The sequence below is a fragment of the Hydrogenophaga sp. ZJX-1 genome (assembly GCF_048590325.1).
GTDB lineage: Bacteria > Pseudomonadota > Gammaproteobacteria > Burkholderiales > Burkholderiaceae_C > Hydrogenophaga.
The window spans coordinates 1-55,273 of the sequence record NZ_JBMBRA010000010.1 but is presented as its reverse complement, the minus strand read 5'-3'; the positions used below and the strand labels follow the sequence as shown (position 1 = coordinate 55,273).

Here is a 55,273-nt window from a genome sequence, read left to right as displayed (position 1 = left end):
GGTGACCGGAGGCGGCGCGGGCGCGGCGTCTTCGGGCGGCACCTCCATGCGAACCAGTCCCGCTTTTTCAAGGAAACCCATCACACCCTTCATCTCTTCTTCTCCAGCTTGGTGTCCATACGCAATGCCTCCGTACAGGAGCCCCCTTCCCGCCGCAGGACGGGGCCGTCTGTGGGAACTCGCAGGGAGTTTAAGGCAAGGCCGGATTGACCCCATGGTGCACAACGTCTACAAAGGCCGCATGGGGTGGTGGGACGGATTCCATGAAAAGATGATCGACCAGAGGCCGCAGCGCCCCACAAATCGAATCCACCGGAGACCGACCATGAGCACTTTGAAAATCGACCGCATCCACCACGTGGCCTACCGCTGCAAGGACGCCAAGGAAACCGTCGAGTGGTACGTCAAGAACCTCAACATGAATTTCGTGCTGGCCATCGCCGAAGACCATGTGCCGTCCACCAAAGCGCCCGACCCTTACATGCACGTGTTCCTCGATGCCGGTCAGGGCAATGTGCTGGCCTTCTTCGAGCTGCCCAACGCGCCGGCGATGGGTCGCGATGCCAACACGCCCGAGTGGGTGCAGCACATCGCCTTCAAGATCGGCAGCCTGGAGATGCTCGAAGCCACCAAAGAGCGGCTGCAGGCCGCGGGCATCGAGGTGCTGGGGCCGACCGACCACACCATCTTCAAGAGCATCTACTTCTTCGACCCCAACGGGCATCGGCTGGAGTTGTGCGCCGACGTGGGCACGCCGCGCATGCACAAGGACCTTGATGAGGTGAAGTGGGACATGCTCAACGAGTGGGCGCAGACCAGGCGCGCACCCAAACACGCCGCCTGGATGCACGACCGGGAATTCAAGGCGCTGGACTGACGGGGACACCGCCATGACCGCCATCGATCACACCCACGACCCGGCCTTGCGCAGCTGGGTCGAATCGGCCAACGAGCCCGCGAGCGACTTCCCGATCCAGAACCTGCCGTTCGGCCGCTTCAAGGTCGGGGACGATCCCGAGTGGCGCATCGGCGTGGCCATCGGCGACCAGGTGCTGGACCTGCGGGTGGCCGGTCTGATCAACTTCAGCGACATGAACCGCCTGATCCGGCTCAAGCCCGAGGCCCGGCGCGAACTGCGCGCGCAGATCAGCGCCGGTCTGGCCACCGGCAGCCCGCAGCAGGACCGGTGGTCGCGGTACCTGCACGCGCAGGGCGCCGTGGAACTGGGCCTGCCCTGCGATATTCGCGACTACACCGATTTCTACGTCGGCATCCACCACGCCACGGCGGTGGGCAAGCTGTTCCGGCCCGACAACCCGCTGCTGCCCAACTACAAGTGGGTGCCCATTGGTTACCACGGCCGCGCCTCCACCATCCAGCCCAGCGGGCACACCTTTCACCGCCCGCTCGGGCAGATAAAAGCCTTCGATACCGACGCGCCCATGCTCGCCCCGACCAAGCGGCTGGACCTGGAGCTGGAGCTCGGCTACGTGATCGGTCGGCCCAACGCCATGGGCCACCCGATCCCGCTGGCCGAGGCGGAAGACCATGTGTTCGGTGTGACCCTGTTCAACGACTGGAGCGCGCGCGACTTCCAGGCCTGGGAATACCAGCCGCTCGGCCCCTTCCTGTCGAAGAACTTCGCCAGCACGCTCTCGCCCTGGATGGTGACGCTGGACGCGCTGGCACCGTTTCGCCAGGCCCTGCAGCGGCCCGCGGGCGATCCGGCGCCGCTGCCCTACCTCAAAGCCGACGCCAGCCAGAGCGCCGGTGCGTTCGACATCGATCTCGATGTGCTGCTGCAGACCGCGCGCATGCGCGCCGAGGGCCTTGCCCCCGAGATCATCAGCCGCTCCAACGCCGCGCAGGCCGCCTACTGGTCGCTGGCCCAGCTGGTGGCCCACCACACGGTCAACGGCTGCGCGCTTTCGGCGGGCGACCTGTTCGGCTCGGGCACGCTTTCCGGCCCGAAGCCCGGGCAGGCCGGCTCGCTGCTCGAACTCACGGTGGGCGGCAAGCAGGCCATCACCCTGGGCAACGGCGAGCGGCGCACCTTCCTCGAAGACGGCGACAGCATCACCCTGCGCGGCCGCTGCGCGCGCGCCGGGTTTCAAGGCATCGGCTTTGGCGAGTGCACGGCCACCGTGCTGCCACCGCTCGGCGCCATCTGATCTTCGGGCGCCATCTCAATCCAGCGGCAGCGCGCTGGTGCACTTGAGCTCGTTCAGGCAGATGCTGGAGCGCACACCGCTCACGCCCGGCAGCTGCGCCAGCGTGCCAAGCAGAAAGTCCGACAGGCCCTTGAGGTCGCGCGCGACGATCTTGCAGACGTAGTCGAAATCGCCGGTCACGGCGTAACACTCCAGCACCTCGGGCATCTTGCCCACGGTGCGCTGGAACTTCAGCACCTCCTTGTGCTGCCCACGCTCCATCGACACGTGCACGAACGCCGTCACGCCCAGGCCGAGCCGGTGCGCGTCGAGCCGCGCCTCGTAGCGCTGGATGTAACCCGCTTCTTCGAGCCGCCTGTGGCGCCGGTTGCTCTGCGCCGGCGAAAGGTGCACCGTCTGGGCGAGCTCCTGGTTGCTGATGCGCCCGTTGATCTGCAGGGCCGCCAGGATGCGGCGGTCCAGACGGTCCAGCGACGACGGATGCAAGGAATCTTCGTTCATGTCGGTGTTCATGAAAGGGTTTCTTCAAAAGGGGTCTGACTGGCGGGCGATAGGAGAGCAAATTGTCTGTCATGCGGCGCAAACTGCACAGCCGACTCCCTGTGCCTCGTTGCACAGGGCAAACCACAACGAAGGAGACATGTCATGACCCCCCTGGATGAGCAGACGACCCGCGAGCTGATGGCCGGCTTGCCCGAGTGGACGGTGAACCGTGAGGGCGGCGCGATCCGGCGCACCTTCCGTTTCCCCGATTTTCCGCAGGCCTTCGGTTTCATGACCCAGATGGCCATCGCCTCGGAAAAAATGAACCACCACCCCGAGTGGTTCAACGTCTACAACCGCGTCGAAGTCACGCTGACCACGCACGATGCAGGCGGCCTGTCCACGCGCGACATCGACTGGGCCACCCACGCCGACACCCTGTTTGCCCGGATCGGGCGCGGAGCGGCCTGAACATGGACACGATCCTCACTCCCGCCAAACACGGCCTGGCCGCCGGCGACGCCTGCCTGCCCGAGCGCCCGGACTGGACCATCTCACAAGGCTGGGAGCACTACACCGCTGCCGACCACGCCACCTGGAAGACACTGTTCGAGCGCCAGACGAAGCTGCTGCCCGGTCGCGCCTGCGACGAGTTCGTGCAGGGCATGCGCGACCTGCCCATCGGCGCCGACGAAATCCCCGATTTCCGCCGCCTGAGCGAGGTGCTGATGCCGCGCACCGGCTGGCAGGTGGTGGCCGTGCCCGGCCTGGTGCCCGACGACGTGTTCTTTGACCACCTGGCCAACCGCCGCTTCCCGGCCGGCAACTTCATCCGCCAGCCGCACGAGCTGGACTACCTCGAAGAGCCCGACGTGTTCCACGACGTGTTCGGCCACGTGCCCATGCTGATGAACCCGGCCATCGCCGACTTCATCCAGGCCTATGGCCAGGGCGGCCTGCGCGCGCAGCAACTGGGCAAACTCGCGCAGCTGGCGCGCGTCTATTGGTACACGGTGGAGTTCGGCCTGCTGCAACAAGGCGATGGCCTGCGGCTCTACGGCTCGGGCATCGCCTCGTCCTACACCGAGTCGCAGTTTTGTCTGGACAGCCCCTCGCCCAACCGCATACGCTTCGGGCTGGAGCGCGTGATGCGCACGAACTACCGCATCGACGATTTCCAGGAGAGCTATTTCGTGATCCGCGACCTCGACGAACTGCTCGAATTCACGCGCATCGACTTCGCGCCGCTGTACGAAAGCGCTGCGCAGGCGCCCGAGCTGCAGCCCGGCGACGTGTTGCCCACCGACCAGGTGTTCAGCCGCGGTGACGGCAGCTACCACCGCGCCCGGCGCACAGGAGGAACCCCATGAACCCGAAGGCACGAACCGTTCTCATCACCGGCGCAGCCGGCAACCTCGGGCAGGCCGTGGCCCGCGCCTTTGCGGCGCGCGGTGACCACCTGGTGCTGCTCGACCGCAACGGCGAGGCGCTGCGGCGCGTGTACGGACCGGACACCGAAGTGCTGAGCTGCACCGAGCTCGACCTGCTCGACGCTGCCCAGGTGGAGCAGGCGGTGGCCCATGCCGCCAAGTGCTTCGGCGGTGTGCACGTGTTGTGCCACCTGGCGGGCGGCTTCCGCATGGGCGAGGCCGTGCACGACACTACCGCGCAGACGCTGGACTTCCTGCTCGACCTGAACGTGCGCGCCCTGATGCCCATCGCGGCCAGCGTGGTGCCGCGCATGGTGGCGGGCGGAGGCGGCCAGATCGTCACGGTCGGCGCCATGGGCGCGCTGAGAGGCGGTGCGCACATGGGGGCCTATGCGGCGTCCAAGAGTGCCCTGATGCGCCTGACCGAGTCCATGTCGGCGGAACTCAAGGCGCAGGGCATCAACGTCAACTGCGTGATGCCCTCGATCATCGACACCCCCGAAAACCGCGCCGCCATGCCCGACGCCGACCCTTCGCAATGGGTGGCGCCGGAGGCGCTGGCCGACGTGATGCAGTTCCTGGCTTCCGACGCGGCGCGCGCGATCCATGGCGCCTGCATCCCGGTGACCGGGCTGGTTTGACCGCTCAACGAAACCGCTGCCAGCCCCAGACGATGCGCAGCGCGATGGTGATCGCGCACAGCGCGGCAAAGCCGTAGGCGATGAGTGCGAAGTGGCCGGGCCACAGGCACATGGCGGCAAAGGCGGCGATGGTTTCGGTGGCTTCGGTCAGGCCACCGAGAAAGTAGAAGCTCTTGTCCGGGAAGGCGACCGATTGCAGCCGCCGCTTCTCCGCCACGATGGCGAAGGCCAGGAAGCTGCTGCCGGTGCCGATGAAGGCCGCCAGCAGCACCGCGGCGGGCAGGGCGTTGGCGGCCGGGTCCGCGATGGCAAAGGCCAGCGGGATGGCGGCGTAGAACAGAAAATCGAGCGTGATGTCAAGAAAACCGCCGCGGTCGGTGGGCCGGGTGGCGCGGGCGACGGCGCCGTCGAGGCCGTCCATCAGGCGCGAGAGCAACAGCAGCGCCAGGCCCGGCAGGAAGTGCTGGAATCCGATCGCCGCGGCCGCCGCCATGCCGAGGGCGAAGCCGGTGAACGTGATCGCGTCGGCGCCGATGCCCAGGCGCACCAGCCCGCGCGCGGCGTGTGTCATGAGCGGGCGCAAGGCCTGCTGGACGGCCTTATCCAGCATCGGGCAATGCCTCCATCGGTGCTGCCGGTGTGCGGGCGCTGTACAGCAGGGGGGCGGTGTGCATGGGTTGGTCGTCTGGCGGGAGGGCGTCGTGGGCGGGTGGCCGGTGGGATGTTAACCAGTGACCTCGGGTTTCTCCGGTGAGAACCCGTTGGTCGACGTGTGGCACCACTCCTTACACTGGCGACCAACCCACACCATCACATGCCACCCCAGACTCCCACCGACTTCGAGCAGCAACTGGTCGAGCAGCGCAGCTACCTGATGCGCTTCGCGCGCCTGCAGCTGCGCAACGACGCCTGGGCCGAGGACGCCGTCTCGGAAACCATCCTGGCAGCGCTGGCCAAGCCGCAGGCCTTCGAGGCCCGCTCGCAGTTCAAGACCTGGCTGGTCGGCATCCTCAAGCACAAGATCATCGACTCGATGCGCCAGCGCCAGCGCGAGGTGATGCTGGACAGCGGCTCGGACAACGACAGCGCCGATCCGCTGGAGCACATGGCGTTCAAGGCCGACGGCCACTTCGCCGAGAAGCCTGCCGACTGGGGCAACCCCGAGCAGGACCTGAATAGCCGCCAGTTTTTTGCCATTCTCGAAGCCTGCACCGACAAGCTGCCCCCGGTGCAGGGCCGCCTGTTCCTGATGCGCGAGTGGCTGGAGCTCTCCAGCGAGGAGATCTGTAAGGAACTGGCGCTGACACCGACCAACCTCTACGTCCAGCTGCACCGTGCCCGCCTTCGCCTGCGCGAATGCCTGGACCTCAACTGGTTTGCCCAAGCCCCGATGCCATGAAAGCCGCCTACCCGTTCCGCCGCACCTGCAAGGAAGTGTCCGCATTGCTGATCGCGCGCGAGGACCGTGAACTGCCCCTGAGCGAGCGGCTGGCCTTGCGCCTGCACCTGGCCATGTGCCAGGCCTGCCCGCGCTTCGAGCGGCAGGTGCTGACCATGCGCAACGCCATGAAGCAGTGGCGCAACTACGGCGACGACGAATAGGGAGGAAAAGCGATCCGGCGCCGGGCTGCCCCAAGCCGGATCAGCCCACGCTGGGGCCACACCCTTCAGTTCAGCAGCGCCTGCGCGAACTCTTTCGCGTCGAAGGTTTCCAGGTCTTCCAGCTTTTCACCGACGCCGATGAAATAGATCGGCACCGGCTTCTCGCGCGCGATCGCGCAGATCACGCCGCCCTTGGCCGTGCCGTCGAGCTTGGTGATCACCAGGCCGGTCAGACCCAGCGCATCGTCGAACGCCTTCACCTGCATCAGCGCGTTCTGCCCGGTGTTGCCGTCGATCACCAGCAGCACCTCGTGCGGCGCGGTGGCGTCGGCCTTCTGCACCACGCGCCTGATCTTCTTGAGTTCTTCCATCAGGTGCAGCTGCGTGGGCAGGCGGCCGGCCGTGTCCACCAGCACCACGTCCCTGCCGCGCGCCTTGCCGGCGCTCACGGCGTCAAAGCTCACCGCGGCCGGGTCGCCGCCCTCCTGCGTGATGATCTCCACCGTGTTGCGGTCCGCCCAGACGGCGAGCTGCTCGCGCGCCGCGGCGCGGAAGGTGTCGGCCGCGGCCAGCAGCACCGTGGCGCCCTCGTTGGCCAGGTGGCGTGTGAGCTTGCCAATGGAGGTGGTCTTGCCCGCACCGTTGACGCCCGCGACCATGATCACCGTGGGCTTGTGCTCGCCGATCACCAGCCGCTTCTGCAGCGGCGTGAGCAGGTCGGTGATCGCCTCGGCCAGCAGGCCTTTCACGGCGGCCGGGTCGGTGGTCTTGTTGTCCTTGACGCGCCGCTTCAGGTCGGCCAGCAGGTGCTCGGTGGCCTTGACGCCGGTGTCGGCCATCAGCAGCGCGGTTTCCAGCTCTTCGTAGAGCGCATCGTCGATCTGCGTGCCGGTGAAGACCGTGGCGATGCTCGAACCGGTCTTGCGCAGACCGGCCTTGAGCTTGTCGAGCCAGCCCTTGCGGGGCTCCGCTGCCGGGGCCGTCTCCGGGGCCGGCACCACGACCACCGGGGTGGGCGCTGGCGCTGCAACCGGTGCGGCGGCGGTGACGGGCGCCGGAGCAGCGGGTGCGGGAGCGGGTTCGGGAGGGGTGGGGGGCTTTTTTCGGAAGAACGAGAACATTTGGGAATCTCTTGTATCTTCACCATTCTATGAAACGCAGCTTTCACTCTCTCTGGGTCCGTGCTCTGGTCATGCTGGCATTGGCCGGTTCGGTGGGCTGGACAGGCGCCATCTCCCTTCCTGCTGAATCCAAGGCGCAGCGTTTCACGCTCACCAATGGCATGACGCTGATCGTCAAACCCGACCGGCGCGCGCCCACGGTGGCCCACATGCTCTGGGTACGTGTGGGTGCCATGGACGAGGTAGACGGCACCAGCGGTGTGGCGCATGCACTGGAACACATGATGTTCAAGGGCACGCCCGACATGAAGCCGGGCGAGTTTTCGCGCCGCGTGGCGGCACTGGGCGGGCGTGAAAACGCCTTCACCAACCGCGACGCCACGGCCTACCACCAGCAGGTGCCCGCCAGCCGGCTGGAGGCCATGATGCAGCTCGAGGCCGACCGCTTTGCCCGCAACCAGTGGGCCGACGACGAGTTCGTTCGCGAGATCGAGGTCATCAAGGAAGAGCGCCGCCAGCGCACCGAAGAGTCGCCGCGTGCCCGCATGTTCGAAGCGCTCAACGCCATGGTGTTCCTGGCCAGCCCGTACCGCAGGCCTGTGGTCGGCTGGATGAGTGATCTGGAGGCCATGACGCCGCAGGACGTGCGCGACTTCTACCAGCGCTGGTACACGCCGGCGAACGCGGCCGTGGTGATCGCCGGCGATGTGGACGCGCTTCAGGTGCATGCGATGGCCGAACGCATCTACGGCCGCATCCCGGCGCGCGCGGTGCCGCCGCGCAAGCCACGCGAGGAGCCCGCGCAGGCCGGGCCGCGGCGACTGGACTACCGGGCCGCGGCCGACCAGGCCATGGTGGCGCTGACCTTCAAAGTGCCGCGCTGGAGCGGTGGTGAGGATGCCGCCAGCCAGGACGCGCTGGCGCTGACCGTGCTCTCGGCCGTGCTCGATGGCTACAGCGGTGCCCGTCTGGAGCGCTCGCTGGTGCAGGGCATGGGCAGCGGCGGCAAGCGCATCGCCGACAGCGCGAGTGCTTCGTATGGCCTGATGGGCCGCGGTCCGCAGCAGTTCATGCTGGTCGCCGTGCCAGCCCAGGGGGTGTCTACGGACGCGGCCGCGGCCGCGCTCAGGACCGAGGTGGCCCGCATCGCGCGGGAAGGCATCAGCGAGGCCGAGCTGCAGCGCGTCAAGACGCAGTGGATGGCTGGCGAAATCTACAAACTCGACTCGGTGTTCAACCAGGCGCAGGAGCTGGGCAGCTACTGGGTTCAGGGCATGGACGTGGACACCGGCGAGCGCCTCATGAGCCGTTTGCGCCAGGTGTCGGCGGCGCAGGTGCAGGCGGTGGCCAGGCGCTATTTCAGCGACGAGCAGCTCACCACCGCGGTGCTGGTGCCCGATCCCTCGCGCCGCGAGGCGGCACAAGCTGCTGCGCCGCGACCCGTGCTCTCGCGTCATTGAGTCGTCCCCCTGAAACTGCTTCACCCGAACGATCGCCACGCATGTCGACTCTCTCCCGATTCCTGAACCGCACCCGATGGTTGCCGCTGCTGCTCGTGTGGCTGGGGGTGTTCACAGGCGCACGCGCCGCGATTCCGGTGGAGCACTGGACGCACGCCAGTGGCGCGCGGATCTACCTCGTGGCCAGCCCGTCGATCCCGATGCTCGATGTGCAGCTGAATTTTGACGGCGGCAGTCGCCGCGATCCTGCCCGCCAGGCCGGCCTGGCCAGCGCCACGGCGGGGCTGTTGCTGGCTGGCGTGCGGGCGCAAGATGGACAGCCGGCGCTCGATGAAAACCGGCTGGGCGAGGCCTGGGCCGACCTGGGTGCCCAGTTCAGCGCGCAGGCCAGCAGCGACCGCTTCAGTCTGTCCTTGCGCTCGCTCACCGAGCCCGACCTGCTGTCGCGCGCGGTGGCGCTGGCGGCGCGCCAGCTGGCCGCGCCGGCCTGGCCCGAGAAGGTCTGGCAGCGCGACCGCGAGCGGTCCATCGCGGCACTCAAGGAGGCCGAGAACCGCCCGGGCACCCACGCCGGGCGCGCCTTTTCCCGCGCGGTGTTCGGCGCCCATCCTTACGGTTTCGAACCCGATGCCAGGACGCTGACCGCCATCGGCGTGGCCGACATGCGCGCGTTTTACCGGCGCCACGTGGCGACCTGCCGGGCGCAGGTGACGCTGGTGGGCGCCATCGACCGCGCCGGGGCCGAAACCATCGTCGGGCAGCTCATGACCGCGGTGCAACCGCACGGGTGTGCGGCATTGCCGCCGGTGCCCGAGGTGCAGGCGCTGACCCGCGAGCAGACGCTGCGCCTGCCGTTTGCGGCGGCCCAGGCCCAGGTGCTGATCGGGCAGCCGGGCGTTCCGCGCAACGACCCCGACTTTTTCCCGCTGTTTGTGGGCAACTACATCCTGGGCGGAGGCGGCTTTGTTTCCCGCCTGACCACCGAGGTGCGCGAAAAGCGGGGCTTGAGTTACAGCGTCTACAGCTACTTCGCGCCCGGGCTGCACGCGGGTGCCTTCCAGCTGGGCTTGACCACCCGGCCCGATCAGGCCGATCAGGCCATTGGTGTGGCGCGGGATGTCGTGCGCCAGTTCGTGGAGCAGGGGCCGACCGAGGCCGAGCTGCAGGCCGCCAAGGACTACCTGATCAACGGTTTTGCGTTGCGCATCGACAGCAACCGCAAACTGCTCGACAACGTGTCCAACATTGCGTGGAACGGGCTGCCGCTGGATTACCTCGACACCTGGACCGACCAGGTGCAGCGCGTCAGCGTGGCCGACATCCGCCGTGCCTTTGCGCGTGTGCTGCAGCCCGATCGCATGGTGACGGTGGTGGTCGGAGCTGGACAATGACCCACCCCCGCCGCGCTGCGCGCGACCCCCTCAAGGGGGCGATGCGGTGCGGCCCGGCAAAGCCGGTTCCGCCGCATCCTGGGTTGGACATTTCTCGCCGGAGATGGATCGCTCACGCCGAGCGTTTAGCTTCCCCTTCGTCGTTGCTCCCTCGGCTTCAATATGGCATCGTCGAGCCACCGTCGCCGGCTTGGTAAGCTCGGTGCATGAAAAAGCCCGCACCACGTCCCACTGTCAACGCGCCACACGAAGTCCGCATCATCGGTGGCCTGTGGAAGCGCACGCCGCTGCCGGTGGCCGACCGGCCGGGGCTGCGGCCCACGCCCGTTCGTGTGCGCGAAACCCTGTTCAACTGGCTGGGCCAGGACCTGAGCGGCTGGCGTTGCCTGGACGCCTTTGCCGGCACCGGCGCCCTGGGGCTGGAGGCGGCATCCCGTGGTGCAACTGAAGTGGTGCTGGTCGAGCAGGACGCGCACCTGATCAAGACCCTGAGCGCCCTCAAGACCAAGCTGAAGGCCGATGCCGTGCGCGTGGAGCGGGGCGATGGCGTGACGGCCCTGCAGCAGCGCCGTGGCCAGGGACTGGATCTGGTGTTTCTCGATCCACCCTTTGGTGAGGAGGGCAACGACGCGTTGTTCACCGCTGCGCTGCAGGCCGCACGGCAGTGCCTGCGCGACGATGGCCTGATCTACCTGGAGGCGCCGCGCGTCTGGAGCGACGACGAGCTCGCGCAACTGGGCCTGCAGCTGCACCGCCAGGGCAAGGCCGGTGTCGTGGCCTACCATCTGGTGCGCCCCCTGCCGCCTCAGTGACTTTCGCCGGCGGTCCCACGGCGGCCAGACCCCTCGCGCATAATTCCGGGATGAATTCCGAGCCATCCCCGACCGCCAGAAACCCCCGCATCGCGGTCTACAGCGGCACCTTCGATCCGCTGACCCTTGGTCACGAAGACGTGGCCCGCCGCACTGCGTTGCTGTTCGACGAAGTGATCATCGCCGTGGCGGTGGCGCACCACAAGAAGACCCGCTTCAGCCTGCGGGAGCGAATGGACATGGCCGCCGAAGCGATGGCCAGCGCGGGCGGCCACATCCGCGTGTTGCCGTTCGAAGGTCTGATCATGGATTTCTGTCGCCAGCAGGGCGCTTGTGCCGTGGTGCGTGGTGTGCGCAACCTGACCGACTTCGACTACGAGGCCCAGATGGCGGCGATGAACCGCAAGCTCAACCCGGCCGTGGAGACGGTGTTCCTGCTGCCGCAGGCGGAGTTGCAGTGCATCTCCAGCACGCTGGTGCGCGAGATCTCCACCCTCGGTGGCGATGTGTCGCAGATGGTGAGCCCGGCGGTGGCGCAGCGCCTGGCGCCGCGGCCCTTGCAGGTCTGATCGGGAGCACGAATCATGGCCCTGATGATCACCGCCGATTGCATCAATTGCGATGTCTGCGAACCCGAATGCCCGAACCAGGCGATCTACATGGGCGAGGAGATCTATGAGATCGACCCCGCCAAATGCACCGAGTGCGTGGGGCATTTTGACGAGCCCCAGTGCATGCAGGTGTGTCCCGTCAGCTGCATCCCGGTGAACCCGGAACACATCGAGAGCCACGAAACGCTCTGGCAAAAATACCAGCGCCTGCAGAAAGCGGGTCAGCCCTTGTCGGCCGAGGGTGGGCCTTCTGCCTGATCTGCGGCTGGGGCAGGGCGCGGCGGTTTCGGGCGCGGGGGCTTGCTGGTGTGGATCAGCGCTGTCGCTTTGTCCATTTCGCCGGCGATCAGCTGGGGCAGTGCCTTGAGGCTGCGGTCCAGCGCCTGGGCGATGGCGATTCGGTCGTCCGGCGACGGTTTTTTCAGCACCCAGTTCGCCACTTCATTTTTGTTGCCCGGGTGCCCGATGCCGACGCGCAGCCGCCAGTAGTCGGCGCTGCCCAGCTGGGCGTGGATGTCGCGTAGACCGTTGTGGCCGGCGTGCCCGCCCCCTTTTTTGAGCTTCACTTCGCCGGGTGGCAGGTCGAGCTCGTCGTGCACCACGAGCACTTCTTCCGGCGCGATCTTGAAAAACCGCGCCAGCGAGCCCACCGATTTGCCCGAGAGGTTCATGAAGGTCTGCGGCTCGACCAGCCAGACGCTTTGCCCGCCCACGGAGGTGCGCGCGACCAGGCCGAAGTGGCTGCGCTCCATCTGCAGCGACACCTTGAGCAGGCGCGCCGCTTCATCCACCCACCAGAAACCGGCGTTGTGGCGTGTGTGTTCGTATTCAGGACCCGGATTGCCCAGGCCGGCGATGAGCTTGATCATGCGCAGATTATCGGGTGGCAGGAATGAAAAAGGCCCGCGTGAGCGGGCCTTCGAGGGGCAAAGCGATCCGGTGCCGGGCCGCCAAGGCAGAACTTACTTCTTGCCTTTGCCCTTTTTCTTGTCGTCGACTGCGGCCACGACGGGAGCGGCAACCACTTCCTTGACCGGCTCGACCAGCGTGGCCACCGTCAGGTTGGTGCGGCCGTGCAGCACGAGCTTGATGCCCTTGGGCAGCACGATGTCGCCGGTGTGAACGGTCGAACCCGTGGTGACGTTGCTCAGGTCCACGGTGATGTGCTCGGGCAGCTGGGTGGCCAGGCACTCGATTTCGATTTCGGTCATCACGTGGCTGACAGCGCACTTGTCCACCTTCACGGCAGGCGACTCTTCAGCGCCCACGAAGTGCAGGGGCACTTTCTTGTGCAGGCGGGTCTTTTCGTCCACGCGCTGGAAGTCCACGTGCAGCACGAGGGGCTTGAAGGGGTGGTACTGCACGTCGCGCAGCAGCACTTTCTGGGTCGTTCCAGCGAGTTCCATGTCGAGGATCGAAGCGTGAAAGGCTTCTTTCTTCAGGGCATGCCACAAGGCGTTGTGATCGAGTTCGATCGTGGCGGCGGGCGTTTCGCCACCGAAAACGATACCGGGCGTGCGACCGGTGATGCGGAGACGGCGGCTCGCACCCGTACCCTGCTTGGCGCGCTCAAAAGCGACAAATTGCATAACTGACTCCTGTAGAGGGGTTCCGCGACCAGAACGCCTCGGTTGAAAAAGGCCGCTTGCTGAATGCACAGGGCGGCCTGCTTTTTGTTTCGATCAGGCCTTAGAAAAGGTTGTCCTGATCGGCAAACAAACTCATGACCGACTCACCCGAGGCGATGCGCGCGATGGTTTCGGCCATCAGCGGCGCCACGGAGAGCTGGCGAATCTTGGAGCAGGCCTGAGCGGCCTGCGACAGCGGGATGGTGTTGGTCACCACGACCTCGTCCAGCGCATTGCCTTTGGCCAGGCGTTCGATGGCGGGGCCGGAAAAAATCGGGTGTGTGCAGTAGGCGTAGACGCTCTTGGCACCACGTTCTTTCAGCACCTCGGCGGCTTTCACCAGCGTGCCGGCGGTGTCGATCATGTCGTCCATGATCACGCAGTTGCGGCCCTCGATGTCACCGATCACGTGCATGACTTCGGACACGTTGGCCTTCGGGCGGCGCTTGTCGATGATGGCCATGTCGCAGTTGAGCTGCTTGGCCAGTGCACGGGCACGCACCACGCCGCCGACGTCGGGCGACACCACCAGCAGGTCGGTGTAATTCTTCGCGCGCAGGTCGCCCAGCAGCACCGGCGAGGCGTAGATGTTGTCCACCGGAATGTCGAAGAAACCCTGGATCTGGTCGGCGTGCAGGTCCATGGTGAGCACGCGGTCGACACCGACCGCCTGCAGCATGTTGGCCACGACCTTGGCCGTGATCGGCACGCGGCTCGAGCGCGGGCGGCGGTCCTGGCGGGCGTAGCCGAAATAGGGGATGACGGCCGAGATACGCGAGGCCGAGGCCCGTTTGAGTGCATCGACCATGATAATGAGTTCCATCAGGTTCTCATTGGTCGGCGCGCAGGTCGACTGGATCACAAAGACTTCGCGGGTGCGCACGTTCTGCGTGATTTCCACGGTGACTTCACCGTCGGAAAAACGGCCCACGTTGGCCGAGCCGAGCTGGGTGCCGAGGTGCTGGGCGATTTCGGCGGCCAATACCGGATTGGCATTGCCGGTGAAGATCATGAAATCCGGGGGCTGAACTTGCATGGTGTTCCCAGCTGCATCAACGGCAAAAAAAGTGGCCGCTTAACGTGTGTCGAAGCGGCCCGGCCGGTACGTGTTTCAAAAAATCTGGCAGGGGAGGAAGGACTCGAACCCTCGCATGCTGGAATCAAAATCCAGTGCCTTTACCAACTTGGCGACTCCCCTACGCAGGTCATCTGTTTGGCGATGAAGCCGGACAGACAACCCAAAAACATGTCGCAGGTTGCGCATCAACTGCCTGGGCTGTGCGCAAGCCGATATTCTAATCGCTGCACCAGTCAAGCAATGGATGTGCATCCATGTTGCTGCATTCGCGGACAGTCCAGTCACCAGGGACAGGATGCTCATCCAGCGGATGCGGCATTTGCGCAAACACCGCGGTGCCCGATCCGGTCATGCGGCCTTGCAGGCCCTGAGCGGACAACCAGTCCAGGCATTGCCCCACTTCAGGGCAGATGGTCTGGGCCACAGGCTGAAGATCGTTGTGCCCGAAGTCCAGAATGTTCTGGATATCGAGCCGCGGCAGATCTTGTGTGTCGTTTGCAGCAAAGCCTTGGATTGTAGCAGTTTTTGTATCGCGCTTCAGCAAGGGCGAAGCAAAAATGCGTTGCGTGGACGCGCCACCTGCCGGTTTGACCACCAGAAACCGCGCAGGAGGCAATGAAATGGGCGTGATCTGCTCGCCGATACCCTCGACCCAGGCGTTGTGGCCCCCGAGAAAAAAGGGGACGTCGGCGCCCAGCTGAAGACCGATGGCGGACAGCTCGTGTCGCCGCAGGTCCAGGCCCCAGAGCCGGTTGAGCGCCAGCAGCGTGCTCGCCGCGTCCGATGAACCGCCACCCATGCCGGCTTCGGCCGGTATGCGCTTGTCCAGCGTGATGTGTGCGCCCAGGGTGCAGCCGGTGGCTTGCTGCAAGGCCCGGGCGGCACGCAGCGTCAGGTCTTCGGCGGGCAGCAGACCCGGCTGCAGGTCCTGGCGGCTGATGCCGCCGTCGGTGCGCAGCTCGACATCCAGCCGGTCACACCAGTCGATGAGCATGAAGACCGACTGCAAGAGGTGGTAGCCGTCGGCGCGGCGGCCCGTGATGTGCAGGAACAGGTTGAGCTTGGCCGGCGCGGGAACACCGTGCAGGTGCTGCCGCACCGAGCGGGTGTGGACCGGTGTCATGGCTGGAAAATGATGCGCAGTTCGGCGGCGGGCAGCGGCAGACGACGTCGGGCGTTCACCCGCCCCTCGGGCTGGCGCGAGAGATCGGCTTGCCAGCCATCGGCCTCGCGGGCCTGACCCTGGAGCCAGGCAAACAGGGCCGCCACGGGCAACGCCGTGCCACCAAACTCGGTGGTCAGTTCATCGAGGCTCTGGCGCTGTGTGACGCGTTCACCCTGGTGCAACTCGGCGCTGCCCGGCTGCCACTGCACCCGGGCCAGGGTGTTGCCCAGTGGCGAGTTCAGCAGCAGTTCGCCTGCATCGGGTGAACCGCGCAGATCGAAGCTGGCTGAATACGACTGGGGTGGGTCGCTCTCGACATTCAGGGCCAGCCGTCCGCTCCAGAAAGACTCACCCGGGGCGGCGCTGCGCTGGGGGGTGGCGCAACCGGTCATCAGGATCGCCGTGGCCAGGCCCGCCAGCACCGCGTGGCGGCGTGACCACGCGCCCCGACCCGCGTCCAGGCTCATGGCTGGACACGCAGGCGTTTGAGGGTGCCTTGCAGGGTTTCGTTGTCGCTCGACAGCAGCAGACCTTCGCGCCAGATCTTCAGGGCCTGTTCCTGTTGTCCCTGCGCCCACAGAACCTCGCCCAGGTGGGCGGCGATCTCGGCATCGGGGCGCTTGACATAGGCGTTCTGGAGAATGTCCTGCGCGCGACGGACATTGCCCATCCGGAACTCCACCCAGCCCAGGCTGTCCTGGATGTAGGCGTCTTCGGGTGCGAGTTCGACGGCCTTTTCAATCAGCTGTTTGGCTTCGGGCAGGCGCACGCTGCGATCGGCCAGCGAGTAGCCCAGTGCGTTGTACGCGTGGTGGTGGTCCGGCTTGGTGGCGATCAGCTGGCGCAACAGGTTTTCCATGGCATCCAGCCGGTTCGCCTTCTCGGCCATCATGGCCTGGTCGTAGATCAGGTCGTTGTCGTTCGGGAAGCGGGTGACGGCTTCGCCATACACCTCGTAGGCCTGCTGCCAGTCCTTGAAGTCGCGCAGCAGCTGGGCCTCGGCGACGAGCTTCAGGCGCGCATCTTCGGGGCGACGCTCGGGCTGGTTGCGCAGCAGGGCGCGCGCCTGGGCCATCTGTCCCTGGCGTGCCAGCAACGAAGCGCGGCGCATCTGGGCCGCCATGATTTCGTCGGCATTTTCAATCCGGTCCAGCCAGGCGTTGGCGGCCACAAAGTCTTTCTGCTTTTCCGCCATCTGGGCCATCAGCAGATAGGCCTGGGTCAGGCCACGGGTGCTGCGCTCGTCACCGGACTGGCGGGCCAGGGCCATGTATTTCTGCAGCGAAGCGGTCGCGGCTGCGTGGGAGGTGCTGTCCTGCACCTGCAGCGAGGCCAGCAGCAGCCAGGGCTCGGGCAGATCGGGTTGGGCCTGGGTCAGGCGCTCCAGCAGGCCGCGGGCTTCGGCGTTGCGCTGCAGGTCGAGCAGGATGCGCGCATAGGTCAAGGCCACCGTGGTGCCGTTGGTGGCGGATGGTGGGCTGGCCTGCAGCTGCATGCGCACCAAGGCCTCGGCGTCTTTCTGACCCCGTTCCATCAACTCCAGCGCGAGCAGGGCGGGAAACACCGATCCGGGCTCTGCCGCTTGTGCCTGGCGAGCCGACTCCAGCGCCGGGGCGAGCTGGTCCTGCGCCAGTTCCATGCGCCCCAGCGTGGTCCAGGCCGCCGCTGCGCTTTCGGAATCTTTGAGCGAGGGCGTCAGTGCTTCACGCACCACTTTCAGCGCGAGGGCCTTGTCGGCGACGCGGGCATAGGTTTGTGGAATCGCATTGATGGTGTCGTTGCGTTCGGCGACTGGCGAGCGGGCGAGCAGGGAGCGCAGGACCGGGCCGGTTTCGCCGGGTCGGTTGAGCGCCAGCAGGATTTGCAGCACGAAGCGGTCGGCGTCCAGCGAATCGGGCAGGTCTTTTGACCAGGCCTGGGCCGCGGTCAGGGCCGCTTCGCCCGAGCGGGCCTGCAGAGCGATGTCCACCGCCCGCCGGTACAGCTGGGCGTCATGCTGTTTGCGCGCCGCGTCGAGGAAGTACGAATAGCCGGTGCCGGGGTCACCGGCACCGACGTTGAGTTCACCCAGCAACAACTGGTAGAACAACGGGGCATCCAGGTCGGAATTGCGCACCTGGGGTGTTTCGGCGGCCGAAGTAGCGGTATCCACGGGGGCCGGTGTGCCTTGGGCCTGAGAGGCAAAGGCACTCGCCAGCAGCGATGCGCCCAACAGGCCGCGAAGCCACCAGACGAGGGGTTTCAGGCGCCCGTGGGCCGGGGTGGCGACGGGGCTGTGCAGGGTATTCATTCGTTCATGATAATGGAAGGGTGGATCGGTACGGGGTCTGATCCGAAGGCCTTTGAACCGTTCCGGTATCCACTGAAAAAAGCACCTTGCTCCATGCCTGAACTGCCCGAAGTTGAAGTCACCCGCCGGAGTTTCGCCGATCGCATTGCGGGTGCCCGGGTGTTGGGCGTGCTGGTGGGCAAACCGCTGCGCTGGCCGCTGGGGTGTGCGCCCGAGGCGCTGGTCGGGCAAAACGTGGGCCGTGTCACGCGGCGAGGCAAGTACCTGCTGCTGCACCTGGATCGGGGGCTGCTGCTGTTGCACCTGGGCATGTCGGGCAGCCTGCAGTTCGCTGCCGAGTTGCCGCCCCGCGGGGTGCACGATCATTTTGAGCTGCAGACCAGCCGCGGCACCCTGCGGCTGCACGATCCGAGGCGCTTTGGTGCCGTGGTGCATGCCGACTCGCTGGCCGACCCGAGGGCGCTCAAGTTGCTGGGCGGGCTGGGTGTGGAGCCGCTGGAGGTCGGGTTTGATCCCGTCATGTTCCATCAGGCCCTGCAGCAACGCCGCGCCAGCGTCAAGCAGGTGCTGATGGCGGGCGACATCGTCGTGGGCGTGGGCAACATCTACGCGTCGGAAGCGTTGTTCATGGCGGGTTTGCGCCCCACGCTGAGGGCTGACCGGATCAGCCGACCCCGGGCGTTGCGCCTGCATGGCGCCATCGTGACGGTCCTGCAGCGCGCGCTGGCCCTGGGCGGGAGCACATTGCGTGATTTTTCCAGCGCCGAGGGGCAGACCGGGTATTTTCAGCTGGATGCCATGGTGTACGGTCGGGAGGGGCAGGCCTGCCGGGTTTGTGCGACGCCGATCCGGGCCATCCGGCAGGGCCAGCGTTCCTCGTTTTTCTGCCCACAATGCCAGCGCTCCTGACAGCCGGGCCGATGCTATATTGCCCAATACGCAGAAAAAAAGTTACATGACTTTCAATCAGGAATTTGACGAGCACGGTGTTTGGCGCAAGCAGTTTGCCCTGCGACTCAAGCTCCTGTCCGAATGGCTGAGCGACCACGACCTGCTGGAGGCGGGGGTGCGTGAGCGGCTCGACCAGCTGCACGCCCAGGTCAAGAACGACAAGATGATGGTGGCCTTCGTGGCCGAGTTCTCGCGCGGCAAGTCCGAGCTGATCAATGCGGTGTTTTTCGCCGGCTACGGGCGGCGGATCATGCCGGCCAGCGCCGGGCGCACCACCATGTGCCCCACCGAGCTGGGCTACGACGCTGACGTGCCGCCCTGCCTGCGGCTGCTGCCGATCGAAACCCGGTTGCAGCCCCAGTCGCTGCTGGACTGGCGCAATGCGCCCGACAAATGGGAGCGGGTGGACCTGGACGTCAACGATCCCCAGCAGCTCGCGCGTGCGATCCAGAAGGTCGCCGAAGTGCGCCGTGTCAGCCAGGCCGAGGCCGCTTCCCTGGGTTTCTGGAACGACGGGACGCCGAACGAAAACCCGCTGGTCGGTTCGGACGGGTTGATCGAAGTCCCCAAGTGGCGCCATGCCCTGATCAACATGGCGCATCCCCTGCTCAAGCAGGGTCTGGTGATCCTGGACACCCCGGGACTCAACGCCATTGGTGCCGAGCCCGAGCTGACCGTCAGCCTGCTGCCCCAGGCGCACGCGGTGGTTTTCATCCTGGCCGCCGACACCGGCGTGACCAAATCCGATCTCGGCATCTGGCGGGAGCACCTGTCCGTGGTGGGTGAGGACAAGGCGACGCGCCTGGTGGTGCTCAACAAGATCGACACCATGTGGGACGCGCTGAGCTCACCCGAGCAGGTGCAGTTGCAGATTGCGTCGCAGCGCTCCGATTCGGCCGAGATACTGGGGCTGTCGCCACAACAGGTGCTGGCGGTGTCGGCGCAAAAAGGTCTGTTGGCCAAGGTCAGCCGGGATGACAAGCTGCTGCAGGCGAGCAACCTGATGGAACTCGAGGCCGCGCTGGGCGAAGGTTTGCTGGGTCAGCGCCGGCGCATCCTGGCCGAAGTGGTGTCCAAGGGCATCCAGTCGCTGCGCCAGGAAACCGGGCGGCTGGTGCACACGCGGGCCCGCGACATCCTGGAGCAGGTTCAGGAACTTGACGGCCTGCGCGGCAAGAACACCAGCGTGATCAAGCAGATGCGGTTGCGCATCGAGCAGGAGCAGGCCGACTTTGATGCCAGCGGTGCCAAGATCCAGGCGGTGCGTTCGGTGCACCTGCGCCTGCTCAAAGACCTGTTTGCCCAGTTGGGCAACACGCACCTCAAGAGCCGCGTGTCGGAGCTGGCGCGTGCGCTCAAGCAGCCGGGCATCAAGCTCGGTGTGCGGCGCGCCTATGGCAAGACCTTCGAGCAGCTGGCCGTTGACCTGAACCGGGCCGATCAGTTGGCGGCAGAAATCCAGTCCATGCTGGAGGGCAGCTTCAAGAACCTGAACGCGGAGTACGGGTTTTCGTTGCAACCGCCCACGCCGCCCCGGCTTTCGGCGTACCACAAAGACCTCGCGTTGATCGAGAAAAGCCACCTGCAGTACCTGAGCCTGGGCAACGCCTTGCGGCTGGCGCAACCCGAGTTCGCTGAGCGGCTGGCGCGCGCGCTCATGAGCCGTCTGCGCGTGGTGTACGACACCGCGGTCAACGAGGTGGAGCTCTGGAACAAGTCGGCTGCGGCCCAGCTTGATGCGCAATTGCGCGAGCGTCGGCGCAATTTCACCCGCCGCATCGAAGCCGTCTCGCGCATCCAGCAGGCCGCGGGCGGGCTGGATGAGCGCATCCGTGAGTTGCAGAGCCAGCAGAGCCAGCTGAACCTGACCGACGCCAAGCTGGCCGAACTGACCAACCACCTGCTCGCCGAGCCCGAAGCCGAAGCCGTCGCGGCATGAGCGCCGCCCGGCCGTTTCGAAGGCGCTCAGCCCCGCAGTGCGCAGGACGGAGGGTCGTCCAATGAGCGCCGCCCGGCCGTTCCGAAGGCGCTCAGCCCCGCAGTGCGCAGGACGGAGGGTCGTCCAATGAGCGCCGCCCGGCCGTTCCGAAGGCGCTCAGCCCCGCAGTGCGCAGCACGGAGGGTCGTCCAGTGAGCGGCGCGCAGGGCCGTTCCCAAGCCAGCTCGCACCGCACCCAGGGCGAAGGCATTCCGGTGAGCCGCGCGCTTGGCCAGGAGTCTGCGGTTGCCGGAGCCGCCCTGCCCACCGGATTTGCAGAGGTGCTGATGCAGTGGCAACGCCACAGCGGGCGCCACGGGCTGCCCTGGCAGGGCACGCACGATCCCTACCGCGTGTGGCTGTCCGAAGTGATGCTGCAACAGACGCAGGTCAGCACGGTGTTGGACTACTACCCGCGCTTCCTGTCCCGGTTCCCGGATGTGCAGGCCCTGGCCAGCGCAACGCCCGATGAGGTGATGGCGCTCTGGAGTGGCCTGGGCTACTACAGCCGGGCGCGCAACCTGCACCGCTGCGCCCAGGTGGTGGTGGCGCAGCACGCAGGGAGTTTTCCGTCAACGTCCAGCGAGCTGCAGACCCTCCCGGGCATTGGTGCGTCGACGGCAGCAGCCATTGCCGCGTTCTGCCATGGCGAGCGGGTGTCGATTCTGGATGGCAATGTGCGGCGCGTGCTCACGCGCCTGCTGGCGTTTGACGGTGATCTGGCGCAGGCGGCGCAGCAGCGCCGTCTGTGGGAGATCGCGCAGACCTTGTTGCCTGAGCAACCCGCAGCGGGCGACATGGTGGCCTACACGCAAGGGCTGATGGACCTGGGCGCCACGCTGTGTTCGCGCAGCCGGCCGTCGTGTGTGGCGTGCCCGGTGCTGGCGCTGTGCCGGTCGGGCCAGGAGGGCACGGCCAGCCGCTATCCCGTCAAGACCCGGACCCTCAAGCGGCGACACGAAAGCTGGTGGCTGCTGGTGCTGCGTTCTCCGTCAGATGACGGGGCGCATCGGGTCTGGCTGGAACGGCGCCCCAACCAGGGTATCTGGGCCGGCCTGTTTTGCACGCCTGTGTTTGCCGACGAAGCCTCGGCTCTGGTGACGCTGCCCCCGAACACCGCCCGCATGCGGGCCCTGTCGCCGGTGGCTCACAGCCTCACGCACCGTGAACTGCGCCTGCACCCGCTGCTGCTGGACCTGCCGCCATCGGTGTCGCCCGCGGGTGCCGACGGGTGCTGGGTGGAATTGGGGGGCCTCGATGCGCTGGGGTTGCCGGCGCCCGTGCGGCAGTTGCTGGTGCAACTGCCCGACTGACCCCCCGCGCCGAACAGACGCGCTCAGGTCTGGCGCGTCTTCGCTTCGGGCGTTGCGGACCTCGCGGGAGCCGGCCAGCCATCGATCTCGCGGTGGCGCAACCGGGTGGCCCATTCGGCCGCAAACCCCTGCGCCAGACGTTCGACCAGATAGACCGAGCGGTGCTGCCCGCCGGTGCAGCCGATGGCCACGGTGACATAGCTGCGGTGGTCTCTCAGCATCTGGGGCAACCAGTGGCGCAGGAAGGCACCGATCTGCTGCTCCATGGCCTGCACCTCGACCTGTTCGGCCAGGTAGCGCGCCACCGGTTCGTCGCGACCGGTCAGGGGCTTGAGCTCGGGTTCATAGTGCGGGTTGGGCAGCATGCGCACGTCGAAGACAAAGTCGGCGTCCATCGGTACGCCACGTTTGAATGCGAAGGATTCGAAGACCAGGGTGAGCGGGGCTTGCCCCGTGCCCAGCAGGTCCTTGATGTGGCTGCGCAGCTGGGCCGGGCGGATGAGGCTGGTGTCGAGCACCAGTGCACGTTCGCGCAACTCGGACAGCAGTTCGCGTTCGTGTTCGATGGCGTCGGTGAGCGCGCGGTACTGGTCGTCGGTCTGTTTGAGCGAGAGTGGATGCAGGCGCCTGGTTTCGGAGAAACGCCTCACCAGGGTGTCGGTGGTCGCGTCCAGGAACACGGTGCGCAGGAGGACGTTTTGGCCGGCCTGGTTCTTGATTTGCTCCAGCCGGTCAGGCAGTCCCGGCAGCGAGGCCGCGCTGCGCACATCCATGGCGATGGCGACCTTGCTGGCGCGGTGGCTCTGCTCCAGCGCGATGAACGAGGCCAGCAACTCGGGCGGCAGATTGTCCACGCAGTAAAAGCCCAGGTCTTCCAGTGCGGTCAGCGCGATCGACTTGCCCGAGCCCGACATGCCGGTGATCAGCACCAGCTCGATCGCGGGGGGCGCTTCGGCAGCGGCGTCAGTGGGCGGGAGAGCCGTGGCGTTCATGGGGTGAGCAACTCGCGGGCGTGTGCGAGCGACACTTCGGAGCGTTCGCCGCCGCCGAGCATGCGCGCGAGTTCCACCACCCGGTGATCACGGGTGATGGGCGCCACCGTGCTCAGGGTCTGCTGGCCCTGTTGCTGTTTGCTCACCAGCAGGTGGTGGTCGGCGCAGGCCGCGACCTGGGGCAGGTGGGTCACGGCGAGCACCTGGCGGTCCTGACCCAACTGGCGCAGCAACTGGCCCACCGTGTGGGCCACAGCGCCACCGATGCCCGAGTCCACTTCGTCAAAGATCAAGGTGGGCGCCTGGCCCAGCTGGCTGGTGACGACCGAGATGGCGAGCGCGATGCGAGAAAGCTCGCCGCCGGACGCCACCTTGCCCACGGGGCGCGGACTGACGCCCGCGTGGCCCGCCACCAGAAACTCCACCTGTTCCCAGCCATGGGCTTGGGGCTCGTCGAGTTTTTGCAGTGCCACCTCGAAGCGGCCGCCCTGCAGACCCAGGGTCTGCATGGTTTCGGTGACCGCTTTGGAGAGCTTGGGCGCGGCTTGCTGGCGCCGTTTGCTGAGCGTTTGCAGTTCGGTGTTGAAAGCCGTCCAGGCCTCGCGTTCGGCCACATTCAGTGCCGCCAGATCCAGGGCCTGGTCCACGCCGGCGAGGTCCGACTTCCACTGCGCATGCAGTGCGGCGAGTTCCTCGGGGGGCCGGCGGTAGCGCCGGGCGAGCGACATCCAGAGCCCCAGCCGTTCGTCCAGCACGGCCAGGCTGGCGGGGTCCAGGTCGGTGCGGCGGCTGTACTGGTGCAGGCTGTGCACGGTGTCTTGCACCTGGGCGAGGGCGGCTTCCAGTGCTTCTACCGGCGCGCTGAACTGTGGTTCGATGCCGGCCTGGGCCTGCAAGGCCGAAAGTGCGCGGTGGATCAGCGCTGCGGCGCTGGATTCTTCCTCTTCCAGCGCCAGCGTGGCCGCGTTGGCCGCGTCCAGCAAGGCCTGGGCATTGGCCAGGCGGCTGTGCTGGCTGTTGAGTTCTTCCCATTCACCGGCTGCTGGCTGGAGCTTGTCGAGTTCGGCGATCTGCCAGGCCAGCCGTTCGCTCTCCTGCTGCAGGGTGCTCTGGCGTCCGGTGGCCGTCTCCAGCGCCTTGCGGCGCAGCCGCCACTGGGCCCAGGACTGGGTGGCGGAGGTCGTGTCGATGCCGGCATAGCCGTCGAGCAGGGCCCGCACGGCATCGGCCCGGGTCAGGCTTTGCCAGGCGTGCTGGCCATGGATGTCCACGAGGTCGTTGGCCAGGGCCTTGAGCTGCGCCATGGTGGCGGCGCTGCCGTTGATCCAGGCGCGGCTGCGGCCATCGGTATCCACGGTGCGTCGCAGCAGCAGATGGTCCTCTTGCGCGAAGCCTTGTTCATCCAGCCAGGGCACCAGACGAGACGGCAGATCGAACTCGGCGGCGATTTCGCAGCGTGTTGCCCCTTCACGCACCACACCGCTGTCGGCTCGTGCGCCGAGAGCGAGTTGCAGGGCGTCGATGAGGATGGATTTGCCGGCACCGGTTTCGCCCGTGAGCACGCTGAAACCCGAATGGAGTTCAAGGTCCAGCGACTGCACGATGACGAAGTCGCGCAAAACGATGCGTCTGAGGCTCATGGCGTGAAATGGAGGGCTGCAGCGGTGGATGAAGCGGTCGTATTTTGACCGGAATTTCAGCCGCCTTCGTTCCAGTGCAGTTTCTTGCGCAGCGTGTCGAAGTAGCTCCAGCCTGCAGGGTGCAGCAGGCGCAGGGTGTGCTCGGAGCGCCGCACCACGATGCGGTCACCGTGCAGCAGGCTGGTGAGGGACTGCATGTCGAAATTGGCGCTGGCGTCTTTGCCCGACACGATCTCGACCGCGACCTCGCAGTGCGCCGGCAACACGATGGGGCGGTTGGACAGCGTGTGCGGGGCGATCGGCACCATCACCCAGCCGCCAATGGCGGGGTGCAGCAGGGGGCCGCCGGCCGACAGGGAGTAAGCGGTCGATCCGGTGGAGGTGGCGATGATCAGGCCGTCGGCGCGCTGGTTGGCCACGAAATGGCCGTCCACTTCCACGCGCAGTTCGATCATGCTGGCCACGCCACCGCGGTTGACCACCACGTCGTTGAGTGCGGTGGCCTCGAACACGCAGCGACCGTCGCGCCAGACGCTGGCGGCCATCAGGGCGCGGGGGTCTTCTTCGTATGCGCCGTGCAGGATGGCGTGCAGCTTTTCGCGGTAGCTGCCGAAGGGGATGTCGGTGATGAAGCCCAGGCGGCCCTGGTTGATGCCCACCAGCGGAACGCCGTAGCGTGCGAGCTGTCGACCGATGCCCAGCATGGTGCCGTCGCCACCGACCACCAGCGCGAGATGGCAGGCCTGACCGATGGCGGGCACGTCCAGCGCGGGGTATTGCCGCAGGCCGGTGTTGAGCGCGGTATCGCGCTCCAGCGAGACATCGCAGCCTTCGTCGTTCAGGAAGTGGGCGACTTCGTCCACCACGTCGCGCGAACCGGGAGCCTGGTATTTGCCAATGATGGCCACGTGCGAAAAACGCAGGTTCGGCGCGACCGCGGCGGGCGCAGAACGGGTATCGGGGTGCAGGCTCATGCGCAAATTACAACATAGCCGCACAGGCCGGCAGCGCCTGAAAACCCTTGTTTTCAGGCGCTGTGCAGCGACCCGGCTCAGAAGCGGTGGCGGATGCCCAGCGAGTAGCCCGAGCCACTGGACAGGCCTTCGACCTTGTCGTTCATGCCCACGGCGTACAGCTCGGTCCGCTTGGACAACGCGTGCACATAACCCAGCGACAGGGTCTTGCGATCCGCGCCGCTCTCGGGGCTGATCTGACCCCACTGCGCCAGCAGCGCGCCGGCGCCGATGGGAAAGCGCGCGCCCAGGCCGCTGATCTTGTAGGTGTTGGCTGTTGTCAGGTTGTCGACTTCTCCGTACTGGGCAAAGGCCTTGACCACGCCGAAGTCGTAGGAGCCGCCGAGCTGGGTGGTGCGGGTGTCGGCCACCGGGCTGGCGCCGTCTTTCTTCACACGCTGGACCACGAGCGAGGTCGACACCGGGCCAGCGCCGTAGCCCACGTTGGCGCTCCAGTTGCCGCCGTTGCTTTCAGTGGCGCCGCTGTTCTTGTTGGCACCGGCGAGGCCGAAACGCACGCCGCCGAAGGTCGGACTGGCATAGGCAAAGGAGTCGCTCCAGCCGGTGTCGCCGGTGGTGGTGCCGCTGGTGAAGTAGTGGCGGATGCTGGGGGAGTAGCCGAAGGAGTCGCCGAAGGCGTTGTACATCAGCGTGGACACGAACAGCGCGGTGGTGTTGCGCCCGAAGGTCATCGTGCCGTAGTCCTTGTGGGACAGGCCGACGTTGGCGGAGCGCGCGAAAGCGGTGTCGCCGTCGAAGCGGCCCTGGGCACCGGTGGTGGTGCGCATGAAGCTCTCCAGCTTGAACACCGCCGACAGACCGCCGCCCAGATCTTCCTTGCCACCAAAACCGAAATAGCTGGTGGTCATCTTGCCGCTGTCAACAGACTTGACCGATGAACCCCCCGGCGCCTTGGTCGAGCCCATGCTGAGGTCGAGCAGGCCGTAGACCGACACCGAGCTCTGGGCCTGCGCGCCGAGTGCGGTCAGGAAGACGGCCGAGCCGAGGGCCAGATGTTTGAAAGCAGATTGCATGAGAGTTTTCTCCAGATGAACAACAGGTTGGGGGCATGTCAAAAGCCATCTGCGTGCTGCACCAGCGAAGGGCGTTTGGAAACCCTTGGTGCACGAAACGGCGCTACAGATGGCCTTTCGTTGCTTTCAGCAATTCGTGTGCCAGTGAATACAGTTGTTGTGTACAAAACGCACCGGACCGTGTCGGGTCGCTGCACATCCTTAGAATGGCTGCATGCTGGATGACCGCGCCAAACTGCTGCTCAAGGCTCTCGTCGAGCGATACATCGCCGACGGGCAGCCCGTGGGTTCGCGCACGTTGGCCAAGGCCGCGGGGCTGGAGCTTTCGCCGGCCACCATCCGCAACGTCATGAGCGACCTGGAAGAACTGGGTCTCATCGCGAGCCCGCACACTTCGGCGGGCCGCATTCCCACGGCGCGGGGCTACCGGCTTTTTGTCGACACGATGCTCACGGTGCGGCGGGAAGGGTTCTCCCCGGTGAGCGACATGGGGACGCACGGCATCGAAGCCGGGCAGCCCCAGCGCGTCATCAGCAACGCGGCCCAGATGTTGTCCAGCCTGTCGCACTTTGTGGGCGTCGTGATGGCGCCGCGGCGCGCCTCGGTGTTCCGGCACATCGAATTCCTGAGCCTGTCCGAACGCCGCGTGCTGGTGATCCTGGTGTCGCCCGATGGCGATGTGCAGAACCGCATCATCCACACCCAGGTGAACTTCAGCCAGACCCAGTTGCAGGAGGCGGCCAACTTCCTCAATGCCCACTACTCGGGGCTGACGATGGAGGAGGTGCGGGCGCGCCTGAAGGTGGAAGTGGATGCCTTGCGGGGCGAGATCGCCTCGCTCATGCAGGCCGCGGTGGACATTGGTGAGGACGCCAAGGGAGAGCAGGACGAAGTGGTGGTGTCGGGTGAGCGGAACCTGCTGTCGGTGAGCGAGTTTTCCAGCGACATGGGCAACCTGCGGCGCATGTTCGACCTGTTCGAGCAGAAGACGCAACTCATCCGCCTGCTGGATGTGTCGGCGCAGGCCGACGGGGTGCGCATCTACATCGGTGGCGAGAGCCAGGTGGTGCCTTTTGAAGCCCTGTCGGTGGTCACCGCTCCCTACGAGGTGGACGGCCAGGTGGTGGGCACGCTGGGTGTGATTGGCCCGCAACGCATGCCCTACGACCGCATGATCCAGATCGTCGACGTGACGGCCAAGCTGGTGAGCAACGCCCTGAGCCATGGCAAGCCCGGCTGAAGCCGGTGGCCAGCCCCTACAATCGTCGCTTTGTGGGCCGTTAGCTCAGTTGGTTAGAGCAGAGGACTCATAATCCTTTGGTCGTTGGTTCAAGTCCAACACGGCCTACCAAAAAACCCGTGCTATAATTCAAAGCTTAGCGGCTGTAGCTCAGCTGGATAGAGTACTTGGCTACGAACCAAGGGGTCGTGGGTTCAATTCCTGCCAGCCGCACCAAATGGAAAGCCTGCAGCCAAAAGCTGCAGGCTTTTTCGTTTCTGTCGCATCCATCGACCAGGAGCCCCGCATTCATGAGCAAGGCTTTCACCCGCGAGTCCGATTCCCAGGACGGGCAGGACGGTGACGACCTGCCGGCTCCAGCCCCGGCACCCAGCGGCATCAACTACATCACCCGCGCAGGCTACGAACGGCTGCGCAGCGAACTGTTCACCCTGATCGACGACGAGCGCCCCAGGATCGTGGAGATCGTGCACTGGGCGGCCAGCAACGGCGACCGCTCCGAAAACGGCGATTACCTCTATGGCAAGAAACGCCTGCGCGAGATCGACCGCCGCATCCGCTTTCTGACCCAGCGCCTGGAGATCGCCGAGGTGGTCGATTCGTCGATGCACCATGGGGGTGAGCAGGTGTTTTTTGGTGCCACGGTCTGCTATGCCGACGGGTCGGGTGCTGAAACCACCGTCACCATCCTGGGTGTGGATGAGGCCGACAGCGCCCAGGGTCAGATCAGCTGGGTTTCACCGGTGGCGCGGGCCCTGCTCAAGGCCCGTGTGGGCGACGTCGTGCGTCTGGTCGTGCCGGGCGGGTCGCAGGAACTGGAGATCCTGTCGGTGGAATACCCGGCACCAACCTGAGCCCGGCGGGGTTGTCAGGGCTTGAAGCGCTGGGCCTTGAGGACCGAGGTGGTGCGTTTGAGGCTGCGCAGCACGTCGGCCAGGTGCTGGCGGTCGCGCACCGAAATCGAGAACCGGATGTCGGTGGCGGTCTGGGCGGGTTCGTCGCCCATGTCCACGTGGGTGATGTCGGCTTCGGCCGCAGCGATGGCCGAAGCCACACGCGCCAGCACGCCTTTGCCGTTGGTCACGGTGACGAGCACCATGGTTTCGAACGGGCGCACCGGTTCGTCGGCCCACTCCACCTGCAGGAAACGCTCGCTGTCGCGCGCGAGCAGGCGTTTGCCCGTGGGGCAGTCTTCGGCGTGTACCGTCAGGCCTTCGCCACGTCCCAGATAGCCCACGATGCGGTCCCCCGGAATGGGCTTGCAGCACGGGGCGTATTGCACCGACAGGCCTTCGCTGCCGTCCAGGCTGACCACGCCCTGGGAGACCGATTCGTCTTCTCCGCTGGCGTAGCGTTCGGTGCTGATCAGCAAGGCGTCGGGCTTGAGCCCGGTTTCTGCCAGCAGCACCGCGAGCTTCTTGCCCACCATGCTGGCGATGCGCTTGCCCATGCCGATGTCCGACAGCAGTTCACTGCGCGTCTTGTTGCCGGTGAAGCGCAGCAGCTTTTCCCAGGTGGCCTTGTAGGGGCCGTCTTCGGTCGGCAGAGGTGCGATGCCTTCGGAGCGCAGGGCCTGACCCAGCATGCGTTCGCCCAGTTCGTTCGACTTCTCCTGCGCCAGTGTCTTGAGGTGGTGGCGGATCTTGGAGCGCGCGCGCCCGGTCTTCACGAACGAGAGCCAGGCTGGATTGGGCTCCGCGCTGTCGCTGGTGATGATTTCGACGATGTCCCCGTTGTTCAGTTCGGTGCGCAGGGGGCGCTGTTCGCCATTGATGCGAACAGCCACCGCCCGGTTGCCCACGCCGCTGTGGATCGCATAGGCGAAGTCCATCACGGTGGCACCGCGCGGCAGCGCCATGATCTTGCTCTTGGGGGTGAACACGTAGACCGCGTCGGGGAACAGGTCGATCTTGATGTGGTCCCAGAATTCGCTGGCGTCGTGGGTTTCCTGCTGGATGTCCAGCAGCGATTGCAGCCATTGCGTGCCCAGGTGTTGTGAGGTGTCGCTGTTGGGCTCGCTGGCCTTGTAGAGCCAGTGGGCGGCCACGCCGGACTCGGCCACCACGTCCATGGCGTGGGTGCGCAGCTGGAACTCGATGTTGGTGCCGAAGGGGCCGATCAGCGTGGTGTGCAAGGACTGGTAGCCGTTGACCTTGGGAATGGCGACGTAGTCGCGGAATTTGCCGGGCAAGGGCTTGTAGAGCTGGTGCAACACACCCATCGCGGTGTAGCAATCGGAGAGCTCGGGTACGACGATGCGAAAACCATAGATGTCGGTCACCTGTGAGAACGACAGGTGCTTGCTGTCCATCTTGCGGTAGACAGAGTAGAGCGTCTTTTCGCGACCCATGATGCGCACGGCAAGGCCAAACTTGCGGAACGCGGCGTCCACTTCACCCTGTACCCGGGAGATCAGGTCTTTGCGGCGGTTGCGCGATTTGTTCAGCGCCTTGGACAGGACTTCGTAGCGCCAGGGGTTCAGGAAGCGGAAAGCGAGGTCCTGCAGCTCGCGGTAGGTGAAGTTCAGGCCCAGGCGGTGCGCGATCGGGGCGTAGATCTCCAGCGTTTCGCTGCTGATGCGCTTCCATTTGCTGCGCGGCATGTCCCCCATGGTGCGCATGTTGTGGGTGCGGTCGGCCAGCTTGATCAGGATGACGCGCACATCCTTGGCCATGGCCAGCAGCATCTTGCGAAACGACTCCGCCTGGTTCTGCTCCCGGGTGTCGAACTCCAGTTTTTCGAGCTTGGTCAGTCCGTCGACCAGGTCGGCGACCGGAGCGCCAAACCGTTCCACCAGATCCTGTTTGGTAACGCCGCAGTCTTCGATGGCGTCGTGCATCAGCGCGGCCATCAGGGCCTGCGCATCGAGCTTCCATTCGGCGCACTGGGCAGCGACGGCGATCGGGTGGGTGATGTAAGGGTCGCCGTTCTTGCGCATCTGGCCCAGGTGGGCTTCATCGGCAAAACGGTAGGCCTGGCGCACGCTTTCGATCTCGCCCGCGCTCAGGTAATCCAGCTTGCCGACCAGTGCGGCAAAGCTGGCCGCAGCCGCACTGGCCGCAGGGCTGGCCTGGACAGTAGCGGATTTGACGAAGACCGGATCGGCGGCGGTTGGCATCCCAGTACTTTAGCGCGAGAACCATATCGTGGTCGGCGCTGGTGGTACGGCAGCTCCGGAAGCGTGCGTGCGGACCCGAAAGTCTGCCGGCGCCTGCGTGTTCAGCGGGCGGGAGGCACCAGGATGGTCGGCTTGGCTTCGGGCAGCAGATCGGGGTAATCGCGGCTGAAGTGCAGGCCGCGGCTTTCGTGCCGCAGCATGGCCGACATGACGATCAGGTCGGCCACCTGCACCAGGTTGCGCAGCTCGAGCAGGTCGCGGGTGACGTGGAACTGCGAATAGAACTCGTGGATTTCGCGCTGCAGCAGCGTGATCCGGTGCGCTGCACGCTCCAGTCGCTTGTCGGTGCGCACGATCCCGACGTAGTCCCACATGAACCGGCGCAACTCGTCCCAGTTGTGGGAGATCACCACCTGCTCGTCGGCATCGGTCACCCGGCTGTCGTCCCACAGCGGGATGTCCGGTCGGGCGGGGGCGTCCGCCGCGGCAATTGCTTTCACGGCAGCCTGGGCAAACACCATGCACTCCACCAGCGAGTTGCTGGCCAGGCGGTTGGCGCCGTGCAGGCCGGTGCAGGTGGTTTCACCCACGGCGTACAGGCCGCGGAGGTCCGTGTGACCTTCGAGGTCGGTGACCACGCCACCGCAGGTGTAGTGCGCGGCCGGCACGACGGGGATCGGTTCCCGGGTGATGTCGATGCCCAGTTCGGCGCAGCGGGCCAGGATGTTCGGGAAGTGTTCCTGCAGAAACTCGGGGCTGTGGTGCGAGATGTCCAGGTGCACGCAGTCCAGGCCGTGTTTCTTCATCTCGAAGTCGATGGCCCGGGCCACCACGTCGCGCGGAGCCAGTTCGGCGCGCGGGTCGTGGTCGGGCATGAAGCGGTGGCTGCCCAGGTGGGGCGGCAACTTGAGCTGGCCGCCTTCACCACGCACCGCCTCGGTGATCAGGAAGTTCTTGACGTTGGGGTGGTACAGGCAGGTGGGGTGAAACTGGATGAATTCCATGTTGCCCACGCGGCAGCCGGCGCGCCAGGCGGCCGCGATGCCGTCGCCGGTGGCGGTGTCGGGGTTGGTGGTGTACAGGTAGACCTTGCCCGCGCCGCCGGTGGCCAGGATGGTGTGCGGCGCGCTGAAGGATTCGACCTTGTCGCGGTCCACATCAAGCACATAGGCACCGTGGCAGCGCAAGGACGCAGCACCGGGCTCGTGGCCAGGCAGCTTGCTGTCGGTGATCAGGTCGACCAGCATGTGGTTCTCGAAGAACGTGATGCCGGGGGTCGAACGGGCGAGCTCGCTCAGCGTGGTCTGCACGGCCGCGCCGGTGGCGTCGGTGGCGTGCACGATGCGACGGTGGGTATGCCCTCCCTCGCGTGTCAGGTGCAGGGCGCCGTTTTCGGTGGAGAAGGGCACGCCCAGCTCCTGCAGCCAGGCGATGGCGGCCGGTGCGTTTTCCACCGTGAAGCGGGTGGCTTCGAGATCGCACAGGCCCGCACCGGCGACCAGCGTGTCGTCCACGTGCGAGGCGTAGCTGTCGCCTTCGGCCAGCACGGCGGCGATGCCGCCCTGGGCCCAGTTGCTGGAGCCGTCGGAGATGCCCCGCTTGGTCACCACCGCCACGCGGTGGGTGGGCGCCAGGCGCAGGGCGGCCGTGAGGCCCGCGAGACCGCTGCCGATGATGATGACGTCGAACGAATGGGTGGTCATTGGGGAGCGATCAAAGAGCCACGGCCGGGCTGCTGCCGGTCTTCAGGGGCAGCGACCCGAGAAGCGGCGGAGCAGGGCGGCTCATGGTGTGGGGGTGTAGGCCAGGCGCACATAAATCGGGGCAAACGCCTCGGCCTGGGTGAGTTCGATCAGGGTTTCCTTGGCCAGCTCAAGCATGGCAATGAAGGTCACCACCAGCACCTGCTGGCCCCTGGACGGGTCGAAGAGTTCGCCGAATTCGACGAATTTCTTGCCCTGCAGGCGGCGCAGCACGATGCTCATGTGTTCGCGCACCGAAAGCTCTTCGCGGCTGATCTTGTGGTGCTGGACCAGCTTGGCGCGTTTGAGGATGTCGCGCCAGGCGCTTTGCAGGTCGAGCACGGCCACGTCCGGAAAGCGTGGTGCCAGCGCCTGCTCGACAAAAACCTGCGCCCGCAGGAAGTCGCGGCCGTATTGCGGCATTTCGGCCAGCCGCTGGCCGGCCAGCTTCATCTGCTCGTATTCGAGCAGGCGGCGCACCAGCTCGGCGCGCGGATCTTCGGCTTCTTCGCCCTCGGCCGTCTTTTTGGGCGGCAGCAGCATGCGTGACTTGATCTCGATCAGCATCGCCGCCATCAGCAGGTATTCGGCCGCCAGCTCCAGGTTGCTGGCGCGGATCTCGTCCACGTAGCTCAGGTACTGGCGCGTCACCGCCGCCATCGGGATGTCGAGGATGTTGAAGTTCTGCTTGCGGATCAGGTAGAGCAGCAGATCCAGCGGGCCTTCGAAGGCTTCGAGGAAAACCTGCAGCGCGTCCGGCGGGATGTACAGGTCGCGCGGCATGGTGAACAGCGGTTCACCATACAGGCGGGCCAGCGCCACCTGGTCCACCACAGCGGGCATCACCGCATCGAGCCCGTCGGGGGCGACGTCGAGTGTGCTGGCCTCGTTGCTCATGGGGGCGACCCGCGGGCGCGATCAGCGCTCAGGTGTGGTCGGAGCCGGTCTGGTACACGTAGGGCTGCTGGGGCACGGTCGAGGCGTTGGCCTGTGACTGGAAGTCGCGGTCGATCTGCTTGTCCCACAGCAGCGAACGGCCCTCGCGCTGCTCCTGTTCCAGCTGGGGCTTGTCGGCCTTGAGCTTGTCGAGGAACTGTGTCGCGTCAGACGAGTAGTGCGGGCGGGCGAAGAAGGACATGGTGTTCGTCGGTGGGTGGGTTTGGGCTGGACCGGTGATTTTAGCGGTCCAGGGCTTCCACCGCCCGGCTGTGCCAGTTGAGCACCGTCATCTGTGCCACCAGGTCCGGAAGGGATTCGCGCACCACCTTGACGGCAAACCGGGCCATGACGCGCGATTTGAGCACCGCGTGGGCACGGTCCACACCGATGCTTCATCGGGCACCGACGAATGGCGTTGCCGGGCCAGCGGGGTTTCGGGACTGGCGTACTCCCGGGCGTGGCGTTCGGCCAGGCCGAACAACCAGTCGATGCGCGCTGCGATGGGCTGGTGGTGCGGCAGGGTCTGGGCGCTCATGGCGGCCACCCTGCGGCTGAAACCTTCAGTGGAAGGTGTGCAGGTGGGCGGCAAAACCCGAGCGCTCGATCAGCGATCGCGGCTGGGGGTTCACGCCCACCATGCCCAGGTGCCCGCCGCGCTTGGCTACCGCCTTGTGCAGCTGCTCCAGGGCGTCGAGCCCGGTGGTGTCGAGCGAGATCAGCTGGGTGGCGTCGAGCATCACGTTCAGGCCGGCGGGGCCCCGCTCCACCGCGTTCACGATCGGATCGATCTTGGCCACGGCGCCGAAGAACAGCGAGCCGTAGAGGCGGTAGGTGAGCTGGTGTTCGTTGCTGGCCAGCGGATCGGCCCGGAAGATGTCGCTCTGGCGGCGCACGAAGAGGAAGCAGGCCATCACCAGACCGAGCTCCACCGCCACCGTCAGGTCAAAAATGATGGTCACCAGGAAGGTGGACACCATCATCAGCCGGTAGTGGTTGGTGAACTGCTTGAGGCGGCCGAACTCGCGCCATTCACCCATGTTCCACGCCACGAACAGCAGCACGCCGGCCAGCACGGCGAGCGGAATGTGAGCCGCCAGCGGCGCGGCGATCAACACCACCGCAGCCAGGGTGGCCGAGTGCACGATGCCCGCCACGGGCGACACCGCGCCCGAGCGGATGTTGGTCACGGTGCGCGCGATGGTGCCGGTGGCGGGCATGCCGCCAAAGAAGGGCACCACCACATTGGCCACGCCTTGCGCCATGAGTTCCTGGTTGGGGTCGTGTTTGGGTGTGTCGCTCAGCTGGTCGGCCACGCGGGCGCACAGCAGCGACTCGATGGCCCCGAGGATGGCGATGGTGAGGGTGGGCGTGACCAGCAGGCGCACGGTTTCCCAGGAAAAATCGGGCAGTTCGAAGGCCGGCACGCCCTGCGGGATGCCGCCGAAGCGGGAGCCGATCGTCTCGACCGGCATGCTCAGGGCCCAGGCCAGCAGCGAGAGCGTGATCAGCGCCACCACCGGGGCGGGCAGGCGCGAGGTGGCCTTGAGCGCGCTCACGGTGTCGATCTGGTCCAGCTGGCGGCGGAACTGCGAATCCACCGCCCACAGGCGGGGCCAGATGAACAGGCCGATCACACAGAGGGCGCCGAGGCCGAAGGCGTAGGCGTTGAAGCTGTGCAGGTGCCGGCTGAGCGCACCGATCTGTCCGAAGAAGTCGCCCGGCATCTTGGTGATGTCCAGTCCGAGCCAGTCGCGCACCTGCGACAGCCCGATCAGCACCGCGATGCCGTTGGTGAACCCGATCACCACACTCACCGGCACGTAGCGCACCAGGTTGCCCAGCCGGAACAGGCCCAACAGGAACAGCAGCACCCCCGCGCTGGCGGTGGCGATCAGCAGGTTGGCCACGCCATAACGTTCGACGATGCCGTAGACGATGACGATGAAGGCGCCCGCCGGGCCGCCGATCTGCACCGAGGTGCCGCCCAGCGCCGAGATCAGGAAGCCCGCGATGATGGCGGTCCAAAGACCCGCCTCGGGTTTGAGCCCGCTGGCGATGGCGAACGCCATGGCCAGCGGCAGCGCCACGATGCCCACGGTGGCCCCGGCTCCCATGTCCTTGACCAGCTTCTCGCCGTTGTAACCCTTGAGATCGTTCAGCAGCCGGGGACGGAACGGCGCCAGCGGAGGCAGGTTTTTCAGCATGCGCAAATGTTACCTTTGGCGACGATGACCGGAACTTACAGGCAGAACGCTTCCGAATGGGGGTTTACACTGATTTTTCCGTCGAAAACGGCATCAACAGGCCAACCAACATGAAAAGCCAGGCACACCGACTCGCTGCGCTGACCCTCGCGCTGGGCCTTTTGCTGGGACTGGCGGCCTGCGATCGGCAGAACATCAGCGAGCTGGAGGAAGGGGTCTCCACCGAGGCCGACGTGCGCGAGCGCTTCGGTGCACCCGAAGCGGTGTGGGAGGGCGACGACGGGGCGCAGATCTATGAGTACAACCGGCAGCCAGCCGGCTACCAGAACTACCAGATCACGATCGGGGCTGACGGGAAGATGGCCGCGTTGCGCCAGGTGCTCGCGCCGCACAACTTCGAGCGCATCCAGCCCGGCATGCCGATGGAGCAGGTGCGGCGCATGCTGGGAAAGCCGATGAAGATCACGCCTTACGCGCTGAAGCAGGAGACCCACTACGACTGGCGTTACCGGGATGGCCCGAACGAGGGCGACACCAAACTGTTCACGGTGGTCTTCAGCCCCGATCTGCGGGTGGTCTCCACGATGTCGGTGCGCGACCCGGATCTCGATCGCAGCCGCTGAGCCCGTTCAGGCCGCGCGCAACCGCTTCCAGTCGTCCAGCGCCGGGCGCATCACCAGCAGCAGCAGCGTGATCGCCAGCGGTACGGTGCTGATGTAGCCGAGGTGCTTGAAGCCGAGTGCACCGGCGATGCCGCCCACCAGGAAACTGATCACCAGCTGGGCATGCACACGCAGGCGTTCGCGGTCGGCGCGCACCGGTTGCATGTCCGGGTGGCGGTTCACGTACAGCAGCTTGCCCAGTTCGATGCCCAGGTCTGTGACCAGGCCCGTCACGTGCGTGGTGCGGATGCGCGCCTGCGAGATCTTGGTGATCACGGCGTTTTGCAGGCCCATGATGTAACAGAGCAGCACCACCGTGACCGGCAAAAACACGGTATGCCACAGGCTCATGGCGGCGCCAAAGATGCCGAACACCAGCAGCAACGCCGCTTCGACCAGCAGTGGCAGGCCGTAGGCGCTGCGCAGCTGCAGCCGCATGCCCCAGTTCACCAGCCAGGCCGTGCTCATGGCGCCCAGCAGGAAGGCCAGCACCGCGGCCAGTGCGGCGCCGGCCAGCACGAACTGGCCGAGCACCAGGTTGTCGGCCAGTGAAGAGACCATGCCCGTCATGTGCGAGGTGTACTGACCCACCGCCAGAAAACCGCCCGCGTTGGTTGCGCCGGCCACAAAGGCCAGCACCGTGCCGAGCTTCAGGTCGGCCTGCGGTGTGCGCTTGAGGCTGGTGAAGCCGCGGATCGGTTCGAACATCGCGCGTCAGCGCACCCGCATGCCCGGCGTGGCGCCCGGCCAGGGATTGAGGATGTGGATGCCGGGTTCGGCGTTGTCGTCGGCGTGGCTGGCGGCGAGCACCATGCCTTCGCTGACGCCGAACTTCATCTTGCGCGGGGCCAGGTTGGCCACCATCACGGTCAGCTTGCCCACCAGGTCTTCCGGCTGGTAGGCGCTGGCAATGCCACTGAAGACGTTGCGGGTTTTGCCCTCGCCCACGTCCAGAGTGAGGCGCAGCAGCTTGGTCGAGCCTTCCACGGCTTCGCAGTTGACGATCTGCGCGATGCGCAGGTCGATCTTGCTGAAGTCGCCGATGGAGATGGTGTCGGCGATGGGTTCACCGCCGGGCACCACCAGCTCCACGGCGGGGGCGGGGGGCGGTTCGAACAGGGCGTCGAGCTGTTTCACGTCCACGCGCTGCATCAGGTGCTGGTAGGCGCCGATGCGGTGGCCCGCGCCGAGCAGGCGGTTGGCGTCGGCGAACTGCAGCGGCTCGGTGTTCAGGAAAGCTTCCACGTCTTTCGCCAGCGCGGGCAGCACCGGCTTGAGGTAGAGCGTGAGCAGTCGGAAGGCTTCGATGCAGGTGGTGCACACATCGTGCAGGCGGCCTTCCATGCCCTCTTTCTTGGCCAGTTCCCAGGGCTTGTTCTGGTCCACGTAGGCGTTCACGCGGTCGGCCAGCAGCATGATCTCGCGCAATGCCTTGCCGTATTCGCGCTCGGCGTAGAGCTCGGTGATGCTGGGGGCCGCCACTTCCAGGTGGTCGAGCAGGGCGTCGCCGTCGGCCGACACTTCCCCCAGCTGGCCGTCGAATCGTTTGGCGATGAAACCCGCCGCGCGCGAGGCGATGTTGATGAACTTGCCCACCAGATCGCTGTTGACCCGGGCCATGAAGTCTTCGGGGTTGAAGTCCACGTCTTCGTTCTTGCCGCTGAGCTTGGCCGCCAGGTAATAACGCAGCCACTCGGGGTTCATGCCGAGCTCCAGGTACTTGAGCGGGTTCAGGCCGGTGCCGCGGCTCTTGCTCATCTTCTCGCCGTTGTTGATGGTGAGGAAGCCGTGCACGAACACCGCGTTGGGCACTTTGCGGCCGCTGAACTTGAGCATCGCGGGCCAGAACAGGGTGTGGAAGGTGATGATGTCCTTGCCGATGAAGTGGAACTGCTCGGTGCCCGGGTCGGCCATGAAGGCGTCGAAATCGCGGCCGGTCTTGCCGAAGTAGTTCTTGAGCGAGGCGAGGTAGCCGATCGGCGCGTCCAGCCAGACGTAGAAGTACTTGCCGGGTGCGTCCGGAATCTCGATGCCGAAATAAGGCGCATCGCGGCTGATGTCCCAGTCGCCCATCTTCGGTTTGCCGTCTTCACCGGGCTCGATCCATTCGCTGATCTTGTTCAGCACCTCGGGCTGCACCGCGCCGCTTTGCGTCCACTGGTCCAGAAAGGCCATACAGCGCGGATCGGACAGCTTGAAGAAAAAGTGCTCCGAGTTCTTCAGCACCGGCGTCGCGCCCGAAAGCGCCGAGTAGGGGTTCTTCAGTTCGGTGGGTGCGTAGACCGCGCCGCAGTTTTCGCAGTTGTCCCCGTACTGGTCTTTCGTGCCGCATTTGGGGCACTCTCCCTTGATGAAGCGGTCTGGCAGGAACATGTTCTTCTCGGGGTCGAAGAACTGTTCGATGGTGCGGGTCTCGATCAGGTCGTTGGCCTTGAGCGCGCGGTAGATGTCTTGCGCCAGCTGGTGGTTTTCCGGGCCATCGGTGCTGTGCCAGTTGTCGAACCCGATGTGGAAACCGTCCAGGTAGGGCTTGCGGCCGGCGGCGATGTCGGCCACGAACTGCTGCGGCGTCTTGCCGGCCTTTTCGGCCGCGATCATGATCGGAGCGCCGTGCGCGTCGTCGGCGCAGACGAAGTGCACCTCGTGCCCCTGCATGCGCTGGAACCGCACCCAGATGTCGGCCTGGATGTACTCCATGATGTGGCCGATGTGGAAATGACCGTTGGCGTAGGGCAGGGCGGTGGTGACGAACAGGCGACGCGGGCTCATGGCAGGGGGCTTTCTTTCGGGGGAACCCTTGATTTTAGGCGGGCCGGGCGGGCTGCGCCCAGGGGGGCCAAGTCCTCACGCCCGCTGTGCCTATGCCCGACCGCCGGCCGACCCGACGGCAGAGCGTTAGACTTCGGGCGGCTTCTGCACACCCAGACATACCTCACACCGGAGATTTTTTTCATGGCCGTCGACTCCCAAGCGCTGCTCACCGCCCTGCAGGCGGTGACCGATCCGAACACGGGCAAGGACTTCGTGTCCACCAAGGCGCTGAAAAACCTGAGCGAACAATACGGTGACGTGTCGTTCGATGTCGAGCTGGGTTACCCGGCCAAGAGCCAGATGCCGGCCTTGCGCCGCGCCCTGATCGCGGCGGCCAAGACGGTCGCCGGTGTGGAGAACGTGTCGGTCAACCTCACGAGTCGGATCATCCCGCACGCCGTGCAGCGCGGCGTGCAGCTGCTGCCCAGCGTGAAAAACATCATCGCCGTGGCGTCGGGAAAGGGCGGCGTGGGCAAGAGCACCACGGCGGTCAACCTGGCGCTGGCCCTGTCCGCCGAGGGTGCCAAGGTAGGCATCCTGGACGCCGACATCTACGGCCCCAGCCAGCCCATGATGATGGGCGTGGAAGGCCGGCCCGAAAGCGCCGACGGCAAGACCATGGAGCCGCTGGAGAACTACGGCGTGCAGGTGATTTCGATCGGTTTCCTGGTCGACAAGGACGAAGCCATGATCTGGCGTGGCCCCATGGCCACGCAGGCGCTGGAGCAGCTGCTGCGCCAGACCAACTGGAAAGACCTGGACTACCTGATCGTCGACATGCCACCCGGCACCGGCGACATCCAGCTCACGCTCTCCCAACGCGTGCCGCTCACCGGCGCGGTGATCGTGACCACGCCGCAGGACATTGCCCTGCTCGACGCGCGCAAGGGCATCAAGATGTTCGAAAAGGTGGGCGTGCCCATCCTCGGCATCGTCGAGAACATGGCGGTCTACTGCTGCCCCAACTGCGGCCACACCGAGCACATCTTCGGCGCCGATGGCGGCAAGAAGATGGCGGCCGAATACGGCATGGACTACCTGGGCGCCCTGCCGCTGAACATGTCGATCCGGGTGCAGGCCGACAGCGGCATGCCCACGGTCGTGTCCGACCCCGATGGCGAGATCGCCGAGATCTACAAGACGGTGGCGCGCCAGGTGGCGATCAAGATCGCGAAGCAGGCCAAGGATTTTTCGTCGAAGTTTCCGAGCATCAAGATCTCCAAAGAAACCTGAGCCCGGTCGGGTATCACTTCCAGCAAAAAGGGCCCGCATCTGCGGGCCCTTTTTGCTGGGGCAGCGCCGGTGCCCGGCGACTACCGGCCGGCCAGCTGCATCAGGTCGTCTTCGGTGAGCACGCCCGCGTTGAAGCGCAAGCGCAGGAAGGCGAGCAGGTGGGCGTAGCGGGCGTCTGCCAGCTCGCGTTCGGCCGTCACCAGGCGCTCGCGGGCGTTGAGCACGTCGAGGTTGGTGCGCACCCCGGCGGCCGTGCTCTTGATGGTCGCTTCGACGGCGATGCGACCGGATTCCACGGCCTGTTCCAGCGCCTGCACGCGCAAGGTGGTGGATTGCTGCAGGCGGAGCTGGCGGTTCAGTTCCAGCAACACCTCGTCCACGCGGGCGTCCATCTCGGCCTGGGCCTGGATCAGGCGGGCCGCCACCTGTCGGGTTCTGGCCGACACGGCACCACCCGAAAACAGCGGCACGTTGAGCTCCAGGCCCACCACATGGTTGGTGGTGTGCCGACGGGTGCTGAGGTTCTGCTCGGCGTTGAACCGGGAGCTGGAGGTGGCGGCGGAATTGGAGGTGGTGGTGAAGTTCGAGTTGGAGCTCTCGTTCAGGATGGGGGCCGAGCCGGTCGATACATTGGATGTGGAACCGTTGGTGGAGCTCACGCTGCTGGAGTCGCTGACGCTCGTGGTGGTGTTCGAGATCGGGTTGACGTTGGAGCGGAAGTTCTCACGCCTCACGGAGGCCACCAGGTCCAGCCGGGGGTAGTGGCCACTCTCAGCCTTGTTGACCTCCAGGTGGGCTGCCTCGACCTGGTAACGCAGGGCTTCCAGCAGACCGTTCTGCGTCATGGCCAGTCCGTGCCAGTCTTCAGGGGTTGAGGCCAGGGTCGACGAGGAGAGGATGTCGGTTTTCAGGGGGGCAAAAGAGGTCGCCCGCACGCCGGTCATCGCGATGAGGCGGTTGCGGGCGACCAGCAGCGCGTCTTCGGCTTCGATGAGTTGGGCCTCTGCGAGCGCGCGCTTGGCCCGTGTTTCGAGCACATCGGTCTGGGTGCCTTCGCCACTGGAGAGCATGCGCTCGTTGGTTGTTTGCTGTTCGTTCAGGGTGACGAGCTGGGTGAGGGCGAGCCGCCGGCTCTCTTCGGCAAAAAGGGCGCCCGCGTAGACCTCGGCCACGCGGACCATGAGCTCCTGCTGCTGGCTCCGGAACCGGGCTTCGCTGGCGGCGCTCAGGGCCTTGCCCTGGCGGTAGCCGGCCATGGCACCGAAATTGATCAGGGGCTGGCGCAGCTGCAGGGCTGTGGTGGTGTTCCGGAACTTGTTGGTTTCGATCTCGGTTTCGTCAACGGTCGAGTGCACGGTGCTGTCCGTGTGGGTGTCGGTTTGCGAATCCGTGACTCGGCGCTGCGATTCCCGGGGCTGGCCGGAGAGCGGGCCAGTGGACGCGCTGGCTGTCTGCAGCCGGTCGTTGGTGAGGGTGCTGGTGCTGGTGGCCGTGCTGGTCTGGGTGGCTTCGGTGGATGCGGTGACCTGACCCTGGGTCGATCGCGTGGTGTTCCGGTTGCTGGTGTAGGTGGCGGCGATGCTGGGCAGCAGTTGGGCCCGTCCGAGTATTTTTTCTTCCCTGCCGGCATCAAGCGCTGCGATCGCGGCGCGGAAAGTGGGATCGTTCAGGCGCGCAGCCTCGTAAGCACGGGCCAGGTCCAGCGCTTCGGCGCCGGCCGGGGCGACCCAGGCCAGCGCCACGCTCAGGCAGATCAGGCGCATCTGCCGCTGCGCGGATCGGGTGCTTGGGCGAATGGGGGTGACGTCCACGGTGCTCACTCCTCGGTCATGGACAAGCGGAAGTTGTCGCGCAGGGGGCGCAGCAGGTAGTTCATGAGGGTTCGCTCGCCGGTGCGCACGAACAGTTCGACCGGCATGCCCGGGCGGACCTGCAGTTCGGACAGCATCTTGCGGCCTTCGGGTGTGACCTCGGCGCGCATGCGGTAGTAAGGCATGCCGGTCTGTTCGTCCACCAGGCGGTCGGGAGAGACCTGCGTGACGATGCCGGGAATGCGCGGCGTGGTGTTCTGGTTGAAGGCCGAGAAGATCAGTTCGACCGGCAACTTCGGGTGCACCGAATCGATCAGGTGCACCGGCACCTGGCCCTCGACCACGAGGGGTTCGTCAAGCGGAACGATGTCCATCATGCGAAAGCCGGGCGCGACCACGCCGCCTTCGGTGAAGATGCTGACATCGGCCACCATGCCGCTGACCGGGGCTTTCACTTCGGCGTTGTTCAGTTCGTAGTCCAGCCCTTCCAGCCGGTTGCGCAGCGCATCCACCTGCTGCTGGATTTCGGTCAGCTGGGTGCGCACTTCTTTCTGGTAGTCCTGCTGGCGCAGCAGGGCCCGCAGGCGCAGTTCGCTGACCTGGCTCTGGTTGCGGCCCAGGTTGCCCGTGTCTTCCGCGATGGAGGCTTCGATCTGGGCGGCATTGCGTTCCAGTTCCAGCAAACGGTTGCGTGGCATGTAGCCGTCTTTGGCCAGGTCGGCCATGCCGTCGATCTGCTGTTTGAGCAGCCGCAGTTGCAGCTGTTTGCCCCGTCGCGACTCTTCGACTCCGGCGGCGTAGGCGGTCAGACCAAAGATGTTCTGCTCGGTGGCGGCCAGATCGCTGCGCAGCGCGCCCTGGCGGGACTCGAAGAGCTGCTTTTGCACAGCGAGCGTGGTGGCCACGCGCGGATCGCTGCCGCTGGCCTGGATGTCGGGCGGAAACACCAGGCTGGGGCGCCCGTCGCGTTCGGCCAGCAGCCGGGCTTCGGTGATGCGTGCGGCCAGAAACTGGATGCGGGTGATTTCGGCGTTGGCCCGGGCCTGCACGCTGTTCATGCGCACCAGCGCCTGTCCGGCGGTGACGATGTCGCCTTCCTTGACGAAGATCTTTTCAACCGTGCCGCCCGTGAGGTGTTGCACCGCCTTCTTGTTGCCCGCCACGGTGACGGTGCCGCCCATGGGAACGCCTTTGTCCAGCGGTGCAAAAAACGCCCAGATCAGGAAGCTGCCCAGCCCCACGAGCACCAGCCACCAGCCCAGACGGGCATGGGAACTGGCGTCGGTCTTGACGGGGTTTTCGTCTTCCTGCCGGATGGTGGCGTCGGTCACGGCCAAGGTGTTTGTCGTCATCGGGTGCTCACTCTGTAAGCGTGCGGGTCTGCTGCAGCGGGTTCAGGCGGTCTCGTCCGCGGTGGGCGCTGTCGGGGCCGTGGGCGCCGGGTGGTCCGCAGACGGGTCGGTGGAGGGTGCCGCAGCTGGGGCCCGGGAGGCGGCAGCCCCAGGCGGCGTTGCCGGACGCGGCAGCGCAGCACCGTTGGCGCCCTGCTGCGCCTGTTGACTGAGCTTGGCCAGATCGGCAAGCACCTGCTTGGTCGGGCCAAACATCTGGGGCACACCGTCGCGCAGGAACAGCAGCTTGTTGGTGATGCCGATCGCGTTGGTGCGGTGGGTGATGAGGATCAGGGTCTTGCCGCGCTTGCGCAGGTCGTTGATGGCCGAGAGCAGGGCCTGTTCGCCGGTGTCGTCGAGGTTGGAGTTGGGTTCGTCCAGCACGATCAGCGACGGGTCGTCGTACATCGCGCGGGCCAGACCGAGCCGCTGCTTCTGGCCGCCCGAGAGACCGGCACCGCCGTCGCCGAGCGGCGTGTCGTAGCCCTGCGGGAAGTGCAGGATCATGTCGTGCACGCCTGCGCGCTGGGCGGCCTGGATCACCTTGTCGGAGTCCACCTCACCAAAGCGGGCGATGTTTTCGGCCACGGTGCCGCCAAAGAGCTCGATGTCTTGCGGCAGGTAGCCGATGTGGGGCCCGAGTTCGGCCTTGTTCCAGAGGTAGACATCGGCACCATCGAGCCGGACTTTGCCGGCGGCGGCGGGCCAGACGCCCACCAGCAGCCGTGCCAGCGTGGACTTGCCCGATCCGCTCGGGCCGATCACCCCCACCACGTCGCCCGCTGAGATCGTCAGGCTCAGGTTGCGCAGGGCCGGCACGTTGGAGCCCGGCGGCACGGCCGTCACCGATTCCAGCGCCAGGTTGCCCAGTGGCTTGGGCAGGGGCATGCCTTCGCGCCGAGCCGGGTTGCTGGACAGCAGTTCGCTCAGACGCTGGTAGGCGCTGCGGGTGGACGACCAGCCCTTCCAGACGTTGATCAGCTGATCGACTGGCGCCAGCGCCCGGCCCATGAGGATGGAGCCAACGATCATCATCCCGGGGGTGATGCGGTTTTCGAGCGCCAGCAGGGCACCCAGGCCCAGGATCAGTGATTGCAGCGAGATGCGCACGAATTTGCTGGTGGCGGTGACGATGCCGGCCTTTTCGCTGGCTTCGGCCTGCAGTTGCAGGAAGCGGCCGTGCAGCTTGAACCAGCGCGTCATGAGGTTGGGCAACATGCCCATGGCCTGGATGACCTCGGCGTTGCGCAGGTTGTTGGTGGCCAGCGTGCTGGCGGTGACGGCCATGCCGTTGGCTTCGGCCAGCGGTTTGCGCGACACCACCTCGTTGACGTAGGCCAGGATGACCAGAATGAGGGTGCCCGCCACGGCGAACACGCCAAGTACCCAGTCGAACATGAAGATGACCAGCAGGTAGACCGGGAACCAGGGTGCGTCAAAAAAAGCGAACAGGGAGTTGCCGGTCACGAACTGGCGGATGGTTGTCAGGTCCTGCAGCGCCTGGCCGGCGTTGCCACCCGATCGTTTGAGGTTCTGCTCGAAGGACGCGGTGTACACCCGCTTGTTGAGCTTCATGTCGAGTTGCGCGCCGACGCGGATCAGCACGAAGCTGCGCACGAACTCCAGCCCGTTCATGAGCATGTAGGTGCCCAGCACCATCACGGTGAGCATGATGAGCGTCGTCTCGTTGCGGCTGGAGAGCACACGGTCGTACACCTGCAGCATGTAGAGCGACGGGACCAGCATCAGCAGGTTGATGATGGCGCTGAACACACCCACGCTGCGAAAGGCGCCCCGAAAACCCGCCAGGGCCTGTCCGATCTCGTTGTTGGGCAATTTCAGGCTGGAAAACATGGTAAGTAGCGGATCCTCACCGGGGAAGTCTTTCGTGTTCAATCACTTTAATCGAACACGCCTGCACATGTTTGTGTCGTAAACCCCATGCGGTCAAATGCATCACCACTTTGGCGGAAGTGAGAATGCCTTTTGTCCGGAGGCACCTTGACAGGCTGTCTTTTCAGGTTTGGGGGGGCGGGCGTTCGGGCACGGGTTGCGGGAGGCGGCACAATCGCGCCCTCACCATGCTCCTTCATCTTGCCCCCCGCGCCCGCCGGATCGTCCAGGCGGTCCTCTACGAAACCTTTGCCATCGCCTTTGTCGCGCCGGTGCTCATGATCGTTTTTGATCAGGCGCCGCTGTCGTCGCTCGGACTCACGCTCACCATGTCGAGCATCGCGCTGGCCTGGAACTACGGGTTCAACGCCCTCTTCGAGCGCTGGGAAGCCCGGCAGGTGGTCAAGGGCCGCTCGCGGTGGCGGCGGGCGGCACACGGCATCGGTTTCGAGGGCGGGCTGGCGATGATCCTGGTGCCGGTGATGGCCGCGTGGCTGGGCCTCTCGTGGTGGGCGGCGCTGGTGGCGAACCTGGGCCTGCTGCTGTTTTTCCTGGTCTACACGGTGGTTTTCACCTGGCTCTTCGACCGCGTGTTTGGCCTGCCCGCGTCGGCGCAGGTACGCCTTCAGTAGCGCAAGCGGCCTTCGCCGTCGATGATCGCCAGCTCCACGTAGTTCGAGCCGTTGTGTGATCGGGGCGAGTACTGGGCCGTGAAACGGCCGAACGCGATTTCGCCCGCGCCTTCCATGGCCCGGATGAAGCTGGCGGTGCTCAGGTCCCGACCCGTGCGCCGGAGGCCTTCGATCAGCAGGCGGGCGTGCACGAAACCTTCGAACTGGGAGGCCGAGGGTGGGGTGTCGGGCGACTGGGCGGCCTGCAGCTTCAGGTACTCGGCCACCACGGGAACCGCGTTGTTGCGCAGCGAGGGCATGATCTGCGCAAGCACGATGCCGCGCGCCTTGTCTTTCAGCACCCGGTTGATGCCGTCCAGGCTGGCGACCGAGAAGCCGTAGAACACCGGGCGGGTGGCGGTCGCCTGCACCGCCTGGACGTAGTTTGTGAACGTCAGTCCCGCGGTGCCGACGATGACGGCCTGGGGACTGGCCTGCGCCGTGGCGACCGCAGCGGCCGCGAAATCGGGCGCGGCCGGATCGACCTTGACCTCGACGGCCAGCGGCAGATTCTCCGCCGCAGAGGACTTCCTGACTTCGGCCAGCAGGGCCTTGCCCAGCCCGTCGTCCTGATAGAAAAAGGCGACCCGGGTGACGCCTATCCGCTTGAGCTGGGACAGGATGCGGGTGGACTCGTTGGCGTAACCGGCGCGCACGTGGAACACGTGGGGGTTGACGGTGTCCCGCAGGGCGGACGCACCCGTGACCGGGCCGAACAGGATGGTTTTCGACGCCTTGAGCATGGGCAGCACAGCCGCCGTCTGGGCGGTGCCGGTGCTGTTGAAGAGCATGAACACCTTGTGTTCGTCCAGCAGCTTGCGGGAGTTCTCCACCGCGCGCTTGGGATCGAAGCCGTCGTCCAGGGTGGTGAAGCTGATCTTGCGCCCGTGGACGCCGCCGGCCGCGTTGACCGCGTCGAACAGCAACCGCGCACCCTCGCCGTACTGCACGGTCTGTGGCCCCAGCGGGCCCGAGAGCACCTGCGAGGCGCCGAGCCGGATTTCCGTGGATGTGACGCCTTCGTCGCCCGCGTGTGCCGCCGCCGCGAGCGCGAATCCCAGCGCCAGTCCCCGTCCCCATCTGTGAACCATGTTGAACCCTTGTGTTCTGTTGTCTCCGATGGGGTGCGAGTTTCGTTATGTTTCAGAACCAGATCAAGGCGGTGACACCCGGGTTTTCCCGGGGCCTGGGCCCGGCATGGGACGAGCGGCGTTTCAGGCGGCGTCAGCGGCGCACGAACAGGCGCTGGTTCTCCAGTTCGCGCAGCTTGAAGCGCTGGATCTTGCCGGTGGCGGTCTTGGGCAGCTCGGTCATGAATTCGATGAAGCGCGGGTATTTGTAGGGCGCGAGCTTCTCCTTCACGAAGGCCTGCAGCTCGGCTTCCGTCGCCTGGGCGCCGGCCTTCAGCACCACATAGGCCTTGGTCTTGACCAGGCCGTCGTCGTCGGTCTTGCCGATCACCGCGGCCTCGAGCACGGCCGGGTGCTGCACCAGCGTGGCCTCCACCTCGAACGGGCTCACGTAGATGCCGCTGACTTTCAGCATGTCGTCGTTGCGGCCGGCGTAGGTGTAGTAGCCGTCGGGGTCGCGGGTGTACTTGTCACCGCTCTTGGTCCAGTTGCCCTGGAAGGTGTCGCGCGATTTGGCGCGGTTGTTCCAGTACAGCAGCGCGGCGCTCGGGCCCTGGATGTAGAGGTCGCCGATCAGGTTGTGCCCGGTGATCACGCTGCCGTCTTCGTCGCGCAGTTGCACCTCATAGCCGGGCACGGGTTTGCCGGTGGTGCCGTAGCGCACGTCGCCCGGGCGGTTGGAGAGGAAGATGTGCAGCATTTCGGTGGAGCCGATGCCGTCGATGATCTGGCAGCCGAAGTGTGCGGTCCAGCGCTCGCCGATGTCGCGCGGCAGCGCCTCGCCGGCCGACGAACACAGGCGCAGCGCCACCGCACTTTTCGCGGGCAGGTCGGGCGAAGCCAGCATGCCGCCGTAGCCGGTGGGGGCGCCGTAGAACACCGTGGGCTGGTGGTCGACCATCCGTTTGAAGGTGGCCTGCGGCGTGGGCCGCTCGGCCATCAGCACCACGCTGGCGCCCACGCTCAGCGGGAACGACAGGCCGTTGCCCAGGCCGTAGGCGAAGAACAGCTTGGCGGCGGAGAACACGGTGTCGCTTTCCTTCAGACCCAGCACCGCCTTGCCGTAGAGCTCGGCTGTCCAGTACAGGCTGGACTGCGTGTGCACCGTGCCCTTGGGCGCGCCGGTGGAGCCCGAGGAATACAGCCAGAACGCGGGTTCGTCGCCGTGCGTGTCGGCGCCCTGGCCCGGGGCTTGGGTGGCGGCCAGCGCCGCGAAGTCGTGCGCGCCCGCAGGCAGCGGGTCCTTTGCGCGCGAGACGATCAGGTGCTGCACTTCGTGGCCACCCGTGTCCAGCGCGGTCTGCAGCGTGGGCAGCAGTGCGGCCGAGACGAAGGCCGCCTGGGCGCGGCTGTTGGCCAGCATGTAGGCGTAGTCCTTGGCGGTCAGCAAGGTGTTCACGCACACCGGCACCACGCCCGCGTGCAGCGCGCCCAGAAAGCTCACCACCCAGTCGCTGCAGTCGTGCATGAGCAGCAGCACACGCTCTTCACGTTTCAGGCCCAGCGCCTGCAGCGCGGCCGAGAAGCGCTGCACCTGATCAGCCAGCTGGCCGTAGGTGAGCGTGCCCGCGTCGTCGATCAGCGCGGTCTTGCTGGCGCGGCCGGCGTTGAGCGCGATCAGGTGGCGCGCGAAATTGAAGCGCTCGGGTGGGGCGGCGGTGTCGGTGTGGCTCATGGTGTGTCTCCTGTTTTGTGGTCTCTGTCGGACTTCAGTATTTCAGTGGGGTGGCCGTCGCGGCGAGCACATCGAGCGCGGCCGTGCTGCCCTGCACCGCGCTGCGGCGGTGGTAGAAGCCCAGTGCGCGCAAGCCGCCCAGCTCTTCGCCGCCACCGGCGCGGCCCGGGCCGCCGTGCAGGCTCATGGGCATCACGTTGCCGTGGCCGCTCTGCACGGCGGCCACGTCGGGCGAAATGGCGTGCACGCGGCCGTGGCTGGAGCCCAGCTCGGCGGCGGCGTGGGCGATGAAGGCCGGGTCGCTGCTGTAGACCGAGCCCACCAGCGAGCCTTCGCCGCGGCGGATCAGCTCCAGCGCCTGCTCCAGGCTGTCGTAGGCCATGAGCGTGGCGACCGGGCCGAACACCTCGACCTCGTGCAGCACCTTGGCCTGCGCCGGCTGGCGGTGGCCCAGCAGTACCGGCGCCACGCAGGCGGCGACCGCCGGGTCGGCGTCCACCAGCGCGGTGGCGCTGCCGTCGAACAAGACCTCGGCTTCGGTCTTCAGCTGGGCGATGCCGGCGATCACGCTGTCGAACTGCTCGCGGCTCACCAGCGCGCCCATGCGGGTGGTCTCGTTGCGCGGGTTGCCCACCGTGGTCTTGGCAAGCTTGGCGCCGATGGCCTGGGCGGCGGCGTCGAACAGCGCGCGCGGCACGAAGACGCGGCGGATCGCGGTGCATTTCTGGCCGCTCTTGACCGTCATCTCGCGCACCACCTCGCTCACCAGCAGGTTGAAGGCTTCGTCGCCCGCGGTGGCTGCCGGGTCGAGCAGGGCGCTGTTCAGGCTGTCGGCTTCGATGTTGCAGCGCACCGAGCGCTGCGCCACGGCCGGGTGGCTGCGGATGATGCGCGCGGTCTCGGCCGAGCCGGTGAAGCTCACCACGTCGAACGGGCCGAGCTGGTCCATCAGACCGGCGGACGAGCCGCAGACGATGGACAGCGCGCCCGCCGGCAGGATGCCGGCGTCCACCACGTCTTTCACCATGCGCTGCGTGAGCCAGGCGGTGGCGGTGGCCGGTTTGACGATCACCGGCACGCCCGAGAGCAGGGCCGGCGCGGCTTTTTCCCACAGGCCCCAGCTCGGGAAGTTGAAGGCGTTGATGAACAGCGCCACGCCGCGCGTGGGGCTCAGGATGTGCTGGGTCTGGAACACCGGGTCCTTGGCCATGCGGATGCGTTCGCCGTCGAGCAGCAGCTTGGCGTCACCCAAAGCCTCGCCCTGTTTGGCGTAGTAGCCCAGGGTGAAGATGCCGCCGTCGATGTCCACCGCCGAGTCCTTGGTGGTGGTGCCGCAGTTGGCGGTGGCGATCTGATAGTAGGCGTCGCGGTTGGCCTGCAGCACCTTCACGATCTCGCCCAGCAGCGCGGCGCGCTGCCTGTAAGTGAGTGCTCGCAGGGCGGCACCGCCCTGTTCGCGTGCGAAGGAAAAACCTTCGGCCAGGTCCAGCCCGGCGCTGCTCACGCGCACCAGGGGCGTGCCCAGCACCGGGTCGAGCAGGGTGGCGCCGTTGCCGGTGCCGTCTTGCCAGCGGCCGGCGAGGAAGTTGGGGAGCAAGGGGGTGGGATTCATGTCGAGGCTGGATGAGGGTTGATCTACAGGGCTGGTCGCCGGGCGTGATTGACGCTATAAATGCACTATCTTGCGTCTTGCGATGCATGCATTAAAGTGCATGTTTGGCCGGAAGGCAAGCCCTTACCGGGATAACCCTTAAATCACGATGCCCATGAAAGAACCGGTCACCCTGGACCTGGCCCCCGAAGCCGCCGCCCCAAACGCCGAGGCCGACGAGCCGCCGCGCCACCCGTTTCTGGTGGCGCTGGGCGAGCGGGTGCGCACCCTGCGCTCGCGCCGCGGCATGACACGCAAGGCCGTGGCCCTCGCCGCCGACGTGTCCGAGCGCCACCTCGCCAACCTGGAGTACGGCACCGGCAACGCTTCCATCCTGGTGTTGCTCCAGGTGGCGCAGGCGCTGCAATGTTCGCTCACCGAGCTGCTGGGTGATGTGACCACCTCATCGCCCGAGTGGCTGCTGATCCGCGAGCTGCTGGAGAAGCGCAACGAGGCCGACCTGCGCCGTGTGCGCATCGCCATCGGCGGTCTGCTCGACGGGCACGCCGCGCCGGTGAACGACGCCGGGCGCCAGGCCCGCATTGCGCTCATTGGCCTGCGCGGGGCGGGCAAGTCCACGCTGGGGCAGCGCCTGGCCGACGACCTGGGTTACGCCTTCATCGAGCTCAGCCGCGAGATCGAAAAATTCGCAGGCTGCAGCATCAACGAAATCCATGCGCTGTATGGCACGCCGGCCTACCGCCGCTACGAGCGCCGCGCGCTCGAAGAGGCGATCCAGATCTACCCCGAAGTGGTGATCGCGACGCCCGGTGGCCTGGTGTCGGACGCCGCCAACTTCAACCTCCTGCTCACGCACTGCACCACCGTCTGGCTGCAGGCCGATCCGGCCGACCACATGGGCCGCGTGGCCGCGCAGGGCGACACGCGGCCCATGGCCGCCAGCCGCGAAGCCATGGAAGACCTGAAGCGCATCCTGGCCGGGCGCTCGGCCTTTTATTCCAAGGCGGACCTGCACTTCAATACCAGTGGCCAGAGCGTGGACGACGCCTTCGACGGCCTGCGCACCCAGGTGCGGGAGGTGCTGGGTATTTTGTAACATGCACAAAAATGCATTGACGTTCTAAAAAAGCTGCAATATTATTCACATCACTCGGTGCCCACCGGTGATGGAATGCAGGTCGGCACCCTTGTTTTCCCTCGCCCCGTGCAGCCCCACAAACAGGAGATAGCCTTGACCGCAGCCATCAACCCCAATTCCGTCGACTACCGCACCGATCCCGGCCAGTACCGCCACTGGAAGCTCAAGTGCGAAGGAGCGACCGCCACGCTGGCGATCGACATCGACGAAGACGGCGGCATCCGCCCCGGCTACAAGCTCAAGCTCAACAGCTACGACCTGGGCGTGGACATCGAACTGCACGACGCCCTGAACCGCATCCGCTTCGAACACCCCGAAGTGCGCACCGTGGTGGTGACCAGTGGCAAGGACCGCGTGTTCTGCTCCGGCGCCAACATCTTCATGCTCGGTGTCTCCAGCCACGCCTGGAAAGTGAACTTCTGCAAGTTCACCAACGAAACCCGCAACGGCATCGAAGACACCAGCAAACACAGCGGCCTCAAATTCCTGGCCGCGCTCAACGGCGCCTGCGCCGGCGGCGGCTACGAGCTGGCCCTGGCCTGCGACGAGATCCTGCTGGTGGACGACCGCTCCAGCGCGGTGAGCCTGCCCGAAGTGCCGCTGCTCGGCGTCTTGCCCGGCACCGGCGGCCTGACCCGCGTGACCGACAAACGCCATGTGCGCCACGACCTGGCCGACATCTTCTGCACCACCAGCGAAGGCGTGCGCGGCAGCAAGGCCGTGGACTGGCGCCTGGTCGACGCCGTGGCCAAGCCCCAGCAGTTCGCCGCCGCCGTGAGCGAACGCGCAACGAAACTGGCCGCCCAGAGCGACCGCCCGGCCGGTGCGAAGGGTGTGAGCCTGCCGCGCATCGAACGCAGCGACAGCGATGACGGCATCGCCTACACCTACGTCAACGTCGCCATCGACCGCGCCAGGCGCAACGCCACGATCACCCTGAAAGCCCCGAGCGGCGCCCAGCCGACCGACATCGCCGGCATCGAAGCCGCCGGTGCCGCCTGGTACCCACTGCAGATGGCGCGCGAGCTCGACGACGCCATCCTCAACCTGCGCACCAACGAACTCGACATCGGCACCTGGGTGCTCAAGACCGAAGGCGACGCCGCCGCCGTGCTGGCCAACGACGCGCTGATGCTGGCGCACAAGGACCACTGGTTCGTGCGCGAGACCATCGGCCTGCTGCGCCGCACCTTCGCCCGCCTGGACGTGTCCTCGCGCAGCCTGTTCGCGCTGATCGAGTCGGGTTCCTGCTTTGCCGGCACGCTGGCCGAACTGGCCTTCTGCGCCGACCGCGCCTACATGCTGACCCTGCCCGACGACGCCGAGAAGGCGCCCCGGCTGCAACTGAGCGAATTCAACTTCGGCTTGCTGCCCATGGTCAACGACCAGTCGCGCCTGCAGCGCCGCTTCTACGAAGAAGCCGGCCCGATGGAAGCCGCGCGCGGCGCCATCGGCCAGGCGCTGGACGCCGACGCCGCGCTGGCCCTGGGCCTGGTGACCGCGGCGCCCGACGACATCGACTGGGCCGACGAAGTGCGCATGGCGCTGGAAGAGCGCGCGGCCATGTCGCCCGACGCCCTGACCGGCCTGGAAGCCAACCTGCGCTTCGCCCAGAAAGAAAACATGGCCACCCGCGTCTTCGGTCGCCTGACCGCCTGGCAGAACTGGATCTTCCAGCGCCCCAACGCCGTCGGCGAAAAAGGGGCGCTCAAGGTCTACGGCAAGGGCGACAAAGCCCAGTTTGATTTCAACCGCGTCTGAAGCACACCCCCCAGGAGACCCCCATGTCCACCATCGATTACAGCGACAAGATCCCCAACAACGTCAACCTGAGCGAAGACCGCACGCTGCAGCGCGCGCTGGAGCAGTGGCAGCCCAACTACCTCAAGTGGTGGGACGACATGGGCCCGGACGGCTCGCAGAACTTCGACGTCTACCTGCGCACGGCGGTCAGCGTCGATCCGCAGGGCTGGGCGCAGTTCGGCCACGTCAAGATGCCCGACTACCGCTGGGGCATCTTCCTCAACCCCGCCGAGGCCGACCGCAAGATCCACTTCGGTGACCACAAAGGCGAAGCCGCCTGGCAGGACATCCCCGGCGAATACCGCGCCAACCTGCGCCGCATCATCGTGACGCAAGGCGACACCGAGCCGGCATCGGTCGAACAGCAGCGCCACCTGGGCCTGACCTGCCCGAGCCAGTACGACCTGCGCAACCTGTTCCAGGTCAACGTGGAAGAAGGTCGCCACCTCTGGGCCATGGTCTACCTGCTGCACAAGTACTTCGGCAAGGACGGCCGCGAAGAAGGCGAAGCCCTGCTCGAGCGCAACAGCGGCAACGCCGACAACCCGCGCATCCTCGAAGCCTTCAACGAAGAGACGCCCGACTGGCTGAGCTTCTTCATGTTCACCTACTTCACCGACCGCGACGGCAAGTTCCAGCTCTGCGCCCTGGCCGAATCCAGCTTCGACCCGCTGGCGCGCACCACCAAGTTCATGCTCACCGAAGAAGCGCACCACATGTTCGTGGGCGAGTCGGGCGTCAGCCGCGTGATCAACCGCACCTGCCAGGTGATGAACGAGCTCAAGACCGACGACCCGGCCAAGCTGCGCGCGGCCGGCGTGATCGACCTGCCGACCATCCAGCGCTACCTGAACTTCCACTTCTCGGTCACCATCGACCTCTTCGGCGCCGACGAGTCCAGCAACGCCGCCACCTTCTACAGCACCGGCCTCAAAGGCCGTTACGAAGAAGGCAAGCGCACCGACGACCACCAGCTGCGTGGCCAGTTCTACAAAGTGCTCAACGTGCAGAACGGCCAGCTCGTCGAAAAAGAAGTGCCGATGCTCAACGCGCTCAACGAAGTGCTGCGCGACGACTACATCAAGGACAGCATCGGTGGCGTGGAGCGCTGGAACAAGGTCATCGAGAAGGCCGGTATCCCGTTCCGCCTCACCGTGCCGCACAAGGCCTTCCACCGCAACATCGGCCTCTTGAAGGGCGTGAAGGTCGCGCCCGACGGCCGTGTGGTGTCCGAGTCCGAATGGGCCGCCAACCGCGACAACTGGCTGCCCAGCGAAGGCGACCGCGCCTTCGTCGCCAGCCTGATGGGCCGCGTGGTCGACCCGGGCAAGTTCGCCAACTGGATCGCGCCGCCGGTCATGGGCATCAACCGCCAGCCGGTGGACTTCGAATACGT

At 66.1% G+C, this 55,273-nt stretch carries 51 protein-coding genes and 3 tRNA genes (1 of these 54 cut by a window edge); 25 read left to right on the top strand and 29 right to left on the bottom strand.

Annotated elements, in window-relative coordinates:
- Window positions 1-93, bottom strand: partial view of a methyl-accepting chemotaxis protein gene (locus tag ACN5W5_RS22425; RefSeq protein ID WP_420050652.1) — the beginning only. The gene continues 564 nt to the left of window position 1, outside the view; only the first 93 of its 657 coding nucleotides appear in the window; its start codon is at window positions 91-93; its stop codon lies off the left edge, out of view.
- Between the two features lie 241 nt (window positions 94-334).
- Between ACN5W5_RS22425 and ACN5W5_RS22420 the strand changes: the two genes are divergently transcribed.
- Window positions 335-877, top strand: a complete 543-nt coding sequence (locus ACN5W5_RS22420) for a VOC family protein (RefSeq protein ID WP_420050736.1) — start codon at window positions 335-337, stop codon at window positions 875-877.
- Between the two features lie 13 nt (window positions 878-890).
- A complete protein-coding gene (gene fahA / locus ACN5W5_RS22415; protein ID WP_420050651.1) occupies window positions 891-2,171 on the top strand; it encodes a fumarylacetoacetase in 1,281 nt (426 codons plus the stop codon).
- Between the two features lie 15 nt (window positions 2,172-2,186).
- Here the strand turns inward: fahA and ACN5W5_RS22410 are convergent, their stop codons facing one another.
- Complete coding sequence (locus ACN5W5_RS22410; RefSeq protein ID WP_420050650.1) at window positions 2,187-2,684, bottom strand: Lrp/AsnC family transcriptional regulator; 498 nt, start codon at window positions 2,682-2,684, stop codon at window positions 2,187-2,189.
- Between the two features lie 132 nt (window positions 2,685-2,816).
- On the opposite strand from ACN5W5_RS22410, the gene ACN5W5_RS22405 reads away from it, so the two are divergent.
- Genes ACN5W5_RS22405 through ACN5W5_RS22395 form a run of 3 tightly spaced genes read left to right on the top strand, consistent with a single transcriptional unit; the run spans window position 2,817 to window position 4,725 of the window.
- Window positions 2,817-3,125 carry a 4a-hydroxytetrahydrobiopterin dehydratase gene (locus tag ACN5W5_RS22405; protein ID WP_420050649.1) on the top strand — a complete coding sequence of 103 codons (309 nt, stop codon included), beginning with the start codon at window positions 2,817-2,819 and terminating at the stop codon, window positions 3,123-3,125.
- Window positions 3,126-3,127: 2 nt separating this feature from the next.
- Window positions 3,128-4,024, top strand: coding sequence for a phenylalanine 4-monooxygenase (gene phhA, locus ACN5W5_RS22400; RefSeq protein ID WP_420050648.1), 897 nt, complete (start codon window positions 3,128-3,130; stop codon window positions 4,022-4,024).
- Window positions 4,021-4,725, top strand: coding sequence for an SDR family NAD(P)-dependent oxidoreductase (locus tag ACN5W5_RS22395; protein WP_420050647.1), 705 nt, complete (start codon window positions 4,021-4,023; stop codon window positions 4,723-4,725). The genes phhA and ACN5W5_RS22395 overlap by 4 nt, the downstream gene beginning before the upstream one ends.
- Window positions 4,726-4,729: 4 nt before the next feature.
- Here ACN5W5_RS22395 and ACN5W5_RS22390 read toward each other — a convergent pair whose 3' ends face one another.
- Window positions 4,730-5,335, bottom strand: coding sequence for a CDP-alcohol phosphatidyltransferase family protein (locus ACN5W5_RS22390; protein ID WP_420050646.1), 606 nt, complete (start codon window positions 5,333-5,335; stop codon window positions 4,730-4,732).
- Between the two features lie 204 nt (window positions 5,336-5,539).
- On the opposite strand from ACN5W5_RS22390, the gene ACN5W5_RS22385 reads away from it, so the two are divergent.
- Both ACN5W5_RS22385 and ACN5W5_RS22380 read left to right on the top strand, forming a co-directional pair.
- On the top strand, window positions 5,540-6,124 hold the full coding sequence (locus ACN5W5_RS22385) for a sigma-70 family RNA polymerase sigma factor (RefSeq protein WP_420050645.1): 585 nt from the start codon (window positions 5,540-5,542) through the stop codon (window positions 6,122-6,124).
- Window positions 6,121-6,327 (top strand): zf-HC2 domain-containing protein, encoded by a 207-nt coding sequence (locus ACN5W5_RS22380; protein ID WP_420050644.1) that lies wholly within the window; start codon window positions 6,121-6,123, stop codon window positions 6,325-6,327. Before ACN5W5_RS22385 ends, ACN5W5_RS22380 begins: the two co-directional genes overlap by 4 nt.
- Before the next feature lie 65 nt (window positions 6,328-6,392).
- Here ACN5W5_RS22380 and ftsY read toward each other — a convergent pair whose 3' ends face one another.
- Window positions 6,393-7,448 (bottom strand): signal recognition particle-docking protein FtsY, encoded by a 1,056-nt coding sequence (gene ftsY, locus ACN5W5_RS22375; RefSeq protein WP_420050643.1) that lies wholly within the window; start codon window positions 7,446-7,448, stop codon window positions 6,393-6,395.
- Window positions 7,449-7,519: 71 nt separating this feature from the next.
- Here ftsY and ACN5W5_RS22370 point away from each other — a divergent pair, with 71 nt between their 5' ends.
- The 5 genes from ACN5W5_RS22370 to ACN5W5_RS22350 all read left to right on the top strand — a co-directional run bounded on the left by ACN5W5_RS22370 (window position 7,520) and on the right by ACN5W5_RS22350 (window position 11,980).
- On the top strand, window positions 7,520-8,908 hold the full coding sequence (locus tag ACN5W5_RS22370) for a M16 family metallopeptidase (protein WP_420050642.1): 1,389 nt from the start codon (window positions 7,520-7,522) through the stop codon (window positions 8,906-8,908).
- Between the two features lie 41 nt (window positions 8,909-8,949).
- Window positions 8,950-10,299, top strand: a complete 1,350-nt coding sequence (locus ACN5W5_RS22365) for a M16 family metallopeptidase (protein WP_420050641.1) — start codon at window positions 8,950-8,952, stop codon at window positions 10,297-10,299.
- 206 nt (window positions 10,300-10,505) lie between these two features.
- A complete protein-coding gene (gene rsmD / locus ACN5W5_RS22360; protein ID WP_420050640.1) occupies window positions 10,506-11,111 on the top strand; it encodes a 16S rRNA (guanine(966)-N(2))-methyltransferase RsmD in 606 nt (201 codons plus the stop codon).
- A 50-nt stretch (window positions 11,112-11,161) separates the two neighbouring features.
- Window positions 11,162-11,680: a pantetheine-phosphate adenylyltransferase gene (gene coaD / locus ACN5W5_RS22355; RefSeq protein ID WP_420050639.1), complete on the top strand. Its 519-nt coding sequence runs from the start codon at window positions 11,162-11,164 to the stop codon at window positions 11,678-11,680.
- A gap of 15 nt (window positions 11,681-11,695) precedes the next feature.
- Window positions 11,696-11,980, top strand: a complete 285-nt coding sequence (locus ACN5W5_RS22350; protein ID WP_420050638.1) for a YfhL family 4Fe-4S dicluster ferredoxin — start codon at window positions 11,696-11,698, stop codon at window positions 11,978-11,980.
- Here ACN5W5_RS22350 and pth read toward each other — a convergent pair.
- From pth to ACN5W5_RS22315, 7 genes are all read right to left on the bottom strand, one after another.
- Window positions 11,944-12,591, bottom strand: a complete 648-nt coding sequence (gene pth / locus ACN5W5_RS22345) for an aminoacyl-tRNA hydrolase (RefSeq protein WP_420050637.1) — start codon at window positions 12,589-12,591, stop codon at window positions 11,944-11,946. The genes ACN5W5_RS22350 and pth overlap by 37 nt on opposite strands.
- Window positions 12,592-12,684: 93 nt before the next feature.
- Window positions 12,685-13,311: a 50S ribosomal protein L25/general stress protein Ctc gene (locus tag ACN5W5_RS22340; RefSeq protein WP_420050636.1), complete on the bottom strand. Its 627-nt coding sequence runs from the start codon at window positions 13,309-13,311 to the stop codon at window positions 12,685-12,687.
- Between the two features lie 100 nt (window positions 13,312-13,411).
- The gene (locus ACN5W5_RS22335) at window positions 13,412-14,386 is read right to left on the bottom strand and encodes a ribose-phosphate pyrophosphokinase (RefSeq protein ID WP_177138724.1); all 975 of its coding nucleotides are present in this window, start codon (window positions 14,384-14,386) and stop codon (window positions 13,412-13,414) included.
- A gap of 85 nt (window positions 14,387-14,471) precedes the next feature.
- A tRNA-Gln gene (locus ACN5W5_RS22330) sits at window positions 14,472-14,548 on the bottom strand.
- A 97-nt stretch (window positions 14,549-14,645) separates the two neighbouring features.
- Window positions 14,646-15,551 carry a 4-(cytidine 5'-diphospho)-2-C-methyl-D-erythritol kinase gene (gene ispE / locus ACN5W5_RS22325; protein WP_420050635.1) on the bottom strand — a complete coding sequence of 302 codons (906 nt, stop codon included), beginning with the start codon at window positions 15,549-15,551 and terminating at the stop codon, window positions 14,646-14,648.
- A complete protein-coding gene (locus ACN5W5_RS22320) occupies window positions 15,548-16,060 on the bottom strand; it encodes a lipoprotein insertase outer membrane protein LolB (RefSeq protein ID WP_420050634.1) in 513 nt (170 codons plus the stop codon). The genes ispE and ACN5W5_RS22320 overlap by 4 nt, the downstream gene beginning before the upstream one ends.
- Complete coding sequence (locus ACN5W5_RS22315) at window positions 16,057-17,883, bottom strand: tetratricopeptide repeat protein (RefSeq protein WP_420050633.1); 1,827 nt, start codon at window positions 17,881-17,883, stop codon at window positions 16,057-16,059. The genes ACN5W5_RS22320 and ACN5W5_RS22315 overlap by 4 nt, the downstream gene beginning before the upstream one ends.
- 93 nt (window positions 17,884-17,976) lie before the next feature.
- Here ACN5W5_RS22315 and mutM point away from each other — a divergent pair, with 93 nt between their 5' ends.
- The 3 genes from mutM (at window position 17,977) to mutY (ending at window position 22,125) form a co-directional block, all read left to right on the top strand.
- Complete coding sequence (mutM, locus tag ACN5W5_RS22310; RefSeq protein WP_420050632.1) at window positions 17,977-18,792, top strand: bifunctional DNA-formamidopyrimidine glycosylase/DNA-(apurinic or apyrimidinic site) lyase; 816 nt, start codon at window positions 17,977-17,979, stop codon at window positions 18,790-18,792.
- A gap of 46 nt (window positions 18,793-18,838) precedes the next feature.
- Window positions 18,839-20,773 carry a dynamin family protein gene (locus ACN5W5_RS22305; protein WP_420050631.1) on the top strand — a complete coding sequence of 645 codons (1,935 nt, stop codon included), beginning with the start codon at window positions 18,839-18,841 and terminating at the stop codon, window positions 20,771-20,773.
- 299 nt (window positions 20,774-21,072) lie between these two features.
- On the top strand, window positions 21,073-22,125 hold the full coding sequence (gene mutY / locus ACN5W5_RS22300; protein ID WP_420050735.1) for an A/G-specific adenine glycosylase: 1,053 nt from the start codon (window positions 21,073-21,075) through the stop codon (window positions 22,123-22,125).
- A 23-nt stretch (window positions 22,126-22,148) separates the two neighbouring features.
- Here mutY and rapZ read toward each other — a convergent pair whose 3' ends face one another.
- The 4 genes from rapZ to ACN5W5_RS22280 all read right to left on the bottom strand — a co-directional run bounded on the left by rapZ (window position 22,149) and on the right by ACN5W5_RS22280 (window position 26,804).
- Window positions 22,149-23,117, bottom strand: coding sequence for an RNase adapter RapZ (gene rapZ / locus ACN5W5_RS22295; RefSeq protein WP_420050630.1), 969 nt, complete (start codon window positions 23,115-23,117; stop codon window positions 22,149-22,151).
- A complete protein-coding gene (gene recN / locus ACN5W5_RS22290) occupies window positions 23,114-24,757 on the bottom strand; it encodes a DNA repair protein RecN (RefSeq protein ID WP_420050629.1) in 1,644 nt (547 codons plus the stop codon). Before recN ends, rapZ begins: the two co-directional genes overlap by 4 nt.
- A gap of 56 nt (window positions 24,758-24,813) precedes the next feature.
- Window positions 24,814-25,731 (bottom strand): NAD kinase, encoded by a 918-nt coding sequence (locus ACN5W5_RS22285; RefSeq protein WP_420050628.1) that lies wholly within the window; start codon window positions 25,729-25,731, stop codon window positions 24,814-24,816.
- Window positions 25,732-25,808: 77 nt separating this feature from the next.
- Entirely contained in the window at window positions 25,809-26,804 is a 996-nt protein-coding gene (locus ACN5W5_RS22280) for a porin (RefSeq protein WP_420050627.1), read from the bottom strand.
- Window positions 26,805-27,018: 214 nt separating this feature from the next.
- On the opposite strand from ACN5W5_RS22280, the gene hrcA reads away from it, so the two are divergent.
- The 4 genes from hrcA (at window position 27,019) to greB (ending at window position 28,898) form a co-directional block, all read left to right on the top strand.
- A complete protein-coding gene (gene hrcA / locus ACN5W5_RS22275; RefSeq protein WP_420050626.1) occupies window positions 27,019-28,044 on the top strand; it encodes a heat-inducible transcriptional repressor HrcA in 1,026 nt (341 codons plus the stop codon).
- 34 nt (window positions 28,045-28,078) lie between these two features.
- Window positions 28,079-28,155 (top strand) — tRNA-Ile (locus ACN5W5_RS22270).
- A gap of 28 nt (window positions 28,156-28,183) precedes the next feature.
- Window positions 28,184-28,260: transfer RNA gene (locus tag ACN5W5_RS22265), tRNA-Arg, on the top strand.
- Between the two features lie 74 nt (window positions 28,261-28,334).
- The gene (greB, locus tag ACN5W5_RS22260; protein WP_420050625.1) at window positions 28,335-28,898 is read left to right on the top strand and encodes a transcription elongation factor GreB; all 564 of its coding nucleotides are present in this window, start codon (window positions 28,335-28,337) and stop codon (window positions 28,896-28,898) included.
- A 14-nt stretch (window positions 28,899-28,912) separates the two neighbouring features.
- Here greB and ACN5W5_RS22255 read toward each other — a convergent pair whose 3' ends face one another.
- The 6 genes from ACN5W5_RS22255 to ACN5W5_RS22230 form a co-directional block, all read right to left on the bottom strand.
- Window positions 28,913-31,162, bottom strand: coding sequence for a RelA/SpoT family protein (locus ACN5W5_RS22255; protein ID WP_420050624.1), 2,250 nt, complete (start codon window positions 31,160-31,162; stop codon window positions 28,913-28,915).
- Window positions 31,163-31,263: 101 nt separating this feature from the next.
- The gene (gene nadB / locus ACN5W5_RS22250; protein ID WP_420050623.1) at window positions 31,264-32,865 is read right to left on the bottom strand and encodes an L-aspartate oxidase; all 1,602 of its coding nucleotides are present in this window, start codon (window positions 32,863-32,865) and stop codon (window positions 31,264-31,266) included.
- Window positions 32,866-32,946: 81 nt separating this feature from the next.
- Window positions 32,947-33,801, bottom strand: a complete 855-nt coding sequence (locus ACN5W5_RS22245; RefSeq protein ID WP_420050622.1) for a segregation and condensation protein A — start codon at window positions 33,799-33,801, stop codon at window positions 32,947-32,949.
- 28 nt (window positions 33,802-33,829) lie between these two features.
- The gene (locus ACN5W5_RS22240) at window positions 33,830-34,042 is read right to left on the bottom strand and encodes a DUF3460 family protein (protein ID WP_420050621.1); all 213 of its coding nucleotides are present in this window, start codon (window positions 34,040-34,042) and stop codon (window positions 33,830-33,832) included.
- 40 nt (window positions 34,043-34,082) lie between these two features.
- Window positions 34,083-34,226: a hypothetical protein gene (locus tag ACN5W5_RS22235; protein WP_420050620.1), complete on the bottom strand. Its 144-nt coding sequence runs from the start codon at window positions 34,224-34,226 to the stop codon at window positions 34,083-34,085.
- A gap of 177 nt (window positions 34,227-34,403) precedes the next feature.
- Complete coding sequence (locus ACN5W5_RS22230; protein WP_420050619.1) at window positions 34,404-36,047, bottom strand: SulP family inorganic anion transporter; 1,644 nt, start codon at window positions 36,045-36,047, stop codon at window positions 34,404-34,406.
- A gap of 110 nt (window positions 36,048-36,157) precedes the next feature.
- Between ACN5W5_RS22230 and bamE the strand changes: the two genes are divergently transcribed.
- Window positions 36,158-36,670 (top strand): outer membrane protein assembly factor BamE domain-containing protein, encoded by a 513-nt coding sequence (bamE, locus tag ACN5W5_RS22225; protein WP_420050618.1) that lies wholly within the window; start codon window positions 36,158-36,160, stop codon window positions 36,668-36,670.
- 6 nt (window positions 36,671-36,676) lie between these two features.
- On the opposite strand, the gene ACN5W5_RS22220 is transcribed toward bamE, so the two are convergent.
- Both ACN5W5_RS22220 and metG read right to left on the bottom strand, forming a co-directional pair.
- The gene (locus ACN5W5_RS22220; RefSeq protein WP_420050617.1) at window positions 36,677-37,417 is read right to left on the bottom strand and encodes a YoaK family protein; all 741 of its coding nucleotides are present in this window, start codon (window positions 37,415-37,417) and stop codon (window positions 36,677-36,679) included.
- Window positions 37,418-37,423: 6 nt separating this feature from the next.
- Window positions 37,424-39,478, bottom strand: a complete 2,055-nt coding sequence (gene metG, locus ACN5W5_RS22215) for a methionine--tRNA ligase (RefSeq protein ID WP_420050616.1) — start codon at window positions 39,476-39,478, stop codon at window positions 37,424-37,426.
- A gap of 183 nt (window positions 39,479-39,661) precedes the next feature.
- Here metG and apbC point away from each other — a divergent pair, with 183 nt between their 5' ends.
- Window positions 39,662-40,753 (top strand): iron-sulfur cluster carrier protein ApbC, encoded by a 1,092-nt coding sequence (gene apbC, locus ACN5W5_RS22210; protein ID WP_420050615.1) that lies wholly within the window; start codon window positions 39,662-39,664, stop codon window positions 40,751-40,753.
- Window positions 40,754-40,833: 80 nt separating this feature from the next.
- Here apbC and ACN5W5_RS22205 read toward each other — a convergent pair whose 3' ends face one another.
- The 3 genes from ACN5W5_RS22205 to ACN5W5_RS22195 are packed head-to-tail and all read right to left on the bottom strand — an operon-like array spanning window position 40,834 to window position 45,809.
- On the bottom strand, window positions 40,834-42,564 hold the full coding sequence (locus tag ACN5W5_RS22205; RefSeq protein ID WP_420050614.1) for a TolC family protein: 1,731 nt from the start codon (window positions 42,562-42,564) through the stop codon (window positions 40,834-40,836).
- Window positions 42,565-42,569: 5 nt separating this feature from the next.
- Window positions 42,570-43,916, bottom strand: a complete 1,347-nt coding sequence (locus ACN5W5_RS22200) for an HlyD family type I secretion periplasmic adaptor subunit (RefSeq protein WP_420050613.1) — start codon at window positions 43,914-43,916, stop codon at window positions 42,570-42,572.
- 42 nt (window positions 43,917-43,958) lie between these two features.
- Entirely contained in the window at window positions 43,959-45,809 is a 1,851-nt protein-coding gene (locus tag ACN5W5_RS22195) for a type I secretion system permease/ATPase (protein ID WP_420050612.1), read from the bottom strand.
- A 227-nt stretch (window positions 45,810-46,036) separates the two neighbouring features.
- Between ACN5W5_RS22195 and ACN5W5_RS22190 the strand changes: the two genes are divergently transcribed.
- Window positions 46,037-46,480: a PACE efflux transporter gene (locus ACN5W5_RS22190; RefSeq protein ID WP_420050611.1), complete on the top strand. Its 444-nt coding sequence runs from the start codon at window positions 46,037-46,039 to the stop codon at window positions 46,478-46,480.
- On the opposite strand, the gene ACN5W5_RS22185 is transcribed toward ACN5W5_RS22190, so the two are convergent.
- From ACN5W5_RS22185 to ACN5W5_RS22175, 3 genes are all read right to left on the bottom strand, one after another.
- Window positions 46,474-47,610, bottom strand: a complete 1,137-nt coding sequence (locus tag ACN5W5_RS22185; protein WP_420050610.1) for an ABC transporter substrate-binding protein — start codon at window positions 47,608-47,610, stop codon at window positions 46,474-46,476. The two genes, ACN5W5_RS22190 and ACN5W5_RS22185, sit on opposite strands and share 7 nt — an antisense overlap.
- Window positions 47,611-47,743: 133 nt before the next feature.
- The gene (locus tag ACN5W5_RS22180; RefSeq protein ID WP_420050609.1) at window positions 47,744-49,324 is read right to left on the bottom strand and encodes a benzoate-CoA ligase family protein; all 1,581 of its coding nucleotides are present in this window, start codon (window positions 49,322-49,324) and stop codon (window positions 47,744-47,746) included.
- 34 nt (window positions 49,325-49,358) lie between these two features.
- A complete protein-coding gene (locus ACN5W5_RS22175) occupies window positions 49,359-50,936 on the bottom strand; it encodes a 3,4-dehydroadipyl-CoA semialdehyde dehydrogenase (RefSeq protein ID WP_420050608.1) in 1,578 nt (525 codons plus the stop codon).
- Between the two features lie 154 nt (window positions 50,937-51,090).
- On the opposite strand from ACN5W5_RS22175, the gene ACN5W5_RS22170 reads away from it, so the two are divergent.
- The 3 genes from ACN5W5_RS22170 to boxB all read left to right on the top strand — a co-directional run.
- Window positions 51,091-52,032, top strand: a complete 942-nt coding sequence (locus ACN5W5_RS22170) for a helix-turn-helix transcriptional regulator (protein WP_420050607.1) — start codon at window positions 51,091-51,093, stop codon at window positions 52,030-52,032.
- 135 nt (window positions 52,033-52,167) lie between these two features.
- Complete coding sequence (boxC, locus tag ACN5W5_RS22165) at window positions 52,168-53,835, top strand: 2,3-epoxybenzoyl-CoA dihydrolase (protein WP_420050606.1); 1,668 nt, start codon at window positions 52,168-52,170, stop codon at window positions 53,833-53,835.
- Between the two features lie 23 nt (window positions 53,836-53,858).
- Window positions 53,859-55,273: benzoyl-CoA 2,3-epoxidase subunit BoxB (gene boxB, locus ACN5W5_RS22160; protein WP_420047410.1), on the top strand; the 1,415-nt coding region annotated here is incomplete at its 3' end.

Excerpts from the sequence above, each read along its gene's own strand:
- pth (WP_420050637.1), bottom strand. The coding sequence starts at position 12,591 with ATGATCAAGCTCATCGCCGGCCTGGGCAATCCGGGTCCTGAATACGAA.
- ftsY (WP_420050643.1), bottom strand. The coding sequence starts at position 7,448 with ATGTTCTCGTTCTTCCGAAAAAAGCCCCCCACCCCTCCCGAACCCGCT.
- ACN5W5_RS22255 (WP_420050624.1), bottom strand. The coding sequence starts at position 31,162 with ATGCCAACCGCCGCCGATCCGGTCTTCGTCAAATCCGCTACTGTCCAG.
- rapZ (WP_420050630.1), bottom strand. The coding sequence starts at position 23,117 with ATGAACGCCACGGCTCTCCCGCCCACTGACGCCGCTGCCGAAGCGCCC.
- ACN5W5_RS22340 (WP_420050636.1), bottom strand. The coding sequence starts at position 13,311 with ATGCAATTTGTCGCTTTTGAGCGCGCCAAGCAGGGTACGGGTGCGAGC.
- ACN5W5_RS22220 (WP_420050617.1), bottom strand. The coding sequence starts at position 37,417 with ATGTTCGAACCGATCCGCGGCTTCACCAGCCTCAAGCGCACACCGCAG.
- ACN5W5_RS22180 (WP_420050609.1), bottom strand. The coding sequence starts at position 49,324 with ATGAGCCACACCGACACCGCCGCCCCACCCGAGCGCTTCAATTTCGCG.
- phhA (WP_420050648.1), top strand. The coding sequence starts at position 3,128 with ATGGACACGATCCTCACTCCCGCCAAACACGGCCTGGCCGCCGGCGAC.
- coaD (WP_420050639.1), top strand. The coding sequence starts at position 11,162 with ATGAATTCCGAGCCATCCCCGACCGCCAGAAACCCCCGCATCGCGGTC.
- ACN5W5_RS22320 (WP_420050634.1), bottom strand. The coding sequence starts at position 16,060 with ATGAGCCTGGACGCGGGTCGGGGCGCGTGGTCACGCCGCCACGCGGTG.
- ACN5W5_RS22245 (WP_420050622.1), bottom strand. The coding sequence starts at position 33,801 with ATGAGCAACGAGGCCAGCACACTCGACGTCGCCCCCGACGGGCTCGAT.
- bamE (WP_420050618.1), top strand. The coding sequence starts at position 36,158 with ATGAAAAGCCAGGCACACCGACTCGCTGCGCTGACCCTCGCGCTGGGC.
- ACN5W5_RS22370 (WP_420050642.1), top strand. The coding sequence starts at position 7,520 with ATGCTGGCATTGGCCGGTTCGGTGGGCTGGACAGGCGCCATCTCCCTT.
- ACN5W5_RS22335 (WP_177138724.1), bottom strand. The coding sequence starts at position 14,386 with ATGCAAGTTCAGCCCCCGGATTTCATGATCTTCACCGGCAATGCCAAT.
- mutM (WP_420050632.1), top strand. The coding sequence starts at position 17,977 with ATGCCTGAACTGCCCGAAGTTGAAGTCACCCGCCGGAGTTTCGCCGAT.
- ACN5W5_RS22190 (WP_420050611.1), top strand. The coding sequence starts at position 46,037 with ATGCTCCTTCATCTTGCCCCCCGCGCCCGCCGGATCGTCCAGGCGGTC.
- ACN5W5_RS22365 (WP_420050641.1), top strand. The coding sequence starts at position 8,950 with ATGTCGACTCTCTCCCGATTCCTGAACCGCACCCGATGGTTGCCGCTG.
- ACN5W5_RS22185 (WP_420050610.1), bottom strand. The coding sequence starts at position 47,610 with ATGGTTCACAGATGGGGACGGGGACTGGCGCTGGGATTCGCGCTCGCG.
- greB (WP_420050625.1), top strand. The coding sequence starts at position 28,335 with ATGAGCAAGGCTTTCACCCGCGAGTCCGATTCCCAGGACGGGCAGGAC.
- ispE (WP_420050635.1), bottom strand. The coding sequence starts at position 15,551 with ATGACACCGGTCCACACCCGCTCGGTGCGGCAGCACCTGCACGGTGTT.
- apbC (WP_420050615.1), top strand. The coding sequence starts at position 39,662 with ATGGCCGTCGACTCCCAAGCGCTGCTCACCGCCCTGCAGGCGGTGACC.
- ACN5W5_RS22315 (WP_420050633.1), bottom strand. The coding sequence starts at position 17,883 with ATGAATACCCTGCACAGCCCCGTCGCCACCCCGGCCCACGGGCGCCTG.
- hrcA (WP_420050626.1), top strand. The coding sequence starts at position 27,019 with ATGCTGGATGACCGCGCCAAACTGCTGCTCAAGGCTCTCGTCGAGCGA.
- fahA (WP_420050651.1), top strand. The coding sequence starts at position 891 with ATGACCGCCATCGATCACACCCACGACCCGGCCTTGCGCAGCTGGGTC.
- ACN5W5_RS22410 (WP_420050650.1), bottom strand. The coding sequence starts at position 2,684 with ATGAACACCGACATGAACGAAGATTCCTTGCATCCGTCGTCGCTGGAC.
- ACN5W5_RS22195 (WP_420050612.1), bottom strand. The coding sequence starts at position 45,809 with ATGTTTTCCAGCCTGAAATTGCCCAACAACGAGATCGGACAGGCCCTG.
- ACN5W5_RS22240 (WP_420050621.1), bottom strand. The coding sequence starts at position 34,042 with ATGTCCTTCTTCGCCCGCCCGCACTACTCGTCTGACGCGACACAGTTC.
- rsmD (WP_420050640.1), top strand. The coding sequence starts at position 10,506 with ATGAAAAAGCCCGCACCACGTCCCACTGTCAACGCGCCACACGAAGTC.
- ACN5W5_RS22285 (WP_420050628.1), bottom strand. The coding sequence starts at position 25,731 with ATGAGCCTGCACCCCGATACCCGTTCTGCGCCCGCCGCGGTCGCGCCG.
- metG (WP_420050616.1), bottom strand. The coding sequence starts at position 39,478 with ATGAGCCCGCGTCGCCTGTTCGTCACCACCGCCCTGCCCTACGCCAAC.
- ACN5W5_RS22390 (WP_420050646.1), bottom strand. The coding sequence starts at position 5,335 with ATGCTGGATAAGGCCGTCCAGCAGGCCTTGCGCCCGCTCATGACACAC.
- ACN5W5_RS22380 (WP_420050644.1), top strand. The coding sequence starts at position 6,121 with ATGAAAGCCGCCTACCCGTTCCGCCGCACCTGCAAGGAAGTGTCCGCA.
- ACN5W5_RS22385 (WP_420050645.1), top strand. The coding sequence starts at position 5,540 with ATGCCACCCCAGACTCCCACCGACTTCGAGCAGCAACTGGTCGAGCAG.
- ACN5W5_RS22175 (WP_420050608.1), bottom strand. The coding sequence starts at position 50,936 with ATGAATCCCACCCCCTTGCTCCCCAACTTCCTCGCCGGCCGCTGGCAA.
- ACN5W5_RS22200 (WP_420050613.1), bottom strand. The coding sequence starts at position 43,916 with ATGACGACAAACACCTTGGCCGTGACCGACGCCACCATCCGGCAGGAA.
- recN (WP_420050629.1), bottom strand. The coding sequence starts at position 24,757 with ATGAGCCTCAGACGCATCGTTTTGCGCGACTTCGTCATCGTGCAGTCG.
- ACN5W5_RS22350 (WP_420050638.1), top strand. The coding sequence starts at position 11,696 with ATGGCCCTGATGATCACCGCCGATTGCATCAATTGCGATGTCTGCGAA.
- ACN5W5_RS22405 (WP_420050649.1), top strand. The coding sequence starts at position 2,817 with ATGACCCCCCTGGATGAGCAGACGACCCGCGAGCTGATGGCCGGCTTG.
- ACN5W5_RS22280 (WP_420050627.1), bottom strand. The coding sequence starts at position 26,804 with ATGCAATCTGCTTTCAAACATCTGGCCCTCGGCTCGGCCGTCTTCCTG.
- ACN5W5_RS22395 (WP_420050647.1), top strand. The coding sequence starts at position 4,021 with ATGAACCCGAAGGCACGAACCGTTCTCATCACCGGCGCAGCCGGCAAC.
- nadB (WP_420050623.1), bottom strand. The coding sequence starts at position 32,865 with ATGACCACCCATTCGTTCGACGTCATCATCATCGGCAGCGGTCTCGCG.
- ACN5W5_RS22305 (WP_420050631.1), top strand. The coding sequence starts at position 18,839 with ATGACTTTCAATCAGGAATTTGACGAGCACGGTGTTTGGCGCAAGCAG.
- ACN5W5_RS22230 (WP_420050619.1), bottom strand. The coding sequence starts at position 36,047 with ATGCTGAAAAACCTGCCTCCGCTGGCGCCGTTCCGTCCCCGGCTGCTG.
- ACN5W5_RS22170 (WP_420050607.1), top strand. The coding sequence starts at position 51,091 with ATGAAAGAACCGGTCACCCTGGACCTGGCCCCCGAAGCCGCCGCCCCA.